Annotated in this window: 50 protein-coding genes (1 of these 50 only partly in view); 29 read left to right on the top strand and 21 right to left on the bottom strand. The window is 63.0% G+C overall.

The annotated features are described in order from the left end of the window. Both O9K64_RS15645 and O9K64_RS15640 read right to left on the bottom strand, forming a co-directional pair. Positions 1–73 carry the 5' portion of a bifunctional protein-serine/threonine kinase/phosphatase gene (locus O9K64_RS15645; protein WP_275099022.1) on the bottom strand. The gene continues 1,637 nt to the left of window position 1, outside the view, so only the first 73 of its 1,710 coding nucleotides appear in the window; its start codon is at positions 71–73; its stop codon lies beyond the left edge, outside the window. Positions 74–175: 102 nt separating this feature from the next. After that, the gene (locus O9K64_RS15640; protein WP_275099021.1) at positions 176–1,642 is read right to left on the bottom strand and encodes a NarK family nitrate/nitrite MFS transporter; all 1,467 of its coding nucleotides are present in this window, start codon (positions 1,640–1,642) and stop codon (positions 176–178) included. 373 nt (positions 1,643–2,015) lie between these two features. Here O9K64_RS15640 and nirB point away from each other — a divergent pair, with 373 nt between their 5' ends. From nirB to O9K64_RS15610, 6 genes are all read left to right on the top strand, one after another. Beyond that, positions 2,016–4,454, top strand: a complete 2,439-nt coding sequence (nirB, locus tag O9K64_RS15635; RefSeq protein ID WP_275099020.1) for a nitrite reductase large subunit NirB — start codon at positions 2,016–2,018, stop codon at positions 4,452–4,454. Between the two features lies 1 nt (position 4,455). Continuing rightward, positions 4,456–4,779, top strand: coding sequence for a nitrite reductase small subunit NirD (nirD, locus tag O9K64_RS15630; RefSeq protein WP_275099018.1), 324 nt, complete (start codon positions 4,456–4,458; stop codon positions 4,777–4,779). 225 nt (positions 4,780–5,004) lie between these two features. Further along, entirely contained in the window at positions 5,005–5,211 is a 207-nt protein-coding gene (locus O9K64_RS15625; protein WP_275099017.1) for an AbrB/MazE/SpoVT family DNA-binding domain-containing protein, read from the top strand. Next, complete coding sequence (locus O9K64_RS15620) at positions 5,208–5,591, top strand: type II toxin-antitoxin system VapC family toxin (protein ID WP_275099015.1); 384 nt, start codon at positions 5,208–5,210, stop codon at positions 5,589–5,591. Before O9K64_RS15625 ends, O9K64_RS15620 begins: the two co-directional genes overlap by 4 nt. 907 nt (positions 5,592–6,498) lie before the next feature. Next, positions 6,499–7,449 (top strand): NmrA/HSCARG family protein, encoded by a 951-nt coding sequence (locus O9K64_RS15615; protein WP_275099014.1) that lies wholly within the window; start codon positions 6,499–6,501, stop codon positions 7,447–7,449. Between the two features lie 360 nt (positions 7,450–7,809). After that, positions 7,810–8,097 (top strand): HigA family addiction module antitoxin, encoded by a 288-nt coding sequence (locus O9K64_RS15610; RefSeq protein WP_275099042.1) that lies wholly within the window; start codon positions 7,810–7,812, stop codon positions 8,095–8,097. A gap of 67 nt (positions 8,098–8,164) precedes the next feature. Here O9K64_RS15610 and O9K64_RS15605 read toward each other — a convergent pair whose 3' ends face one another. The 3 genes from O9K64_RS15605 to O9K64_RS15595 form a co-directional block, all read right to left on the bottom strand. After that, entirely contained in the window at positions 8,165–8,962 is a 798-nt protein-coding gene (locus O9K64_RS15605; protein WP_275099013.1) for a DUF2182 domain-containing protein, read from the bottom strand. 23 nt (positions 8,963–8,985) lie between these two features. After that, complete coding sequence (locus O9K64_RS15600) at positions 8,986–9,600, bottom strand: DUF1326 domain-containing protein (RefSeq protein ID WP_275099012.1); 615 nt, start codon at positions 9,598–9,600, stop codon at positions 8,986–8,988. A 509-nt stretch (positions 9,601–10,109) separates the two neighbouring features. Beyond that, the gene (locus O9K64_RS15595) at positions 10,110–11,060 is read right to left on the bottom strand and encodes a sensor domain-containing diguanylate cyclase (RefSeq protein WP_275099011.1); all 951 of its coding nucleotides are present in this window, start codon (positions 11,058–11,060) and stop codon (positions 10,110–10,112) included. A 255-nt stretch (positions 11,061–11,315) separates the two neighbouring features. Here O9K64_RS15595 and O9K64_RS15590 point away from each other — a divergent pair, with 255 nt between their 5' ends. Beyond that, positions 11,316–11,930, top strand: a complete 615-nt coding sequence (locus tag O9K64_RS15590) for a carboxymuconolactone decarboxylase family protein (RefSeq protein ID WP_275099010.1) — start codon at positions 11,316–11,318, stop codon at positions 11,928–11,930. Here the strand turns inward: O9K64_RS15590 and O9K64_RS15585 are convergent. Continuing rightward, the gene (locus O9K64_RS15585) at positions 11,909–12,553 is read right to left on the bottom strand and encodes a hypothetical protein (RefSeq protein WP_305793163.1); all 645 of its coding nucleotides are present in this window, start codon (positions 12,551–12,553) and stop codon (positions 11,909–11,911) included. The genes O9K64_RS15590 and O9K64_RS15585 overlap by 22 nt on opposite strands. Positions 12,554–12,747: 194 nt before the next feature. Then, complete coding sequence (locus tag O9K64_RS15580; RefSeq protein WP_275099009.1) at positions 12,748–13,623, bottom strand: alpha/beta hydrolase; 876 nt, start codon at positions 13,621–13,623, stop codon at positions 12,748–12,750. A 413-nt stretch (positions 13,624–14,036) separates the two neighbouring features. Here O9K64_RS15580 and O9K64_RS15575 point away from each other — a divergent pair, with 413 nt between their 5' ends. Further along, entirely contained in the window at positions 14,037–14,492 is a 456-nt protein-coding gene (locus O9K64_RS15575) for a CBS domain-containing protein (RefSeq protein ID WP_275099008.1), read from the top strand. Positions 14,493–14,629: 137 nt separating this feature from the next. After that, positions 14,630–15,223: a uracil-DNA glycosylase family protein gene (locus O9K64_RS15570; protein ID WP_275099007.1), complete on the top strand. Its 594-nt coding sequence runs from the start codon at positions 14,630–14,632 to the stop codon at positions 15,221–15,223. On the opposite strand, the gene O9K64_RS15565 is transcribed toward O9K64_RS15570, so the two are convergent. Beyond that, entirely contained in the window at positions 15,224–15,844 is a 621-nt protein-coding gene (locus O9K64_RS15565) for a riboflavin synthase subunit alpha (protein WP_275099006.1), read from the bottom strand. Between the two features lie 47 nt (positions 15,845–15,891). After that, a complete protein-coding gene (locus tag O9K64_RS15560) occupies positions 15,892–16,764 on the bottom strand; it encodes a LysR substrate-binding domain-containing protein (RefSeq protein ID WP_275099005.1) in 873 nt (290 codons plus the stop codon). A 125-nt stretch (positions 16,765–16,889) separates the two neighbouring features. On the opposite strand from O9K64_RS15560, the gene O9K64_RS15555 reads away from it, so the two are divergent. The 3 genes from O9K64_RS15555 (at position 16,890) to O9K64_RS15545 (ending at position 18,951) form a co-directional block, all read left to right on the top strand. Further along, a complete protein-coding gene (locus O9K64_RS15555; RefSeq protein WP_275099004.1) occupies positions 16,890–17,153 on the top strand; it encodes a DUF1127 domain-containing protein in 264 nt (87 codons plus the stop codon). 111 nt (positions 17,154–17,264) lie between these two features. Beyond that, positions 17,265–18,452 (top strand): response regulator, encoded by a 1,188-nt coding sequence (locus O9K64_RS15550; protein ID WP_275099003.1) that lies wholly within the window; start codon positions 17,265–17,267, stop codon positions 18,450–18,452. Continuing rightward, positions 18,445–18,951 carry an STAS domain-containing protein gene (locus O9K64_RS15545; RefSeq protein WP_275099002.1) on the top strand — a complete coding sequence of 169 codons (507 nt, stop codon included), beginning with the start codon at positions 18,445–18,447 and terminating at the stop codon, positions 18,949–18,951. Before O9K64_RS15550 ends, O9K64_RS15545 begins: the two co-directional genes overlap by 8 nt. 194 nt (positions 18,952–19,145) lie before the next feature. On the opposite strand, the gene O9K64_RS15540 is transcribed toward O9K64_RS15545, so the two are convergent. Next, a complete protein-coding gene (locus O9K64_RS15540; RefSeq protein WP_275099001.1) occupies positions 19,146–19,568 on the bottom strand; it encodes a hypothetical protein in 423 nt (140 codons plus the stop codon). A 290-nt stretch (positions 19,569–19,858) separates the two neighbouring features. On the opposite strand from O9K64_RS15540, the gene O9K64_RS15535 reads away from it, so the two are divergent. The 5 genes from O9K64_RS15535 (at position 19,859) to O9K64_RS15515 (ending at position 26,033) form a co-directional block, all read left to right on the top strand. Then, positions 19,859–20,527, top strand: a complete 669-nt coding sequence (locus O9K64_RS15535; RefSeq protein WP_275099000.1) for a L,D-transpeptidase family protein — start codon at positions 19,859–19,861, stop codon at positions 20,525–20,527. 68 nt (positions 20,528–20,595) lie between these two features. After that, a complete protein-coding gene (gene mrcB, locus O9K64_RS15530; RefSeq protein WP_275098999.1) occupies positions 20,596–22,950 on the top strand; it encodes a penicillin-binding protein 1B in 2,355 nt (784 codons plus the stop codon). Beyond that, a complete protein-coding gene (locus O9K64_RS15525) occupies positions 22,947–23,486 on the top strand; it encodes a hypothetical protein (RefSeq protein ID WP_275098998.1) in 540 nt (179 codons plus the stop codon). The genes mrcB and O9K64_RS15525 overlap by 4 nt, the downstream gene beginning before the upstream one ends. Before the next feature lie 112 nt (positions 23,487–23,598). Next, entirely contained in the window at positions 23,599–24,066 is a 468-nt protein-coding gene (locus tag O9K64_RS15520; protein ID WP_275098997.1) for a hypothetical protein, read from the top strand. 8 nt (positions 24,067–24,074) lie between these two features. Then, positions 24,075–26,033, top strand: coding sequence for an ATP-dependent DNA helicase (locus O9K64_RS15515; protein WP_275098996.1), 1,959 nt, complete (start codon positions 24,075–24,077; stop codon positions 26,031–26,033). Between the two features lie 95 nt (positions 26,034–26,128). Here the strand turns inward: O9K64_RS15515 and O9K64_RS15510 are convergent, their stop codons facing one another. The 3 genes from O9K64_RS15510 to O9K64_RS15500 form a co-directional block, all read right to left on the bottom strand. After that, positions 26,129–26,521, bottom strand: a complete 393-nt coding sequence (locus tag O9K64_RS15510) for a PilZ domain-containing protein (RefSeq protein WP_275098995.1) — start codon at positions 26,519–26,521, stop codon at positions 26,129–26,131. A gap of 129 nt (positions 26,522–26,650) precedes the next feature. Next, entirely contained in the window at positions 26,651–27,238 is a 588-nt protein-coding gene (locus O9K64_RS15505) for an isochorismatase family protein (protein WP_275098994.1), read from the bottom strand. Between the two features lie 21 nt (positions 27,239–27,259). Then, complete coding sequence (locus O9K64_RS15500) at positions 27,260–28,597, bottom strand: nicotinate phosphoribosyltransferase (protein ID WP_275098993.1); 1,338 nt, start codon at positions 28,595–28,597, stop codon at positions 27,260–27,262. 365 nt (positions 28,598–28,962) lie between these two features. Here O9K64_RS15500 and tsaB point away from each other — a divergent pair, with 365 nt between their 5' ends. Continuing rightward, complete coding sequence (tsaB, locus tag O9K64_RS15495; RefSeq protein WP_275098992.1) at positions 28,963–29,658, top strand: tRNA (adenosine(37)-N6)-threonylcarbamoyltransferase complex dimerization subunit type 1 TsaB; 696 nt, start codon at positions 28,963–28,965, stop codon at positions 29,656–29,658. 453 nt (positions 29,659–30,111) lie between these two features. Here tsaB and O9K64_RS15490 read toward each other — a convergent pair whose 3' ends face one another. From O9K64_RS15490 to O9K64_RS15475, 4 genes are all read right to left on the bottom strand, one after another. Beyond that, entirely contained in the window at positions 30,112–31,074 is a 963-nt protein-coding gene (locus tag O9K64_RS15490) for a GGDEF domain-containing protein (protein ID WP_275098991.1), read from the bottom strand. A gap of 2 nt (positions 31,075–31,076) precedes the next feature. Next, positions 31,077–32,066 carry a response regulator gene (locus O9K64_RS15485; protein ID WP_275098990.1) on the bottom strand — a complete coding sequence of 330 codons (990 nt, stop codon included), beginning with the start codon at positions 32,064–32,066 and terminating at the stop codon, positions 31,077–31,079. Between the two features lie 132 nt (positions 32,067–32,198). Further along, complete coding sequence (locus O9K64_RS15480) at positions 32,199–33,272, bottom strand: hypothetical protein (RefSeq protein ID WP_275098989.1); 1,074 nt, start codon at positions 33,270–33,272, stop codon at positions 32,199–32,201. Next, entirely contained in the window at positions 33,269–34,240 is a 972-nt protein-coding gene (locus tag O9K64_RS15475) for a hypothetical protein (protein WP_275098988.1), read from the bottom strand. The genes O9K64_RS15480 and O9K64_RS15475 overlap by 4 nt, the downstream gene beginning before the upstream one ends. A 121-nt stretch (positions 34,241–34,361) precedes the next feature. Here O9K64_RS15475 and O9K64_RS15470 point away from each other — a divergent pair, with 121 nt between their 5' ends. From O9K64_RS15470 to O9K64_RS15450, 5 genes are all read left to right on the top strand, one after another. Then, positions 34,362–35,591 carry a glycerate kinase type-2 family protein gene (locus O9K64_RS15470; RefSeq protein ID WP_275098987.1) on the top strand — a complete coding sequence of 410 codons (1,230 nt, stop codon included), beginning with the start codon at positions 34,362–34,364 and terminating at the stop codon, positions 35,589–35,591. Positions 35,592–35,672: 81 nt separating this feature from the next. Further along, the gene (locus tag O9K64_RS15465) at positions 35,673–36,317 is read left to right on the top strand and encodes a LysE family translocator (protein ID WP_275098986.1); all 645 of its coding nucleotides are present in this window, start codon (positions 35,673–35,675) and stop codon (positions 36,315–36,317) included. Between the two features lie 318 nt (positions 36,318–36,635). Continuing rightward, on the top strand, positions 36,636–39,941 hold the full coding sequence (gene treS, locus O9K64_RS15460) for a maltose alpha-D-glucosyltransferase (RefSeq protein ID WP_275098985.1): 3,306 nt from the start codon (positions 36,636–36,638) through the stop codon (positions 39,939–39,941). A gap of 43 nt (positions 39,942–39,984) precedes the next feature. Continuing rightward, entirely contained in the window at positions 39,985–41,874 is a 1,890-nt protein-coding gene (gene treZ / locus O9K64_RS15455; RefSeq protein ID WP_275098984.1) for a malto-oligosyltrehalose trehalohydrolase, read from the top strand. After that, entirely contained in the window at positions 41,861–46,957 is a 5,097-nt protein-coding gene (locus tag O9K64_RS15450) for a malto-oligosyltrehalose synthase (protein ID WP_275098983.1), read from the top strand. The genes treZ and O9K64_RS15450 overlap by 14 nt, the downstream gene beginning before the upstream one ends. A gap of 76 nt (positions 46,958–47,033) precedes the next feature. Here O9K64_RS15450 and O9K64_RS15445 read toward each other — a convergent pair whose 3' ends face one another. The 4 genes from O9K64_RS15445 to modA all read right to left on the bottom strand — a co-directional run bounded on the left by O9K64_RS15445 (position 47,034) and on the right by modA (position 49,196). Beyond that, positions 47,034–47,279, bottom strand: a complete 246-nt coding sequence (locus O9K64_RS15445) for a DUF2442 domain-containing protein (protein ID WP_275098982.1) — start codon at positions 47,277–47,279, stop codon at positions 47,034–47,036. After that, the gene (locus O9K64_RS15440) at positions 47,260–47,496 is read right to left on the bottom strand and encodes a DUF4160 domain-containing protein (protein ID WP_275098981.1); all 237 of its coding nucleotides are present in this window, start codon (positions 47,494–47,496) and stop codon (positions 47,260–47,262) included. Before O9K64_RS15440 ends, O9K64_RS15445 begins: the two co-directional genes overlap by 20 nt. Before the next feature lie 87 nt (positions 47,497–47,583). Further along, on the bottom strand, positions 47,584–48,258 hold the full coding sequence (locus tag O9K64_RS15435) for an SAM-dependent methyltransferase (protein WP_275098980.1): 675 nt from the start codon (positions 48,256–48,258) through the stop codon (positions 47,584–47,586). A 182-nt stretch (positions 48,259–48,440) separates the two neighbouring features. Then, a complete protein-coding gene (gene modA / locus O9K64_RS15430) occupies positions 48,441–49,196 on the bottom strand; it encodes a molybdate ABC transporter substrate-binding protein (protein WP_275098979.1) in 756 nt (251 codons plus the stop codon). A gap of 186 nt (positions 49,197–49,382) precedes the next feature. On the opposite strand from modA, the gene O9K64_RS15425 reads away from it, so the two are divergent. From O9K64_RS15425 to O9K64_RS15400, 6 genes are all read left to right on the top strand, one after another. Then, positions 49,383–50,360: a TRAP transporter substrate-binding protein gene (locus tag O9K64_RS15425; protein WP_335342307.1), complete on the top strand. Its 978-nt coding sequence runs from the start codon at positions 49,383–49,385 to the stop codon at positions 50,358–50,360. Positions 50,361–50,407: 47 nt separating this feature from the next. Beyond that, positions 50,408–50,929 (top strand): TRAP transporter small permease, encoded by a 522-nt coding sequence (locus O9K64_RS15420; protein ID WP_275098978.1) that lies wholly within the window; start codon positions 50,408–50,410, stop codon positions 50,927–50,929. Position 50,930: 1 nt separating this feature from the next. Next, on the top strand, positions 50,931–52,235 hold the full coding sequence (locus O9K64_RS15415; RefSeq protein WP_275098977.1) for a TRAP transporter large permease: 1,305 nt from the start codon (positions 50,931–50,933) through the stop codon (positions 52,233–52,235). A gap of 27 nt (positions 52,236–52,262) precedes the next feature. Beyond that, positions 52,263–55,952: a hydantoinase B/oxoprolinase family protein gene (locus O9K64_RS15410; protein WP_275098976.1), complete on the top strand. Its 3,690-nt coding sequence runs from the start codon at positions 52,263–52,265 to the stop codon at positions 55,950–55,952. A 241-nt stretch (positions 55,953–56,193) separates the two neighbouring features. Further along, a complete protein-coding gene (locus tag O9K64_RS15405) occupies positions 56,194–56,817 on the top strand; it encodes a LysE family translocator (RefSeq protein WP_275098975.1) in 624 nt (207 codons plus the stop codon). 132 nt (positions 56,818–56,949) lie between these two features. Then, the gene (locus O9K64_RS15400; RefSeq protein WP_275098974.1) at positions 56,950–57,465 is read left to right on the top strand and encodes a winged helix DNA-binding protein; all 516 of its coding nucleotides are present in this window, start codon (positions 56,950–56,952) and stop codon (positions 57,463–57,465) included. Positions 57,466–57,528 lie beyond the last annotated feature (63 nt).

Below are 57,528 nucleotides of genomic sequence, written 5' to 3'. Positions count from 1 at the left end.
CCGCATCCGCGTTCGGCGACTTGGCACCAGCCTCGGTGCAGCAGGCGTAATCGATTTCAAGTGTGCTCGGCATCGGGACTCCTGAGCTTCATCAATCGGGGCTGCGATTCGCCACCGCGGTGGCGCGCGCCCGATCCGATCCGCGATGGCGGTCGAATCGGGCGCGGCCGGGTGGTCAGCCGACGTCGATCATCTGCACCGTGCCGTCCGGCATCACCTCGGCGGTCTGGCCTTCCGGCTCGTCCAGGAGCTGTACCGCCGCCAGCGTGATCACCGCGGCACCGGCAATCACCAGGAAGAACAACTGCGGCGTGACGAACGAGAACACCGTCAGGAACAGCACCGCCCCTACATTACCATAGGCGCCCGCCATCCCGGCCACCTGACCGGTCATGCGCCGCTTGACCAGCGGCACGATGGCGAACACCGCGCCCTCGCCCGCCTGTACGAAGAACGAGCAGGCCATGGTGGCGAGTACCGCCAGGGCGATGGGCCATGCGGAGGTGATGCTGCTCAGCACCAGATAGCCGACCGCCAGTCCGCCGATCAGGAAAGTCAGGGATTTTTTGCGCCCGAAGCGGTCGCTGAACAGCCCGCCGATGGGCCGGGCCAGCAGGTTCATGAAGGCGAAACCGGAGGCGAGCAGCCCGGCCTGTACCAGGGAGAGATCGAAGGTCTCCTTGAAGAACAGCGGCAGCATGGAGACCACGGCCAGCTCGGAGCCGAAGGTGACCAGATAGGCTACATCCAGGATCGCCACCTGTTTGAATTTATAGCGGTGGAGCTCGGGCACGGCCTCCTTGAACACATGGCTGTTGATGCGCCACACCTGTGAGGCCTGGTAGAGATAGAGCAGCACCAGCCCGGCATAGATGAGATAACTGACCGTGTCGTTCAGCAGGCCGAGATTGGACGGGCTCAGTTTCCATGCCAGTAGCGCCAGCGCGGCATACATGGGGATGTTCATCAGCAGGTAGAAGAAGAAGTCGCCCCTGCTGGTGACTTCCATGGCGCCGGTTTTCTTTGGTTTGAAATAGGTCGAACCCTTGGGTGTGTTGCGCGCCAGTTTGTAGTAGATGAACGCGTAGACCAGGGTGATGACACCGGTGCTGGCAATCGCATAGCGCCAGCCTTCATCGCCACCGTACAGCAAGGCGATGGTGGGCAGCGCCAGGGCCGCGGCCGCCGAGCCGAAATTGCCCCAGCCGCCGTAGATCCCTTCGGCCAGCCCCACCTGGCGGGCGGGGAACCACTCGCCGATCATGCGGATGCCGATGACAAATCCAGCGCCGACAAAACCCAGCAGGAAGCGGCTGATCGCCAGGGTCACGAACGAATCGGCCAGCGCAAAGGCGAAACAGATAAAACTGGAGATGAACAGCAGGGCGGAGTAGACGATGCGCGGTCCCAGCTTATCCACCAGCATGCCGATAATGATGCGTGCCGGGATGGTCAGGGCGACGTTCAGAATCAGCAGCGCCTTCACCTCCTGGGCGGTGAGCCCCAGGGTCTGCTGGATCGACGCCAGCAACGGGGCGTGATTGAACCAGACCATAAAGGAGAGGAAAAAGGCGAACCAGGTGAGATGCAATGTGCGGACCTTACCGCTGAAGGAAAAGAGGTTTAACTTGCTTTCTGACATCGGGATGCTCCGGGGATTAACAGTGTTGGCCTGTCTATAGCATTGCCCGTGCCAAATCTATAAGTTATTGAATATAAATGCAAAAAACTAGAATTATTGAGATGTGTCAACGATTCGCGCACTCGAAAAGTGCAAGTAAAAAATCCCTTGCCCGGTTTCTGGTCATTTTTTGCCCGGCCGTTTTTGGCTGCCATATTTCAGTGCACACAACCCATTTTCGGCACCAGATTGAATCATCTCCAGGTGGGATAAAATCCCGCCTTTGCCGGTAAAACGGCGCCGTTAACGCACTCCCCGCAAGTTGGCATAGCGGTTGCAGACAGGGGATCAAGGATTTGACGGTTGATCCAACCGATGCGTTAAGAGGCAAAATATGAAAGAACGATTGGTATTGATAGGAAACGGCATGGCGGGCGTGCGCACCCTGGAGGAGCTGCTCAAGCTGGAGCCGGACAAATACGAGATCACGGTGTTCGGTTCCGAGCCTCACCCGAACTATAACCGGATTCTGCTCTCGCCGGTGCTGGCGGGAGAGAAGAAGTTTGATGAGATCGTCCTGAACAAACGGGAGTGGTACCAGCAGCACGACATCACCCTGCATGCCGGTTCGCCGGTGGTGGAGATCAACCGGGTCAAGCGCAAGGTGCTCGCGGCCGATGGCACGGAGGCCGCGTATGACCGGCTGCTGCTGGCCACCGGTTCCTCTCCTTTTATTATTCCCGTCCCGGGTGCGAACCTGGAAGGCGTCATCAGCTTCCGCGATATCCATGATGTGGAGCAGATGCTGGCGGCATCGCGCCAGTACAAACGCGCCGTGGTCATCGGCGGCGGCCTGCTCGGACTGGAGGCCGCCAATGGCCTGATCAAGCAGGGCATGGAGGTCTCGGTGGTCCATCTCATGGAGACCCTGATGGAACGCCAGCTCGATGCCGCGGCAGGCGCCATGTTGAAACGTTCGCTGGAAGAGAACGGCATGCACTTCCTGATGGGCGCGCAGACCGATGCGATCCTGGGCGAGGAGCGGGTTACCGGCGTGCGTTTCAAGGATGGCTCTGAGGTCAAGGCCGACCTGGTGGTGATGGCGGTGGGCATCCGTCCCAATATCGAACTGGCCAAACAGGCCGGGCTCTATTGCGAGCGTGGTGTGGTGGTGAACGACACCATGCAGACCTACGATCCGCGCATCTATGCCTTGGGCGAATGCGTGCAGCACCGTGACACCTGCTACGGCCTGGTGGCACCGCTGTTCGAACAGGCCAAGGTGTGTGCCAACCACCTCGCCGAACTGGGTTACGGGCGCTATGAAGGCTCGGTCACCTCCACCAAACTCAAGGTGACCGGCATCGAGCTGTTCTCCGCCGGTGATTTTCACGGTGACGAGCAGACCGAAGAGATCGTGTTCCAGGATCAGGCCGGCGGTACCTACAAGAAACTGGTGATCAAGGACAACCGCATCAGTGGTGCGGTGCTCTACGGCAATACCGTGGACGGCGCCTGGTACTTCCAGCTGATGCGCGAGGGTACCGATATCTCCGACATGCGCGAGAGCCTGCTGTTCGGCGAGGCGGCGCATCTCGGCAGCTCTGGTCACGGCGGCCAGTCCAAGGCCTCGGCCATGGGCGACGAGGCGCAGGTGTGCGACTGCAACGGCGTCTGCAAGGGCGATATCGTCAAGGCGATCACCAGCGAGGGACTGTTCACCGTGGACGACGTGAAGGCCCACACCAAGGCCGGCGCCTCCTGCGGATCCTGCATCGGCCTGGTGGAACAGATCCTTGCCAACACCCTGGGCGGCGACTATTCGGCGCCGGAGGCCAAGCCGATCTGCGCCTGTACCGACTTCACCCACGACCAGGTGCGCTCCACCATCCGTGAGTATGAACTGATCGACAAGCAGGCGGTATTCGACAAGATGGATTGGCGTACCCCGGACGGTTGTCACGTCTGTCGCCCGGCTATCAACTATTACCTGATCTCGGCCTGGCCGGGCAAGGCGCAGGATGACGCCCAGTCCCGTTTCGTCAATGAGCGGGTGCACGGAAATATCCAGAAAGACGGCACCTTCTCGGTAATCCCTCGCATCCTGGGCGGCAGGACGACGCCCGATGAATTGCGCGCCATCGCCGACGCGGCGGATAAATTCAATGTCGGCGAAGTCAATCTGACCGGCGGCCAGCGCATCAACATGCTGGGGGTGAAGAAGGAGGACCTGCCGGCCATGTGGGCGTTCCTCACCGAGCGGGGCATGCTCTCCGGCCACGCCTACGGCAAGGCGCTACGCACGGTCAAGACCTGTGTCGGCTCCACCTGGTGCCGCTTCGGTACCCAGGACTCCACCGGACTCGGCATCAAGCTGGAGGAGATGACCTGGGCCTCCTGGATGCCGCACAAATTCAAGATGGCGGTCTCCGGCTGTCCGCGCAACTGCGCCGAGGCCACGATCAAGGATTTCGGCGTGGTCTGTGTCGACTCCGGTTACGAGCTGCATATCGGCGGCAACGGCGGCGTCAAGGTACGCGCCACCGATGTCCTCTGCCGTGTCACCACCGAGGAAGAAGTGATGGAGCACTGCGCCGCCTTCATCCAGCTCTACCGGGAAGAGGCGCGCTATCTGGAGCGCACCGCGCCCTGGATCGAGCGGGTCGGCCTCTCCGATATCAAAAAACGTATTGTTGAAGATGTGCGCGGCAGAAAGGCACTGTATGCCCGCTTCCTGGAATCCCAGGAGGTGGCGCAGCACGATCCCTGGACCGCGCGCGCCAAGGGGGCCGAGGCCCACGAGTTCACCCCGATAAAACAGATAGGAGAGTGATATGTCCGCAGTACTGAGTGAAAAGTGGGTGGAGATCGGCAACCTGGACGAGATACCCAAACTGGGTTCCCGCGTGGTCCGCACCGCATCGGATGAGATCGCCATCTTCCGTGCGGCGGATGACCGTGTGTTTGCCCTCTCCAACCGCTGCCCGCACAAACAGGGTCCCCTCTCCGAGGGTATCCTGCACGGCCACCGCGTCACCTGTCCGCTGCACAACTGGGTGATCGAACTGGAAAACGGCCAGGCGGTCGCCCCCGACGTGGGCTGTGCCAAAAGTTACCCGGTACGCCTGGAAGGGGAGATGATCCTGTTGGCTATCTGATGCCGCAATCCGGTAAAGCTGGATTAGCCGTCTGCCACCACCTCTGTGGAGCGCCCGGGTAACGGCCGTGTTGTTTGAAGAATGGCGCAGGGAAGCGCCATTTAGGGATCTGCGACCTGATAGCGACCTGATAGGGTCAGGTCTTGATCCTTGATCGATCTGCTTGATCACCCTTATCGATAGGTATATTGTAATACAATACTTCTATCGATGAGGGATCGTCTTATGACCGCTGTAACTGTATCACCCAAGTATCAGATAGTTATTCCTAAAGAGATTCGGGATTCCATGGGTATTGTGTCCGGTCAGAAGGTCCAGATTTTGACCTATCAGAACCGGATAGAGCTGATACCCCTCAAGCCAATGCGTGAAATGAAGGGTTTTCTGAAAGGGATAGACACGGACGTTGCAAGGGATGAAGATCGCGTATGAACGTTGTGGACTCATCCGCCTGGTTGTCATTCTTCGCGGGTGACAAGAATGCCTCTCTATTTGCCGAGGCAATTGAAGCCACAGACAAGTTATTGGTGCCGAGCATCACGATTACAGAAGTATTCAAAAATATACTCCGCCAGCGCGATGATGAGTCTGCATTGACCGCGATCGCTCACATGAAAGAAGGCAGAGTAGTTTCGCTCGACTCAGAGCTCGCGATAGATGCTGCAAACTTTGGTGTGCTTCATAAGCTGCCGTTGGCCGACAGTATTATTTTCGCAACCGCCAAAAAATATCGTGCAACACTTTGGACGCAGGATAATGACTTTAAAGGGCTGCCAAACGTCAAGTACTTCACAAAGGCAAAGAGCACATAACGGGCTGCTGGCGGGGCGCCGTCGGTCCATTGACCAGGGGCTGTCGTCCCGGCGGAATGATATCCCACCGGAAACCAGCACCGGAAACCAGCACGGACACGGAAACCAAGCAGAGAAACCAGGGAAGCCAGGACAACATTCATTGAGCGATTATTTGGCGCTGGTAGACTGGCCCGGTGGGGGAGTGCGGGAAGACAAACGGGGTGCGATTCCCTCGGGCGTACCACCTACCGCATTACCAGGGTTCATCGTTACTATGGGTGGCTCCGACTTCCAGCCTTCACCGCCCGCTTCCTCGTTTTTACACTTGTCCACGGGTGCGCCCCTCCTTGCGCGCCGATGACTGGATCTCCTTGGTTACCGCACATTCTCAGTGTCAGGCTCGACGCGGCCTTGGAACCCCGGGGAGTACCCACCAGACTCGCCGTACCGCCCGGTGGGTTGTTGCCTGCCAGAGGGTCAAACCCGTCGGCACTCTCCATTTGATTTTCTCGGGGCTTTGCGCCTTCAGGGTCGGCTCAGCCCGTTACCTTTGCACCTCGCCTGCTTTCGTACCTACGCATCAACCGTACCGTTACCGCTACGGCTGCAAGGCTCGATACCGGGCACGTGGCTAGCGCTTACCCGGGCGGGAGTCTCACCCGCTAGAATGTGCGGCATTGCCAAGCCGCTGCTGACCCCAAATATCCCAAATATCCCAAATATTCAAGCAGTTAAATAGACCCCGCTGCGGCGGGGTTTCTTATGTCAGATTAAGGGCGAAAGCAGACGATCCGATCAATAGAGCCAACACCATTTTATTATTGTTTAAGGTATGCGGAGTGACTATACTCTTTCAGAGATCGGTCGGTGATTTATCGTCTCCACAGACCATAAATTCTTAGACATATGACATCCGGAGGTCAACATGGCTGAGAAAAAAATCATAGCAGTAATGGGTGCAACGGGTGCTCAAGGTGGCGGCCTGGCGCGTGCGATCCTGGCGGATAATGGATCAGAGTTTGCTGTGCGTGCGATCACGCGTAAACCGGACTCTGATATGGCCAGGAGGTTAGCCGATGCTGGCGCCGATGTGGTGGTGGCCGACATGGATGACCAGGACAGCCTGGAAAAAGCTTTTGCCGGTGTCTACGGTGCGTTCTGTGTCACGAATTTCTGGGAACATTTTTCGGCAAGGAAAGAAGGTGAACAGGCAACCGCAATGGCACGAGCCACGAAACAGGCGGGAGTTGAGCATGTTATCTGGTCGACGCTGGAAGACACCAGGTTGCGCATACCGCTGGATGATAATCGACTGCCAACATTACAGGGTGAGTACAAGGTACCGCATTTTGATGGCAAAGGCGCAGTAGACCATGTGTTCGAGTCGGAAGCGGCACCGACAACATTCCTGATGGCGGCCTTCTATTGGGAGAACTTCATCTATTTTGGTATGGGACCAAGGAAGGGTGATGACGGCAACATGGTGCTGGCGATGCCTCTCGGTGGTGTCAAACTGCCCGGTATCGCCGCTGAGGATATTGGCAAGTGTGCCTATGGCGTGTTTCGCCGCGGCACCGACATGGTTAGACAACGCGTTGGTATTGCCGGTGAGATCCTGTCCGGTGCAGAGATGGCGGCGAAGTTCACAACTGCGCTTGGTCAGCGCGTGAATTTTTACGATGTTCCGTTCGATGACTACCGCGCCATGGGTTTCCCCGGTGCAGAGGATCTCGGCAATATGTTCCAGTACCAAGCGATACTTGGTGAAGAATTTCTCACCAGTCGTAATCCCGAGCTATCGCGATCTTTGAATCCCGAGTTGCTTTCATTTGATAGCTGGCTTGCTGCCAACGGAAAGCACATCCCGCTCGAGTAGTGTGGTGTATTCATAAAAGGCGATTGAAAACGCGAACACGAGCAACCGGGCACGAACAACTGGGGACAGACCAGAATGGCACTTACTTAAGCCAAGAAACACCGTCTTCCCGGCGCAGGCCGGAATGACGAAAATCCTGCAATTCGCCTTAAGTAAGTGCCATTCGAGTGCCATTCGGTGCCATTCGGGACAGACCACGGTTTCCCCCTGTGACTTCCCGGATGGTTCCTACATCAACTTACGAGGAATCGCCAAGAAACCTGGTCAGTAAGGGTGAGCGGCAGCTGGCGTGTGACATTTCGTTTCAATGGAGTACACGCAGAGGTCGTTGATTAGGAAGATTATCTTTGAGGCTTTAGCATATTAATGCACAGCTCTCCGCATCCCGGTGAAATCATCAAAGCGCTTTGCATTGGGCCGCTCGGGCTATCTGTAACTGAGGCGGCGAAGGGGCTCGGCGTCAGTCGCAAAATGCTTTCAAGCATTATTAATGGAAAATCAGGTATTAGCCCAGAAATGGCGGTTCGCCTATCTATTGCGTTTAATACTTCCTTCGAAAGCTGGCTGAATCAGCAAACACAATACGATCTTTGGCAAGCCGAGCAACATCGGAGCGAATTGCAGGTGAAGCGCCTGTCGGCTGCGTGAAAACACATAAAATCACATGCAGTCGGACTTGGACATGCCCCGCTAATACGGCCACCCAATAGCTTGATCAGAAGCTGGAGACGAGCATGCCGGCACCGGTCAACAGTAGTCCGATACCAGCCAGGTGACCGATAAGTCGTCCCGGTGGCAGCAGCTTTTCGACCAGCACGAAGCCGGCAATCAGTGCCACCCACAGCAGGTTCATGACACCGGCGACGAATAGCAACAACATCAAAGCCCAGCAACAACCGACACAGTAGAGGCCATGCTCCATTCCCATGCGGAAGGCGCCCAGGCTGCCCGGGCGCCAGTGCATGAGAAACAGGGCCAGGGGGCTGCGGCATTTATCGAGACAGGCGCGCTTCAGGGGCAACCACTGGTAGAGTCCCGCAAGTATGAGCAGTGCCGCGCTGAACCAGACGCTGGTCGATGCCAGCATCGGACTCAGCAGGCGTCCGCTCTCGAACGTCGCCTGCAGCAGCGTGGCGCCCAGGCTGAACAGCGACCAGATCGCAAGATAGCCGGCACTGAAAACCCAGGCCGAGGGCAGCGGGGAGGTTGTTTGACGGTTTCGTGCCAGCCGGCCGTAGAGCAGAATGGCCGGTGTTGCGCTGGGTAGCATCATGCCCACCATCATCACCGCCCACATGAGAAAGGTGAGCAGCAGTACCCCCGCGTGCCAAGGCACGGTACCCGCATCCGCCGCCATGGCGTCGGCTTCCATGCCGTCGCCGGGTGCGGACATCGGCGCCATCGGTCCGGCGTCGATCCACAGGTAGAGCCACGCCAGCAACGTCAGGGACAACAGGCTGGCGAGGATCAGCCGGCGGTCACGCCGGGTAGTACCAAGCCCTGGACTGGCCATCGACGAAGTTGCCGGTGCCTGGGTCAGGAAGCCCAGGAGAAGGGCGCGAAATGGCCGTTGCGCAGCCCGCTGCTGTCCTCCCAGTCGATGCCGAAGGCGTGGAAGCGGCTGTGGGTGGCTTGGGCCAGGGCGAGCCTGGATGAGACGGGATGGGCCACGTTCTCCAGGTACAGCGTATCGCCCTCCTTGACCGCGCTGGGTATGCCGCTGAGGGCCTGGTCAATCAGTTCCCCGGCGGTGACGTGGCGATCCATGCCTTCCATCTCGAAGCGTATTGGTCGTTTCTCGATGCCGGCGATCTCGCTGACCAGCGGTGCCAGGGCCGCCATGGGGCCGCCCGCCTCACCCGAGGCGATCCCGGTGATGGCATTGCTCTGCGCCTCATCGGCATTCTCGTCAATAATGAGGCCAACCTTGATGTTCCCTTCAATCATCGGGCCCGGAGAGCGCATCAGTACGATGAATGCCAGGCCGTCCAACTTTATTCCGTCTTTCTGCCCCTGGTCGATCCGCATGGCGATTGCCGCCTTGCAGTCGCCCTCGGTGGGCTGTGCCGTCAGGTTGGTGCCAATGCAGGGGCAAATAAAATTGCAGTTGCAGGTTTCCATGTATTGTCCTTCGATCTGCCAGTTTGCCATCTCAGCCTCCCTCTATTCGTTGATTGATTCCGGTTTGAGGTCGCAGTCGGTCGGTACCCAACAATGGCCACTTCCCTGTCGTCTGCCTGCTTTCCATTCGGCCGGCTGTCACCGCTCCTCCTGTGCCACAGCGCCAACGCGAAAAGAGTATAGTTCAGCCCAGGGCTGGCGGTTTGCTAAGTAACCATTGACTATAAGCGGTTTGCCGGGTGTCCGGAGAAGTAGGATGCCGGTGAGGCACGAACCGCATCAATCATCGGATAAATGATGCGGTTCACAAGCTCACCGGCATCCCTACGCAATGGGTCTGTTCGTGTTCATTTGGGTTTGTTCCATCCTTAGATCGGTAAACGGTGCATTGCATCCTCGGCTCCGTTATCGGTACATCCCTGTACCACTCCTCTTGCACCACTCCTCGCGGCTAAGGTTGCCCCTGATGACGGCTGAACTGGATGGGTAATCAGGGATTATTTTTTGGCGCCAAAAAACCGTGGCGGGGCCATGGCCGGTTAGCAGCAGGCGACGCGGTTTCTGCCGTCCCGCTTGGCTTGGTACAGGGCCTGATCGGCGCGGCGGACCACCTCTTCAACGCGCTCGTCACGCGCGGTCAAGGCGGTCATTCCGATACTGGTGCTGACCCTTATCCGCAGTCCCTGGTAGTTGAACTGGTGCTGTTCCACGGTGGCGCGAATGCGTTCCGCCACAGCGCGCGCCGCTGCCTGTGCGGTCTCCGGCAGCAGAATACAGAACTCCTCGCCGCCCCAGCGGGCAACGATATCAATGGCGCGCAACTGCTCCCGAACCAGTTCCGAGACCGCTTTCAGGACATAGTCACCGGCATCATGGCCGAAATGGTCATTGATCGCCTTGAAGTGATCCAGGTCAAGCAGCAGCACCACGCTGTGGCTCGGGTAGCGCTCCTTGCGCATCAGCTCCGACTGGAAATATCTATGGAAATAGTGACGGTTGCCGAGGCCGGTCAAAAAGTCGTGGCTGGCCTGCTCCTGCAGCATCCTTTCCAGTTTTTTGGTGTCGCTGATATCGATCATGTAACCTGACCAGATGGCGGGCTGGTCACCGACCGGTGGATTGCGCTTGGATGAAATACGGATCCATTTTTCACCGCCGCAAGGCAAAATCGCCCGCACATCCATGAGGAACAGGTCGGACTCCCGGTTGGCCTCCTGGTCGGCCCGCTGGAAATCGGGCAGATCTTCCGAGTGGACCATGTCCCAGAACTTGCTCATGTCCTCGACGAACTCCGCGGGCGGGACACCGAGCAGTTCGAGCGAATAGGCGCTACAGTAGAGGCAGTGACTGACACCCTGCGGATCGATGATGTAGTCGTACAGCATCGCCGGGACATTGCTGGTGAACCTGTCGAAGCGGTCTGCTTTCGCCTGTAATTCCCGGAGCGATTCATCCGGGGGCGTGGGGGGGTGATTGGGAGCTTTATTCATCGGTGTCTGCAGGGTATCCGATTTCTCATGATCAAGGGTGGTTTTGCAACAACCGCCGGGCCGGTCGGCACCCGCCTCAAGCCCCCTAAAACGGGTAAGCCCGATCGGGCTCGTCGCTCCTTGTCAGGTTCAGGGAGATCGTAACAAATCGAGACTGAATTCGATATGCGCAACGCGGTCGTGCCGCGGATGTCCAATACTCCGCCCAGCGACCTCCGGTTGCGTTACGTCCAACAGACTGCAAGAGTATCAATAATGAGAATATCGACTAAGCCATTAAATGCCTATCCCTGGATATTGCGACCTTTTTTCTGGAACCAGAAAAGAAAGTACGGGGAAGTCCTCAACCCCGGCCTGCTCTGGGCCAGGGTGCCCAGGTTGTTCGCCACCGTGGCGATGCTCTATGGGGCGCTGGATCGCAAGGGTTCCCTGGTGGATCCAGCGCTTCGCTCCCTGGTGACGGTCCGGGTATCCCAGATCAACTGGTGTAAATTCTGTGTCGATATCAATTCGGCGACCCTGGCCCGGCGCGCCGGTTCGTTTGACAAAGTGGTGGCGCTCGACCAGTGGCGTGAGAGCGACCTGTTCGATGAGCGGGAGAGGGTGGCGCTCGAATATGCCGAGGCGATGACCTGTTCGGATCGGCAGGTGAGCGATGAGTTGATGCAGCGGTTGAAGGGCTTTCTTGACGAGGATGGGATTGTCGAACTGACCGGCCTGATCGCGTTCCAGAATATGTCCAGCAAGTTCAACAGCGCCCTGGACGTCCCGCCGCAGGGTTTCTGTAAGATCCCCCAGGCACCGCCGGCGTCAGCCGGCCCCGGCGATGTCTCGGGTCAGTCTTCGGATCAGTCGGCGGCGAAGCAGTAGAAGTAACCGTTGCCGCCGGTCTTCGGCAGGTCATCCTTGCCGCAGCCGCGCGTCGGATGGGCCGAGCTCCAGGAGGTGTTGCCGCCACCATGCCGGTCATGGTGCCCCACCTGGGCGCTGCCCTCGCTATTGCTGGTCCAGTTGTTGCAGGTATGGTCGGCCTCGTCCGGGAAGTAGGCGGTGCCGTCATCCTGGGTCCCGGTCAGGATGTCATGCTCGTTGGGCTTGTCGTAACGGCCCTTGATCCGGTTGCCGTTCTCATCCAGTGCCGTCTCCAGGGTGATCTTGTTGTTGTACAGGTGCAGGTCGGTGAGATTGGCGCCGATCAGCATGCCGCGGGCGTTGTACCAGGGGCCGTTGCCGATTCGCTCCCGGGCAAAAATGCCGCGCTTGTCCTTCTCCTCGGTACTGAGATAGGCGCGCCACTCCCGCTCGCCGGCACCGGCGGCGCTGGCCAGCTTCTGGCAGTGGGCGTCGGCGCCGGCCAGACCGCCCAGGTTGGCGCCATCGCCCATGCCGACGCTGGTGACGAAAAAGCCCATCGGGCGCTGTTCCGCGGCCAGCGGGAATGATCCGCAAAGGGCGCCGATTCCAAGCAGCAGTGCAATGGTTTTGCGTTGCATTGTTATCTCCTCCGTTGATTATTTTTCAGGACCCATCGGTCCGCCACACAGGTTCAGTGTAGTAACGGACTTTATCTCCCGCCAGCAAAATGTCCTCCATTCATGTGCTTCGATCGCTTGGCTTGAGGGGTTTTGCACGCCTCCCCGATAACGACGACAACTGAAAGTGAGGCGGGCTGTGCCCCTGCCATCGACTAGCGCGGCGGCAGGGTCGCGAATCCCTGCCGCTGTAGAAAGCGCACCAATTCGTGACCGTGTTGCTCGATCTGGTCGACCGAATCGTGTTCAGCCTGGTCGATTTCGAGCAGGGTCAGATGGGCCTCGGGACAACCCTGCACGATCGCCCTCGCGTCTTCCACGGGTACGGTGCTATCCGCTCGACCATGCACCAGCAGAATGGGACAGGCGATGCGGCACACCGTGCTGATGGGCGCGATGTCGCTGAAGCGATGTCCGATAATCCATTGCACATAGTTCAGGATGAAGGCCATGATTGGCCCGGGCAGGTGAAACCGCCGCAGGTAGCGTTGCATCATCCATTGCGGATGGGCGAAGGCCGACAGGCTGATGGCGGCGTCAATATCGTTGCGCCGTGAGGCCGCCAGCAGCACGGCACCCGCACCGACGGAGTGCCCCAGCAGCGCCAGCCTTTGGGTGCGCCCGGGATGCTCGCGCCGCAGCCAATCGATGGCATGCTCCATATCTTCGGCAAAGCGGGGCAGGGAGGAGAAGGTGTCGGCGTCGCTGTTGCCATGATTACGCGCATCGAGCAACAGCACGTTTATTCCGGCCGCATGGAATGGTAACGCCAGGGGCAGCATCAACTCGGCATTGCCGCCCCAGCCATGCAGGATGATGATACTGCTGTCGGCTCCCGCAACCGGGAGTAGCCAGGCAAAGAGACGTTTTCCCGAAACCGTCGGAATAGGTACGGATTCATAGGCCAGACCGAGGTCAGCGGGTGTCCTCCGCTCGCGGATGCGGGGTGCCCGAAAACCCAGGTGCAGGGCGGCCAGGAGCAGGCTGGTCAGGAGTGCCAGGGTGATGGCAACGGCAATTGCATAGGTCATTTATTAGTCATTCTTGTCAGCAACGAATGGCGACGTCGGGCCATTCAATCCCTGCGTCCGGAGATGTGTGCGGACGCGCCAGGAGCGCGGCCGATTCTCATGTCGTGTTTGTTGTACGCACAATATTAGAGTATCAGGATAAATTGTGGCGCGTCCCTGTTTATGCCTGCATAAGGATAAACCGGTGGACAAGGAGGTGAAAAATCAGCGAATACTAGGCGCTACCACGGTTCGGTTGCGGGTGAGACAGTTTGGCGGATCGGCTATTATCATTTCACATGTTGTGTTGACCATAGTACGCCACTGTCGGCAATGAATAATAATTAGAGTAGTGATCTACCGGGCCTGGTTGCACTATTCGACTGACGTTGTGCCAAATCTTGGAGGATGAAGCTATGCAGGTTAAAGAGATAATGACCAAGTCCCCACGGACGGTGACATCTGAAACCGGTCTGCTGGAAGTGGTGTCGCTGATGTGCCTCTATCGCTACAGCGGTCTGCCGGTGATGGAGGGCGAGAAGATGGTCGGCTTTATTGCCGAGAAGGATGTGTTCCATCGCCTGTTTCCGACCCTGGAAGATATGATGGCGGATGGGCTGGGCGCCGGGGATTACTCCGGCATGATGGACAAGTACAAGGATGTGGTGAACCTCAAGGTGGCCGATCTGATGTCCACCGATGTGATCACCGTGTCACCCAATCAGCACATCCTGCAGGCCGCCACTACCATGGTGCGGCACAAGTTCCGCCGTATTCCGGTGGCCGAAGGGGGTGTGCTGCAGGGCATGCTGAGTCTGGGTGATGTGCACAAGGCGATCTTCCAGGCCAATATTGCCGGGGCCAACAAGGCGGCGGTGATCGGGGTGTGACGCGCTGTTTCAAAGCGCATTCAACGGGGGATGAGGGGATTGGCATCGGTGGTTTTTCGTTGGCGTCCCCTCGTCACTACACATTTCCCCGCCCAGTTGTTATCGTCGACGGGTACTTCCTGGTGGAGACCCGCGGCATGTCCAAGCAGTGTTTCAGCAATCTCATACAACAGGTCAGCGACTGCACGCTCTGTGCCGAGCACCTGCCGCTGGGTCCGAATCCCGTATTCCGCGCCGATCCCCGGGCGCTGATCCTGGTGGCCGGACAGGCCCCGGGGCGGCGCGTGCACGAGACCGGCATTCCATTCAATGACCCCAGCGGGGATCGGCTGCGAAGCTGGATGGGGCTGGATCGGGAACAGTTTTACGATGTGAGCCGGGTGGCCATCCTGCCGATGGGCTTCTGCTATCCGGGCACCGGCAAAAGCGGCGATCTGCCGCCGCGTCCCGAGTGCGCCCCGCAGTGGCGTGAGCAGTTGCTGGCGCAGTTGCCGCGTATCCGGCTGGTGCTGGCCATCGGCCAGTATGCCCAGGCCTGGCACCTGGGAACGGATCGCAAGACCAATCTGACTGAGACAGTACGGCACTGGCGGGACTACTGGCCCGCGCTGCTGCCGCTGCCCCACCCGAGTCCGCGCAACAATCGCTGGCTGAGCCAGAATCCCTGGTTCGAGGCGGAGGTGATCCCGCTGTTGCAGCAGCGGGTCGGGGAGCTGATGGCCGGCGGCTGATCAGTCGTTTTTTCCGGCCTGATCGGCCAGCACCCGCTCCACCGTATCCACGATCGCCTGGGTCTGGGGATCGATCTCGATATTGACCAGCTCCTGTTCCTCGCGAAACCCCAGATTGGTCCGTTCCAGCGTCTCGGGAATCAGGTTGACGCAGAAGTCGCCACCGTCCACCTCGCCGATGGTCAGGCTGATGCCGTCGATGCCGATGTAGCCCTTGGTGAAGAGATAGCGGCGATACTCCGCCGGCAGCCGGAACCAGACCTGGCGGTTGTTTTCGCTGCGGATGATCCGGGTAATCGGCGCCATGCAGAGGATATGTCCGGACATGGCATGCCCGCCGATCTCGTCGCCGAAGCGCGCCGCCCGTTCAATATTGACCCGGTCGCCCGGCTTCAGCAGCCCCAGGTTGGTGACCCGCAGGGTCTCCTGCATCAGGTCGAACGAGACCCGGTCGCCGTCGATTCGGGTGACCGTCAGGCAGCAGCCGTTGTTGGCCACCGAGGCCCCAGGCTCCAGGCCGGCGAGCCGCTCCGGCGGCAGGCGCAGGGTGTGGCTACGAAACTGTGGTTTCTCCTCGATGGCGACCACCTCGGCGGTCCCCTGGACGATCCCGGTAAACATCTGACGACTCCAGCGGTTGATACGGACCCGATTCTATCACCGGTCGGTCAGGCCGCGCTGGCCTGGTTGTCCCGGAATCCCTCGAAAATGTACTCCGCCAGGCAGTTGATGGCGGGCGCGGCGGAGACCTTGGAGCGCAGCAGGGTGATGGCCGACTCCGGCAGATCCGGGAATCCTTCGGCGCTGGTCAGTATGCGCATGTTCTCGTTGACGATGCTGCCCACCAGCACTGTCACCCCCAGTCCGCAGCCGACGATCGCCTCGATGCCGGTGATGCTGGGACTGGAATAGGCCACCCGGTAGGGCCGGCCGCTCTTGTCCAGTGCCTTCATCGCCCAGTGGCGGAAAATGCAGCCGGGCTGGAACAATACCAGCGGCAGCGGATCCGCTTCATGGATAAAGTGGTGTCTCGAAGTGGCCCAGACGGTGGACTCGCGGCGCAGGATCTCGCCCTCCATGCTGCCCGGCACCGCCGTGACGATCGCCAGGTCGATCTCCCCGGCCTTGACCGACTTGGTCAGGTGCTCGCTGCCGTTGCAGATCACCTCGACCTGGACCATCGGGTAGGCCTTGGCGAAGCGGGCCATGATGCGCGGGATGAAGGCCGCCACATAGTCATCCGGAATGCCGATGCGCACGCTCCCCACCATGTCCGGTTGCTGCAGGGTGGAGACCGCCTCCTCGTGCAGGCGCAGGATGCGCCGGGCATAGTTGAGCAGCACCTCGCCGTCCGGGGTCAGCACCATGCCCCGGCCCACCTTCTCGAACAGCGGCCGGCCGACCATCTCCTCGAGCTTTTTCATCTGCATGCTTACCGCCGACTGGGAGCGGTGCACCATCTCGGCGGCGCGGGTAAAGCCACCGGCATCGGCGATGGCGACAAAGGTGCGCAGCAGTTCATTGTCCAGTATCGACGTCATGGTCAAACCCATCATCTGCGTTGATGTATTACATCAAAACTATTCGTTTGAATAATGTTTAGCACGGCTCCAGACTTTCTGCAACCGGTCATGAATTGGACCGAACAACCCGATCAGGAGGCGTTATGAAACAGACGATTTCACTCAGCCAGCCATTTTCCACAGCCGTTGCCCCGCGGGCGGCCATCAGCACACGGCGGAAGCTGACCCTGGGTTGGCTGATGCGCGAGCTGATCGACCGTTTACACCGCTGGCGCATGCTCTCCCGGGAGCGTTATCTGCTGCAGACCCTGAGTGACGGCATGCTCAAGGATATCGGCATCAGCCGGCTGGAGGCAGAACGGGAGGCCAGGCGTCCGTTCTGGGATGACCGGGTGACCAGACGTTGATCCCTGCCGTTCCGGGGCTAAAGAAAACTTCCCTCCCGCCTTCGATGCTGTCTAAACTAAAACACAAGCATAATGCGTTGGCGAGAGAGAAGAACAATCCCTGGAACTGTAATGGATCAGGCAGTAAAAATATTAACCATCGAGGATGAGACAGCGGTTCGACGCAGCCTGGTGGCGCATCTGGAGGATTTGGAGTACGGTTTTCTTGAGGCGACCAACGGTGTCGAAGGGATTGAGATGTTCAACCGGGCCAAGCCGGATCTGGTTCTGTGTGACCTGCGGCTGCCCGGCATCGATGGGCTGGATGTGCTCTCAACCCTGGCTGAACTCTCGCCCGACACCCCCATCATCATAGTGTCGGGCGCCAACCAGGTGAGTGACGCCATCCAGGCGTTAAAGCGGGGCGCCTGGGATTACATCACCAAGCCGATTGTGGATTTTCAGATCCTGGATACGGCGATCGAGCGCGCCCTGAACCGGGCGCGTTTAATCAAGGAGAACCGGGATCACCAGAAACACCTGGAGGCCCTCAATCAGGAACTCTCCATCGCCCTGGGTCAGTTACGCGAGGACGAAGAGGCGGCGCGCGCCCTGCAGTCCAGTCTGCTGCCGCCCCCCGAGGCGCAATTCGGTGATTACCTGTTCCGGCGCAAGCTCTTCCCCTCGCTGTTGTTGAGCGGCGACTTTGTCGACTATTTTCCCATCGGCAACTACGAAGTGGGTTTTTATATTGCCGATATCTCCGGGCATGGCGCCGCTTCCGCCTTTGTCACCGTGATGTTGAAGACGCTGTTTGAAAAGCACCTGGATGCCTTCCAGCGTTCCCAGGATGAAGTGATACGCCAGCCCCAGGAGATGCTGGATCATCTGAACCGGGCAATCTACCAGTCACCGATCGAAAAATATCTGACCATCTTTTATGGTGTGCTGGATGTTCGGGAGCACCGGCTGCGCTTCTGCTCCGGTGGCCAATTCCCCTACCCGATCCTGTTCGATGGCGAAAAGATCAGTACCCTGACCCTTCACGACAAGCCGGTGGGTCTGTTCGAGGATTCAATCTATACCCAGCATCAGATCGATTTTCAATCGGTGCAACAGTTTCTGATGATCTCGGACGGTATCCTGGAGCTGTTTCCCCGGGACTCGGCGCGCCGGCGAACCGAGTGGCTGTTGCAGATGGTCACCCGAGGGACGCCGACCATAGAGGAGCTGGTGGAGCGGTTCGATATTGAAAGGCTCGATGAGATACCGGACGATATCGCGTTTTTATCTATCGGGCGTGGTGAGAGAGATGGGTAATGGCCAAATACTGCATGGATCGCACAATGGGGTGGAAGTCCTTTATTATCGCGGCGATGTCCGGCACACGCTCTGTGTGGCGCTGGACCGCTATCTCCAGCAACTGCTGCAGCAGCCGAATATCCACGGCTTTGTCGTTGACCTGACCCGGGCGGAGAGTATCGACAGCACCAATCTGGGCATACTGGCCCGGCTGGCCAGGGCGATGCAGAAGGCCAAGTTGCCGAAAGTGACCCTGATATCAAGCCAGCCCGATATCAATGAACTGCTGGCGGCGGTGGGTTTCGATGATGTGTTCACCATAGTCGATGAGCCGGTCGCGGCCTGGGACGAGCCGGACGAGATCCATGCGCTGGAGAGTGGCGGCCCGGCAAACGGCCGGTTGCTGCTGGAGGCGCACCGCGCCCTGATGAACCTGAACGAGGAGAACAGGGTCAAGTTCCGGGACGTGGTCAAGGCGTTCGAAGAGGAGCTGAAGTCGTCGTCGTCGAGCGATTGAGTGGGTAGCGAGCAGGATGGGTGGAGGAGGGACGACGTAACCCATCAACCCATCGATACAATTGGTAAGGCGGGGGTGACTAACATGACCACAACATGTAGTGGCTGCGTTACTTAACCGGATAGTCCAGTAACCTTATTCGTATTTATTTGCGGCATCCCGCGGCGCCCGGACCCGAACCGGTTCGGAGGGATTCAGCGACGCTGCAACAGTGAATCGACCGGCCCCGGTCCCAGCATCTCGATATGCAGGCCAGGACGGCGGCGCTCCGGTCGCCCGGATGGGCTCTCCCGCTCCTCCATGTGGGCCTCCCGGTGTGCCTTGGTCGACCGATGATAGTACTTGCGGGCCGCCACCGGCCGGCCATGCAGCTGATGGCCGTTCAGGTTCCGCAAGGTCTCTTCGTCCCGCCCGGCGGTCTCCAGTTCGGCCAGGCCGTGACACTCCACGCTCCCGGTCAACTGGTCGGTCATCCTGAGAATCGAGTAGCTTTTCAGCCGGTTCCGCCGCCTGATGGAGAGTCCGAGCCAGCCTTTGCGTTTGAGCCGTCGGTTGAGAAACTGCCGCAGTTCGCTCTGGGAAGTGCTGAGCGGTATGCCCGGAATAATCACCCACATGCCATGTTGCCCCTCTGATTCTCGTCCCTGATGACATTGCTGATATTTTAGTCGGTGGCGGCGTCCGCGTTGTGCGTTTGATCGCAGATTTTAGTGACTGCGCAACGCCCGGCCGACGCGGAGTGTCCAATCTGCACGGACCCCGAGGCCGGGCGGGAGGAGCGGCCGGGTCCCGCGGTTTCATTTTGCGACGGGATAGTGTAGATATGCAGGGCATGAGCGTTCAGGTATTTCAGCAATCACCCCCGGCTGTTCCGGGGAGCGTATTTTTACGGCAGATCGGAATCCTCATGGTCGGCCTGCTGTCTCTTCTGCAGATGCCGGCTATGGCGGCTGCGGCGCCCCGTACGGTAGCGGATGTGCTGTCCCACTACAGCGACAAGGTGGAGGCGCGGTTGCAGCCAAGATTTCAATTCGCCGATGTCGACTGGCCTCCGCAGCGGGTCGCGCTGGTGGCCTTCAAGGATACCCGGCTGATGGAGCTGTGGGCAATGAACGACGGCCCCTGGCAACACATCAAGGACTACCGGGTGAAGGCGATGAGCGGTCGCACCGGCCCGAAGCTCAGGGAGGGTGACCGGCAGGTACCGGAAGGGGAGTACCGGATTGAACTTTTAAACCCCAACAGTGCCTACCACCTTTCGTTGAAACTGGATTATCCCAACGCCTATGACCGTCGGCAGGCGGAGCTCGATGGCCGGCGCAACCTGGGCGGGGATATCTTTATTCACGGCGGGCAGGTATCCACCGGCTGCCTGGCGATGGGCAACAGTGCCGCCGAGGAGCTGTTTGTGCTGACCGCGATGATCGGCGAGGAGAATGTGTCGGTACTGATCACACCCCGGGATTACCGCTTCAGATCACGTCCGCCGGCGGAACATGCCCCGCCCTGGGTGAATACGCTGCACGACCGGATTGCCCAGCGGCTGCAGCTGTTCCCGTTGGCCGACAAACTGTAGCCACCAACTTCGCCGCCGGCCGCACCGGCAGGCCCCACGACACAGTACGAGTATCCAACTAGCAGCCGATGGCCAAAACACCCAAAAAACGTTCCCGCACCCCCGCCAAACGAAAAACCACCTCCGGCCGCCGGAAGCGCCGTTCGACAGGTCTGGCCCGGCGCTGGATCGCTCGGCTGCTGGCCCTCGGCTTCCTCTTTTCCCTGGTGCTGGGGGCCTACCTGATCTATCTGGATCGCACCGTCAGGGTCAAGTTCGAGGGCAAGCGCTGGGCCGTCCCCGCGCGGGTGTACGGGCGGCCGCTGGAGCTCTACCCGGGGGCGCCGGTCACCCCGGATCAGCTGGTGGCTGAGCTGCAGCGTATGGGCTATCGGCAGGTTCCCTACCCCAAACTGGCGGCCAGCTGGTCGCGCAACGCCGGGCGCTTCCTGATCAGGGCGCGTGATTTCCGTTTCTGGGACAGTCAGGAGCCGGGACGCTTCCTGGACATCCGCTTTGCGGGAGAACAGATCGAGCGACTGGCCGAGGTGAGCGGCGGGGAGCTGGCCCTGGTACGGCTGGAGGCGCCCGAGATCGGCAGCATCTATCCGGCACACAACGAGGACCGGGTCCTGGTACAGCGCCAGGAGCTGCCCGACCCGCTGGTGCAGGCGCTGATCGTGATGGAAGACCGTACCTTCTATCAGCACCATGGAGTCGATCCCCGGGCCATCGCCCGGGCGATCTGGGCCAACCTGCGCGCCGGTGGGGTGGTGCAGGGGGGGAGCACCCTGACCCAACAGCTGGTGAAGAATTTCTACCTGACCCGGGAGCGCAGCCTCTGGCGCAAGCTGAACGAGGCCGCCATGGCATTGCTGCTGGAGGCCCATTACGACAAGGAGGATATCCTCGCTGCCTACGCCAACGAGATCTACCTGGGCCAGGATGGCGGGCGGGCCATTCATGGCTTCGGCCTGGCCAGTCACTTCTACTTCAACCGCAGCCTGCAGGAGCTGGATCTGTCGCAACTGGCGTTGCTGGTGGCCCAGGTGCGTGGCCCCTCCTATTACGATCCCAGGCGCCATCCGCAACGCGCCAAGGAGCGCCGCGACCTGGTACTCAGGGTGATGCAGGAGCAGGGGGTGATCACCGCCAAGCAGGCCGCCGCCGCACAACGGCGACCGCTGGGGGTGCAGCAGAAAGGCGACGGCCGGGGCAGTTATCCGGCCTTCATGGATCTGGTCAGGCGGCAGCTGCACCGGGACTATCGGGAGGAGGATCTCACCTCGGAGGGGTTGCGCATCTTCACCACGCTCGACCCCTGGGCACAGCAGCTGGTCGAAACCGCCGTGGCGGCGCGCCTGGGCACCCTGGAGAAGCAGCACGGCCTGCCTGGCGGAAAACTGGAGAGCGCGGCGGTGCTGGTGGACGGCGAGAGCGGCGAGGTGCGAGCCCTGGTGGGGGGACGGAGTGCCCGCTATGCCGGTTTCAACCGTGCCCTGGATGCGGTCCGGCCGATCGGGTCACTGGTCAAGCCCGTGGTCTATCTGGCGGCGCTGCAGCAGTCCGACCGCTACAATCTGGTGACCCGGCTGGATGATGGCCCCCTGAGTATCGCCGGCCGGGAAGGCGAGCGTTGGGTCCCGGAAAATTACGATCGCAGTTTCCATGGGCAGGTGCCGCTGCATCTGGCCCTGGCCAAATCCTACAACCTGGCGACGGTCCGGCTCGGCATGGATCTCGGTTTGGGGACGGTCGCCGACCTGCTGGAGCGGCTGGGCATCAGCCGGCCGGTCAACCGCGTCCCGGCGATGTTGCTGGGCTCGCTCTCCCTGTCGCCGCTGGAGGTCGCCCAGCTCTACCAGACCTTCGCCGCCGGCGGTTTCTATTCGCCCCTGCGGGCGATTCGCGGGGTTCAGTCGAGCAGCGGCCAGCCGTTGCAGCGCTATCCCCTGACGGTGCGCCAGGCGGTGGACGCCGCCCCGGTCTACCTGCTCAACCGCAATCTGCAGGAGGTGGTGCGCAGCGGCACCGGGCGCGGGCTGGCCAGCTATCTCGACAGTTCGCTGAACATCGCCGGCAAGACCGGCACCACCGATGAGTTGCGCGACAGCTGGTTTGCCGGCTTCAGCGGCGACAAGGTGGCCGTGGTCTGGGTCGGGCGTGACGACAACCAGCCGGCAGGTTTGACCGGGGCGGCGGGTGCGCTGCAGGTCTGGGGTGATATGATGCGGCGTATGCATCCGTTGCCGCTCTCCCTGCTGAGGCCCGATTCGGTGGAGACGGTGTGGATTGATCCGGGCTCCGGCTTCAGGGCCGACGAAGGGTGCGCGGATGCGCTGCAGTATCCTTTTATCGCCGGTTCGGCGCCCACGGTCACCGCCGCCTGCGCGGGCCGGCCGGGGACCTCGATCCGGCGTCTGTTTCGGAGTTTTTTTGAATGAACTGGAAAAGATATACGGCACTGCTGTTACCGGGGCTGCTGCTGGCCGGTTGCTACACGGCCCCGCAGCGCCCGCTGGATTCCGCCGGACAACGCCAACCGGCTCCCGTCTCCAGCGTGCCGGACAATGCGGCCGTGGTGACGCCGGCCGAGGAGCGAGGGATACAGATCACCGCCTATGAACCGGCACCGGCCATTCCCCTCACCCCGCTGCATAGCAGGGCGGTGGGCGCGTTGCTGAAGACCGCGCTGGAACAGGAGCGGACCGATGACCTGAACGGGGCGGTCGGCACCATCGAGCGGGCGCTGCGTATCGAGCCGCGCAACGCCCATCTCTGGTACCGGCTGGCCAGCCTGCGCCTGACCCAGGGCCGCCATCTCCTGGCCGCCGATCTGGCCAACAAATCCCTCACCCTGGCAGGTGGCGATGTGGCCTTGAAACGGGACGGCTGGCAGCTGATTGCCCGGGCGCGCCGCGCCGCGGGGGATGTTTCCGGTGCCAAGGTGGCCGAGCGCAAGGCGCGGAGGCTGCAGTGAGTCTCCGAGTGCGGATGTTTTTGCCTGATGCCCGATCGAGGATGCGGCAGTCGCCAACGGTTTAGGATACAATCCCGCTGAAAGCCATTGATATCCGGGGAGATTTATCGGCATGAGCCTCTATGCCGCTGACAAATTGATCGGCCAGGCACGCCAGCTCGCAGCGGAGTATCGGCGGGCCATGGGTAAGCCTTTGCCCGGCATCAGCAACGAGATCGCCCTGCATGACGCCATCCGGCTGCTGCATCTGACCCCGGTCGATGCCGCGGTCGGGGGTTACGATGCGCTCGATCCGGCGCGCGATGGCCGGCGTATCCAGATCAAGAGCCGGACCATATTCGATGAGAGCAAGACCGGCCAGCGCATCGGCCAGATCAAGGCGGACCAGCCCTGGGACTGTGTGGTGCTGGTGCTCATGGATGAGGAGTATGAACCATATGAGATCTACGAGGCGGAGCGCGAGGAACTGTTCGAATTCATGGACAAATCCAGCAGCGGCCGGGCCAAGCGCGGCGCACTCTCGGTGGCCCGGTTCAAGATCATCGGCCGGCTGGCCTGGTCCCGCGACCACAACGATTAAACCACATCATGTCTGAAATCAGCGAAATCCTGGGTCCCGACGGCCTGCTGGCCAACTGCGTGGAGGGGTTTACCTACCGTCCCCAGCAGGAGGCGATGGCGGTGGCGGTCATGGAGGCCATGACCCGGGGTGAGGTGCTGATCAGCGAGGCCGGCACCGGCACCGGCAAGACCTATGCCTACCTGGTCCCGGCCCTGCTCTCGGGGCAGAAGGTGATCATCTCCACCGGCACCAAGAATCTGCAGGATCAGCTGTTTCACCGCGACCTGCCCCGGGTCCGCCAGGCCCTGGCGGTGCCGGTCGATGTGGCCCTGCTCAAGGGCCGCGCCAACTATCTCTGTATCCACCGCATGGAGATGACCCTGCTGGAGGGGCGGCTCAACAGCCGCGAGATGGTGGATCAACTGATGCAGGTACAGCGCTGGTCGGGGCGCACCCGCAGCGGCGATGTCGCCGAACTCACCGATATTCCGGAAGATGCCCGTATCTGGCCGCTGGTCACCTCCACCACGGAGAACTGCCTGGGGGCGGAGTGCGGTGACTACAGCGCCTGCCATTTGGTGGAGGCGCGGCGGCGAGCCCAGGAGGCGGATCTGGTGGTGATCAATCACCACCTGTTGTGTGCCGATTTTGCCCTCAAGGAGGGCGGTTTCGGCGAGCTGCTGCCGGGCGCGGACTGCTTCGTGGTGGACGAGGCGCATCAGCTCCCCGAGGTGGCGGGCAACTTCTTCGGTTCCGGGATCAGCGGCCGCCAGCTGCTGGATCTGTGTCGCGATATCGATACCGAGTACCAGCGCGAGGCGGGGGATATCAAGGCGGTGCCGGAGCAGTCGGCGCAACTGGCCAAAGGGGTGCGCGACCTGCGCCTGCTGTTCGGCCTGGAGTTGCGTCGCGGCCCCTGGACGGAGATCGCCGCCGATCGCCAGATCCTGCGCGCCCTGGATCAGCTGGATGGGGCGCTGGCCAAGATGATCGAGCTGCTGCAGCTGGTCGAAGGGCGTGGCAAGGGGCTGGACAGCTGCCTCACCCGCTGCAAGGCGATCCGCCAATGTCTCGATGAGCTGACCCGCGAGGACGAGGCGCAGGGGGAATACATCCGCTGGTTCGAGACCTATAGTCAGAGTTTCCGTCTCAATCGCACCCCGCTGGACATCTCCGCCCTGTTCCAGGCGCGCATGGCCAGCCATCCCGGCAGCTGGATCTTCACCTCGGCCACCCTGGCGGTGGGCGGGCGTTTTGACCACTTTCAGCGCCAACTGGGTCTGAGCGAGGCGCGCACCGCCTGCTGGGACAGCCCGTTCGACTATCAACACCAGGCGCTCTGGTACGTCCCCCGGGGTATGCCCCAACCGCGCGAGCCGCACTACACCCAGGCGGTGCTGGAGGTGGCGGTGCCGGTGATCCAGGCCAGCGAGGGGCGCGCCTTTATCCTGTTCACCAGCCACCGGGCGCTGCGCGAGGCGGCCGACTGCCTGGCGGAGCGGCTCGACTACCCGCTGCTGGTACAGGGGAGTATGCCGAAGGGGGAGCTGCTGGCCCGTTTTCGCCAACTGGGCAATGCGGTGCTGCTGGGTACCGCCAGCTTCTGGGAAGGGGTGGATGTGCGCGGGGATGCGCTCTCCTGCGTCATTATCGACAAGCTGCCGTTCGCCTCCCCGGGCGATCCGGTGCTGCAGGCGCGGATCGATGCCCTGCGCAGGCAGGGCGGGAATCCGTTTATGGAGTTTCAGGTCCCGCAGGCGGCGATTGCCCTGAAGCAGGGGGCGGGGCGGCTGATCCGCGACGAGACCGATCGCGGGGTGCTGGTGATCTGCGATCCGCGCCTGCTGAAGAAGGGCTACGGTCACCTGTTCCTGGAGAGCATGCCGCCGATGGCGCGCACCCGGGAGCTGGAGGATGTGGTGCGGTTTTTTCAGGCCGGGCCGGATGCGGAGCATGGAGAAGCAACCGCGGATGAAACCAAATAGACCTTGGGCGCTCCGTGGGCGCCGTGCCTGTACGGGGTAACGTGGCGGCGGGCGCGGCCCGCCATTGGGGAATGGCTGATTGGATGCGCCGCGACTCAGTCGCCGAAGCCGTACTGGCGGATCATCTGGCGGATCGGTTCCAGGATCTCTTCCGAGGGATCGACCAGCTGGAAGCCGGTATCGTAGAAGGCGCTGTTGACGTCGTTGTTGCTCCAGCGGCTGACCGCGGCAAAGCGGATCGTCTCCGGTGCGCCCGCGATGCCCTGACAGCGGATCTCCAGGTCGAACGGCTTGCCGGTTTCGATCGGTTTCTCGCTGATCAGCATCAGGCCGTCGGTGTTGATATCCACGATATGCCCGAGCAGCTGGTCCGTTGCGGTGTCCCATACCCGCAGGTAATAGATCAGGTGGCGGCGCAGGATCGCCCGGCGCTCGTCGGCGACACTCCCCCCTGGCCGCGCGGTTTCATATTTCTTGCCAAAGTACATAACGGGCTCCCTACTCGGAATGAATCTATCCCCAATTGTAGGCGGAAAATATTCCAGGCGCCGATGAAACGCGCCCTTCGCCCACAGGCCGGACCTGGCTCGCGATCGCGGCATCGCGTACCCGCGGCATCACCGACCGGTTGGTCCCGTGATGTGCACCTCGGCACCGGCGTCCTGCATCTCCCGGCGTGCCTTGACGCCATTCTCCCAGGTCACCGGGCGTGTGCCGTCACCGATCAGCACGACCGCAAAACCCGCCTGCAGGGCGTCGAGCACGCTGGCCCGCACGCAGACGTCCTCGGCCAGCCCGCCGATCCACAACCGCCTGACCCCATCGCGGCGCAGCCGGACCTCCAGCCCGGTTGCGTCGAGCGCGGAGTTCTGGTCATGGTCGAAGCGTACGCCCTTGGTGACCTTTACCACGGACCCCGGCAGTTGCAGGTCGGGATGGAACATCGCCCCCGGCGTGTCCTGCAGGCAATGCACCGGCCAGGGTCCGCCTTGCTCCTGGAAGCTGATGTGGCCGGCCGGGTGCCAGTCACGCGAGGCATAGATCGGCACCCCCCTGGCGCTAGCCGCGGCAATCCAGTGATTGAGCAGGGGGACGATCCCGTCACCGCCGCTGATCGGAAGCGCACCCCCGGGGCAGAAATCATTCTGGACATCCACCAGAAGCAGGCCATCCCCCGGTTGCAGTAACTCTTCGATGTGATCCATGTTGCGCCTCCAGTTGCCTGGTCATAAATGCGCCACTTTATCCCTGACGTGGTGTTGGAACCGCGACAGTTCCGCGCTCACCGTCACCGGATAGGGCGGGGTGGCGGGCGTGTTCGCCCGCACGGCGGCGGGCAGGCGCTCTATCTGCGCACGCGCATAGGCGCGGATCTGGGCCAGCGGCCGGGTCGTCGAGACCCGGGTGCCATTGCGCATTACCGGTTCCAGCAGCGCGGATCCAGGACAGTGCTCGTCGCGGCGTGCGATGATGTCGCGCACGGCGCGTTCGCCTTCCAGCACCCGGAAAACCTGTTTGGGTCCCGGCAGCACCGGCTTTCCCGAGGAGAGCTTCAAGCGCCCTTCGCCCGCGTACTCGCACAGCTTGTAGGCGATATCCAGATCGGGGGCATCGCTGGAGACGCCCATGTGGGTGCCCACCCCGAAGCCGTCGATGGGGGCGCCGGACGCCAGCAGGCCGGCAATGGCTTCCTCGTCGAGCCCGCCGCTGGCGAAGATCTCGACCCGCTGCAAACCGGCAGCGTCGAGCAGGTGCCGCGCCGCGCCGGCGAGCTGCGCGAGATCGCCGGAGTCGAGCCGCACCCCGCGCACCTGGAAGTCGTTGCCGGGCGCCTGGGCCAGCTCGATGACCTTGCCCACGCCGGCCAGCGTATCGTAGGTGTCCACCAGCAGTATGGTTTGCGGATAGAGTCGCGCGAATGCGCGGAATGCCGCCGCCTCGTCCTCGTGCGCCTGCACGTAGCTGTGCGCCATGGTGCCGGCGACCGGGATAGCGTAGTGCTTGCCGGCCAATACATTCGACGTCGCCGTGACCCCGCCGATATAAAACGCCCGGGCGGCCTTCAGCGCGGCATCGAGGCCATGCATGCGCCGGGCGCCGAAATCGATCACCGGCCGCCCCTGCGCCGCGGCCACCACCCGGGCCGCCTTGGAGGCCAGCACGGTCTGCAGGTGCACCTGGTTCATGATCAGCGTCTCGATGAGTTGCGCCTCCGGCAGCGGTGCCGAAACCTCGAGTATGGGTTCATTGGCGAACACCGGTGTGCCCTCGGGAACGGCTTGCATCTCCCCGCTGAAGCGGAATGCGCCGAGCCAGGACAAGAACCGGTCGCTGAACAGTTGGAGCGAGGCGAGATAGGCGAGATCGTCGTCGCGGAAACGCAGCTGCTGCAGATACCCGATCACGCTGTCCATGCCGCAGGCGAGCAGGTAGTTGCGGCGTGCCGGGAGGCGGCGTACGGACAGACTGAAAACCGCCGGTTCGGTCAGGCCCTCCTCGAGGTAGGCCTGAAGCATGGTCAGCTCGTAGAGATCCGTGAACAGGGCGAGCCCCTGGCCTGGCATCGTCGTGTCGGTACCGCTCGTAGCGGGGAGTCGCTCTTGGTCGAATGGTATTCCGGGCATCACACGGTAAACCCTACCCGGCGCCACACAGGACGTGTGCGATAATTGCCGGCCACACCCGTAGCCGGGGCGCGGGCGGGACCGGGGAAGGGTCGCTAGGAACCTGATAAGGGACGGTAGCGTCAGCGACCCGCTCCGCAGCAACGCCAAAGTCAGCGGTACTGTCCAAGTGGTTATAAATTAAGCATAGCAGGCAGCGGGGGGCTGGAGTCACTGTGTCGAGTGGTGGAATGGATGCATGATCCGGGTGGCGCGGTCAGCAAAAAAAGCCACTTTCGACAGGAGCTGGGCTACAATCGGTCGCCATGAAGATACTTGCCCTGGAAACCGCCACTGAAGCCTGTTCCGCCGCGTTGTTGATCGACGGGAACGTCATCGAGCGTTACCAGGTGCAACCGCGCATGCACAGTCAACTGATATTGCCGATGCTGGATGAGCTGCTGGCCGAGGCCGGGGTGACACTCGCGGCGCTGGATGCCATCGCCTTCGGCCGCGGGCCCGGCGCCTTCACCGGGGTGCGCATAGCGGTGGGTGTGGCGCAGGGCGCCGCCTTCGCCGCCGATCTGCCGGTGGTCCCGGTATCCACCCTGGCCGCTCTGGCGCAGCGGGGCTTCCGCGAGCTGGGTTGGCGGCGTCTGCTGCCGGCCTACGACGCGCGCATGCGGGAGGTCTACTGGGGTGCCTATGAAGTGGATGCCCAGGGCCTGGTTTCGGCCCGGGTGGCCGATGAGGTGTGCGCGCCCGACCGGGTGACCTTGCCGGACGGTGGCGGCTGGCAGGGTGTCGGGGCCGGTTGGGGTAGCTACCGGGATCTGTTGGACCAGCGGCTGGGTGACGCGGTCGGGGAGGTGAATGCGGATCTGCTCTGCAGTGCCCACGACGTGGCGCTGCTGGGTACGGCCGGTTTTGCCCGTGGCGAGTCGGTGGCGGCGGAGCTGGCCGCGCCGGTCTATCTGCGCGACAAGGTGGCGTCCAGACCGGGCGAATCCCGGGCGGGATAAGTCGGTATTTCCATGGGGCGGGCCGTGCCTGCCGGGACAATCCAACAAATCACGGTGCCTACGGGATCCCCTATGGCTTAGGAAGCACCACGGATGGACACGGATACACACGGATTTTGGCTAGGAGCCTGTCGGGTTTGACCGACCGTAGCGAGGGAAAGCCGATTTGAGCCAGATTTTTTGATCTTTCGAGGCGAATAGTGGACCTATTTAACGAGAAAGATCGGAAAATATGGCCAAATTCGGCTTTTCCGCAGTAGGTTAGTGTTAAATCCGACAGGCTCCTAGGGAAGCCCCGGTAGGCAGTTGGTCGGGCAGGGGCATGCATGTGCCCGGCAGGGTGAACCCATCTGTGTCCATCCGTGTGGATCCGTGGTTCGGATATGGGCGGTCTTGCCGTTCCCGCATTGCTTCGGCACCAGCCGTAGCCGGGCCGTGCCCGCCGGATGGTCCTTACTCCGCCGTGTAGAGCGTGGTGCGGTTTCGGCCGCCCTCCTTGGACTGGTAGAGCGCCTTGTCCGCCTGTTCCAGCCATACGCTGTGGTTGGCTAAGTCCTCACGGATCTCGGCCACTCCCAGGCTGATGCGGAAGCGGATCTCCTGGCCGTCGTAATTCACCCGGGTCGTCTCCACTGCGTGGCGCAGACGCTCCGCGAAGATCCTGCCGCCCTGGCAGTCGGTATCCAGCAGGATGACGCAGAACTCCTCACCGCCGTAACGACCGGCGATGTCGATCTCCCGCTTGGTCTCCTGCAGCAGGGCCGAGGTGATGCGGATCACCTCATCGCCGGCCTGGTGGCCGTAGGTGTCGTTCACCTTCTTGAAGTGGTCGATATCGAACATCACCAGGGTGCGCGGTTTGCCGCTACGCGGAAAACGCTTGAATTCATTCTCCAGGTGGTGCTCCCAGGCGCGGCGGTTGTACAGGCCGGTCAGGCCGTCGGTGCGTCCCAACCGGTCCAGCTCTTCATTGGCCGACTGCAGCGCCCGCTCGTCCAGGGCGGCATCGGTGGCGTCGTACAGCATTAGGCAGACATGCTCCACCTCACCCGAGATACCGGTCAGTGGGAAGATGGTCATGTTCTGAAACATGGTGTCCGAACGGCCGGTGATCGGGTTATAGCTGTTGAAACGGACGATATAGGGGCGCTGCTGCCAGGAGGAGAACGCCCGGTTGTTGAGCAGGAATACCGTATCCAGCTTTTTCTGCAACCACTTGACCGGCAGCTCCGGAAACTCCTCGAACAGGTTCTTGTCGGTCAGGGTAAAGGGGTGGATGCCGCTGTGGTTCCACATGAAATGGTTCCAGATCTTGATCCGGTAGTCGCGGTCGAGCACCACCAGGCCCACATCCACATTGTGGATGATCCCCAACAGCAGGTGCATCTCTGAAATATCGTCGTTGAGCGAACCCATGATCAGCCAATCTCCTCGCCCGAGCGCAGCTTCAGCGCGGCAATGGATTCCGGTGTGATCAGCACCAGTTGATTACAGCGGATCTGATTGTCCCCGATCACATAGTTGACCTCTATGGTCAGTATCCGCTCGTGTCCCTGGTGGTTGGCAAGGATCACGGCGCTGTCCTGGCTGTGGATGGTGATGCGGGGATGCCCCTGGCTGAAACAGATATCCAGCTGCTCGGCGAAGCCCTTGAGGAAGGCGCCGACCAGCACGTTGGCAATATCCATGTAGAGTTCGATCTCGCTGGAGGTTTCCAGGTGGTTGAGATCGAAGTTGAGGAGTTCGGCGACATGGCGGATATCGGTGTCGTGGAACAGCAGCAGATTCTCGCCGGAGATGCCGCCGCCGATGAATCCCTGGGTGATGCAGGAGAAGCTGTCGCCATGGGCGGTGGCGTTCAGGGTCATCTCCAGTTCGCCCCGTTCCAGCAGGCTGACGTGGGGGATGGTCAGCTCCACTTTCTCATTGACCACCCGCACCAGCAGGTCCGCCGCCCGTCCCATGGCCACATTGGTGATCTCCTGCACCCACTCGGTGAAGGTGACCTGGCCCGTGGCCTGCAGCTCCTGCTCCGTCAGGATACCCAATACCCCGAACTCATCCAGTACCCGGGTCAGTTCGGCGGGGTCCACCGGCTTCTTGATAAAGGCGACCGCGCCGAGCGCCATGACCCGTTTGTAGCTCTCCGGCTGGATGTCGCCGGAGATGACGATGGGCAGCGTGGGCAGATCCTGTTTACGGATGTACTCCAGCACCTCGAAGCCGTCCATCACCGGCATGGTCAGGTCGAGCAGCAGGATGTCCCCCTGGCCGGCCTCGATCGCCGCGACCGCTTCCCGGCCGTTGGCGCAGAATGTCAGGTCCACGTCCCAGCCGGACGGCAGGGCGCGCGTGACCTGTTTTCTGGCAAAGCTTGAGTCGTCACAGATGATGACGGGTATTGGCATATTCGGACCGGCTTATAGTTATAATGGGCGTTCGGCTTCGAGTATAACAACAAAACCCCGGACCAAGGCCAGAATCAAGTGAAGCGGCGAGCGAAGTTCCGGGGCCATCCCCGGAGGCATCCGCTGCGACGCTCATTCACCCTGGTCGGGGGTGGGCAGGACCGGGACCAGTTCGGGGCCGCCGCCCTGGAAATAGTAGTCGTAGCTGCCGTGCAGATGGGAGGTCAGGCCCCACGCCTCGGTGAAGGTGAGCCCGCTGTTCTCCGGGAAGATTACCTTGATATAGAGTCCATTGGCCTGCTGCTCCTTGAGCCCGGCGAGCACCGTCTCCAACTGCTCCTGGGAGACGGACCGGTAGCCCGGCTGCTGCTGGGTCTGGTATTCGACCAGGATGCGGTTGTCCGGCTTGGTGTAGCGTACCTCCACCAGGTAGCGTCCGGCGGGTGAACGGGCCGGCCGGATCAGTTTGTCGTACTTGACCTTGAGCTGTTGGAAATCGGATTGCAGGGTCTGCAGTTGCCGGCCGCTCTCACGCTCGGCGACCCGGGCCGCCAGCAGTTCACCCGACTGGCTGCTGTAGCGTTGCTGCAACCGGGCCAGCTGCTCCTGCACCGCGACGTAGTTCTGCTCCAGCGTATTCAGCGCCGAGTGGGCGGAGGCGATCTCCTCCTGGAACCGGCTCAACTGTTGTTGCGCCGCGAGCAGGGTCTGCTGCAGATCCTCCAGGTTCTGTTGCTGCTGCTGGATCAGCGCGTCCCGCTTCTTCAGCTGCTGGGTGAGGGTGAAATTCTCCGCGTTGAGCTGGTCGCGCAGCAGTTGCAGCGACTCGTTTTCCGCCTGCAGCTGGACGATGCCGCGATGCTGGGTGTCGATGGTGCCGGCCTGTTCCGTGCGCTGCTCCTCCAGCTGCATCAGGCGCATGCGCAGCATGGAGAGGTCGTTTTCCGCCGCGAACAGCTTCAGCGCCAGGCTCTCCTTCTCCTCGCCGGTGGCCTTGGCCAGCTCCACCGCGGCACGTTCCGCCTCCATGGTGGCGCGCAGCTGATTGACCAGCTCGATATTGCGTAGCAACAGGACCACCATGGCGATGACGAAGATCATCACGATCACGGTCATGATGTCGGTGAAGGAGGGCCAGAAGCTATCCTGGTTCTGGCCCTCCTGGCGGTTCAGCCGCAGATCGACAAAGCTGTTGTCGGAGTTCATATGTCCTCGTGCAGCCGGAAGCCGTCCCTGAGCAGCCGCTTGATGTCCTCCATCTCCCGGGTGATGGGCTGGATGCGCTCCTCATAGGCCTGTTGCATCGCCCGGCTGATGGATTGCTCGAGCGCCTGGATATTACCCTGGGAGAGCTGCATCTCCTGGGCCAGGTTCTGGAACGAGACCTGGGACCCCTCCATCTTGCTGATCAGGCTCTGCAGCGAGCGGATCAGTCCGCTGAACTCAAACAGCACGCTCTCGGTCTGGATCTGGAAGCGCGGCATCAGGTGGGCGGCGGTGATCTGCTCCACCCCGCTTACCAGGTTGGTCTGCACATCGGTCAGCTTCATGTAGAAATAGCCGAAGAAGATATAGCAGACGATGGCGGTGATGGTGGTCGAGAGCGCGGTGGACATGCCGTGGATGACCAGTCCCATGCCGTTGACGTTGACTGCCGAGGCGAGCAGGTCGGAGGCGCCGATCAGGGCGATGGAGAGCGACACGATGGTGCCGAACACGCCGCTCAGGATCAGCGTGTTGTTGACGAACTTCGGCAGACTGTTGCGGGTGCTTTCCGACGCTACCAGGGTGGTGGCCAGGGCGTTGTGATTGATCGGGGTGTTGGCCTTGTGCAGCGCCTCCAGGGTACGGTAGCGGCGCGCGATAATGCGCTGTTCGGCGACCTCGTAGAGCGGGTCGACCTTGTCCCGCAGGTTGGCCATGAACTGCACCACCGCCCGCTCTTCCAGCCCGTAACTGACCAGTATGCCGATGATCCTGAACAGCCCGAGGGTGAACAGGGCGAGGATGGCGCCGTTGATGATCAGGCCGGTGGGGGTGAGCTGGTCGCGGAAGTAGATTTCAATAATGAAATCGAGTTTCCAGAACAGCACGCCGGCGCCGATGGCGCCCAGGATGATCATGCGAATCAGGATATTGCGACTGAAATGGCGGCGTATCTGTATGCTTTCCAAGAGTGTTCCCCAGCGGTGTTCAGGCCAGCGATGGACTCCAGCTTACCATATCTGGTTGACGAGGCTAGAATGGCCCTGTGTTTATACTGATATAGAGCCACTGCATAACAGGAGTCACATCATGCCGGACAGGGCGGGCGCACGCCGGGACCTGCTGACGATTTTTCAGGCGGCGCTTGCGCGCGTCGAGGGGCGTACCTGTGTGCGGGATCCGCTGCAAGAAGTGGTGGGACCGGTCTCGCTCATCGCCCTGGGCAAGGCGGCCCAGTCGATGGCCCTGGGCGCCCTGGAGGCATTGGGGGAGCGGGTGGTGGACGGCCTGGTGATCTCCAAGCCGGGGCATCTCGATGCGCCGCTGCTGGGCGCCCGCGGGCTGCGCTGTGTCGAGGGGGGGCACCCGGTGCCCGACGCGCGCAGCCTGCAGGCCGGCGATGCGCTGCTGGAGTTCATCCGCACACGGCCCGGCGATCGCCGCCTGCTGTTTCTGATCTCGGGCGGTACCTCGGGGCTGGTGGAACGGCTCCGCGACGGCATCGACCTGGAGAGCCTGCAGCGGGTCAACCGCTGGCTGCTGGGGAGCGGCCTGCCGATCGATGCCATGAACCGGGTGCGCAAGGCCCTCTCGCAGATCAAGGGGGGTGGCCTGATCCCGCTGCTGCAGGGGCGGCCGGCCCGGGTGTTGCTGATCTCGGATGTGCCGGGGGACGATCCCGGGGTGATCGGCTCGGGGTTGCTGGTGGCGACCCAGCGCCCCGACACCCTGGATGATCTGTCACTGCCCGACTGGCTGCGGGCCCTGCTGCCGACCGCACCGGCGCCCGCCGAGACACCGCCGGATAATATCCGCATCAGCGTCGTCGCCTCGCTGGCGGATGCCCGTGAGGCCGCCGCCGCCAAGGCACGGGAGCTGGGTTATGCCGTGACCCTGAACCGGGCCCATCTGGGGGGTGATGTGGAGGTGCTCGGCCGCCGCCTCGGCTATGAGTTGCGCGATACCTGGCCCGGTCTCTATATCTGGGGTGGCGAACCCACCATCCGGCTGCCGGAGCATCCCGGCCAGGGCGGGCGTAACCAGCATCTGGCGCTGGTAGTGGCCACCCAGATCTCCGGTCGCCGGGACCTCTGTTTCCTGGCCGCCGGCACCGACGGCGGCGACGGGCCGGGCGAGGATGCCGGAGCCCTGGTCGACGGCGGCAGCGTGGGACGCGGTAACCGGGCGCTGGGTATCGATCCCGAGGTCTGCCTGGCCCAAGCCGATTCCGGCCGCTTCCTTGAGGCCAGCGGTGATCTGATCCAGACCGGCCCCACCGGCACCAACGTGATGGACCTGATGATCGGGCTGAAGTGGTGAGTCCTGTTCCCGCCTGGCCTGAATGGGCATCGTCGCCGTGTAGCTGCCATGCTATGATCGTGGCTCAATCGAGGATCCGCCATGTTTGAAACCGCCACCCTGCTGCTGTTCGTCACCTCCGCGGTGCTGTTGGCCCTGTCGCCGGGGCCGGACAACCTGTTCGTGCTGACCATCTCCATCGCCCGCGGTCCACTGGCCGGCGTGGTCACCACCCTCGGCCTCTGCACCGGCCTGGTGGTGCATACCGGCGCGGTGGCGCTCGGTGTGGCGGTGTTCATCCAGGAGTCGGCGCTGGCGTTCTCGCTGCTCAAGATCGGCGGCGCCCTCTATCTCGCCTGGCTCGCCTGGCAGGTGTTCCGCGCACCGGCCGAGACACTCGGCGCGCGCGCTAGCGGCGACGGTTATCGCCGGCTCTATCTGCGCGGGGTGCTGATGAACATCATGAATCCCAAGGTGTCGCTGTTCTTCCTCGCCTTCCTGCCGCAGTTTGTCAGCCCAGTGCTCGATCCGGCGCTCGGTCCAGTACAGGGCAGCGTCACCCTGCAGATCGTTATCCTTGGCCTGCTGTTCATGGCCAGTGCCCTGCTGGTGTTCGGTCTGATCAGCCTGGCCGCGGGACGCATCGGCGGTTTCCTGCGCAAGGGCCGGGGAGGGTTGATTCTCAACCGCCTGAGTGGCGTGGTGTTCGCCGGACTGGCGCTGAAGCTGCTGCTGACGGAGCGTTGAATTGGCGCATTGCTTTGCCGCCCTTCATCCGCCGGCTTCAAGATCCAGCACCGGGCATCTATACTCAAACCGTTGTTAGGGATGACCGGGGGTTGCGTAACGGCGTCGTATACCGCTACCGATTCCATCCCGTTCACCGTGACCATCGACTGCCCCGAGGGTGTGCGCGGCTGCTACCGGCACCGGTATCAGGCGCCGCCACCCAGCCTTCACCAGCGGGCTGAAGCAGTCATGCCCGCCATCATACCCCGCACCCGACGGTGCGGAGCGGGGGTGTAACGACCAGAACTTTCAGGGAGATGCGAATGGACGCTACCGATGAATCCGCCAACCGACCATGAGTGGTACAAGGACGCCATCATCTATCAGCTGCATGTGCGTGCCTATTGCGACAGCAGCGGTGACGGTATCGGCGATTTCGCGGGTCTGACCTCCAGGCTCGATTACCTGCAGGAGCTGGGGGTGAATGCACTCTGGTTGCTGCCCTTTTATCCCTCGCCGCTGCGCGACGACGGCTATGATATCGCGGATTATCGGGGCATCCATCCCGATTACGGCACTCTGTCCGACTTCCGCCGCTTCCTGCGCGAGGCGCACAAACGCGATCTGCGGGTGATTACCGAGCTGGTGATCAACCACACCTCGGATCAGCATCCCTGGTTTCAGGCGGCGCGCGCCGCGCCCGCGGACTCCCCCAAGCGCGACTTTTACGTCTGGAGCCGGACGATCAAGCGCTACGAGGCCGCGCGCATCATCTTCACCGATTATGAAAACTCCAACTGGGCCTGGGATGACACCGCCCAGGCCTATTACTGGCACCGTTTTTTCTCTCACCAGCCGGATCTGAATTTTGCCAATCCGCAGGTGATCAAGGCGGTGCTGCAGGCGATGCGCTTCTGGCTGGACATGGGGGTCGACGGGTTGCGTCTGGATGCGATCCCCTACCTGATCGAGCGCGAGGGGACCAGTTGTGAAAATCTCCCCGAGACCCACGCCATCATCCGCCAGCTGCGGGCCGAGCTCGACCGGCATTACAGCGATCGTATCCTGCTGGCCGAGGCCAACCAGTGGCCGGAGGATGTGCGCGAATATTTCGGCGATGGCGATGAATGCCACATGGCCTACCACTTTCCCCTCATGCCGCGCATCTTCATGGCGATCGCCCAGGAGGACCGCCATCCCATCAGCGAGATACTGCTGCAGACCCCAGAGATACCGGACAACTGCCAGTGGGCGATCTTCCTGCGCAATCACGATGAGCTGACCCTGGAGATGGTGACCGACCGTGAGCGGGATTATATGTACGATACCTACGCCACCGACCCGCGTGCCCGGGTCAACCTGGGGATCCGCCGCCGCCTGGCCCCGCTCATGGACAACGACCGCTCCCGCATCGAATTGCTCAACAGCCTGCTGCTCTCCATGCCCGGCTCACCCATCCTCTACTATGGTGACGAGATCGGCATGGGCGACAACATCTATCTGGGTGACCGCCACAGTGTACGCACCCCGATGCAGTGGAGCCCGGATCGTAACGCCGGGTTTTCCCGGGCCGATCCGCAGCGCCTCTATCTGCCGCTGATCATGGACCCGCTCTACGGCTACGAGGTGGTAAATGTCGAGGCCCAGGGCCGGCATGCCAGCTCCCTGCTCAACTGGATGCGGCGGCTGATCGCCACACGCAAGAGTTTCAAGGCCTTTGGTCGCGGCAGCATCACCTTCCTGCGGCCGGGGAATCGCAAGATCCTGGCCTATCTGTACGAATACGGGGAGGAGAAGATCCTCTGCGTGTTCAACCTCTCGCACAGTGCCCAGCCGGTGGAACTGGATCTCTCCGCCTACAAGGGGTTGGTGCCGGTCGAGTTGCTGGACAACTCGGCGTTCCCCGCCATTGGCGAGTTGCCCTATCTGCTCAGTCTGCCACGTTACGGTTTTTACTGGTTCGGCCTGTCGGCCGAGGTGGACCCGCCGGTCTGGCATGTGGATAAGTTGCCGCGCGAGGAGCTGCCGGTGCTGGTGCTGCCGGAGAGCCTGCTGGCGGCCCTGGTCGGCGGATCCGGCCGGGGGGGGCGTGACGGCCTGGCGCGCAAGACCTTCAACCAGTTGAAGAGCGAGGTGCTGCCGGCTTTTTTTGATGCCCAGCACTGGTTCAGCGAGGCCGCCGGCAAGGTGACCGGCATCGAGCTGGAAGTGGCCAGTGAATGGCGCGGGAGCGACCACCGGGAGTGGTTGCCTCTGCTGGTCAGGGTCGCTTTCGATACGCAGCCGATGCAGAGCTGTTTTCTGCCGCTCGGCATGCTGTTTGACGGCTCGGGATCCGAACAGGAGTTCAACGCGCTCTCGCCCTGGATGCTGGCCAGGGTCAGGCAGCACGCCAGGATGGGCATCATCTACGATGCCCTGGGGGAGGATGCCTTTTGTCTCCACCTGCTCGATGCCATGGCGCATGACCGGCGGCTACCGTTCGGCAGCGGCGAGATGGTGTTCAGCCACCGCGCGGAGTTTCCCGATATCACCGCTCTACCCACGGTGGAACGGCCCGGCCTGGAGCAGAGCAACAACGCCATCATCTTCGCTGACCAGGCCATACTCAAGGTCTACCGGCGGGTCCAGGAGGGGGTGAATCCGGAGCTGGAGATGGGGCGTTTCCTCAGCGACCTGTCGCCGCGACCGTCGATCGCGCCACTGATCGGCAGCATTGAATACCATGCCCCCGACAGCGTCACCGCCATCGCCGTCATGCATCGCTATATGTCCAATCAGGGCACGCTCTGGGACTATACCCAGGATTATCTGGATCGCCTGCTGACGCTCTGCATCGAGGCCCCGGAGAGCGTGGACGACCCGGAGACCCATGCGGTCTACGCCACCCAGATGGGCAAACTGGGCCAGCGTACCGCCGAACTGCATTGTGCGCTGGCGACCGGCGGCAACCCGCAGTTCGATCCGCAACCGCTCACGCCCGAAGAGATCGACGGCCAGCGGGGCAGGTTGCGCGGGCTGCTGCTGGGCGGCCTTGAGCGGCTGGACAACGCCCCCGATCCGCTGCCGGAACCGCTCCGCGAGATGACCGAAGAGCTGCTCGCCAGCGCCGCCGACGCGCTGGATCGGCTGAGCGTCCCAAGCGGCGCGCCGCTCTACAAGCTGCGGGTCCACGGCAATTATCATCTGGGGCAGATCCTGATCGCCCACAACGATTTTGTCATCACCGATTTCGAGGGCGACCCGGACCTCCCCCTGCAGGAGCGGCGTGCCCGCTATTCCCCGCTCAAGGACGTGGCGGGGATGCACTACTCACTGACCCTGGCCGCCGCAATCGCGCTGCAGCGGCAGCTGGCCGTCCCCGCGCACGAAATGCTGGAACACGCGGCCAGGGTGTGGGAGCGGACGTCCCGGGATGCCTTCATGAGGGGCTACCTGGAGGGGATCGCCGCTTGTACCATCTACCCGGCCGATGCCGCCCAGGCCCGGGCACTGCTCGACTTCCATCTCACGGCGCGGGCGGTGGAGACCCTGCATCGCACGCTGCATACACGTCCCACCTGGCTGGAGGCGGTGATTCGCATTCTGCACCGGCGGCTTGTCGGCAACGGCGCCGACCCCCGGGGAGCGGCGGATGATTGACCGAGCGCACCGCCCACCGCCACTGCAACAGGGAGTGCCCACCATGGCTTCAGCCGCCACCCCTACGCCGGCCGGCACCCGGCGCGGGCATCGCATGCCCTTCGGCGCCCAGCTCACGGAACCGGGCGGGGTGCGCTTTCGCCTGTGGGCGCCGGCGCTGCCGGGGGTGCTGCTGCGGCTCGGTGAGGCACCGCCGCAACCCATGACGGCGTTGCCCGGGGGCTGGTTCGAACGGGTGTGTGACGCCGTCCCGGCGGGTAGCCGTTACTGTTACGAGATCGGTGACGGCCTCTGCGTCCCCGACCCGGCATCGCGCGGCAATCCCGACGGCGTGCACGGCCCCAGCGTGGTGGTCGACCCCGGCGCCTTTGCCTGGCAGGACGGCGGGTGGTGCGGGCGACCGTGGCACGAGGCGGTCATCTACGAACTGCATGTCGGGACGTTCACCCCGCAGGGGACCTTTGCCGGCGTCATGCAGCGGCTGGACCATCTGCTGGAGCTCGGCATCACCGCGATCGAGCTGATGCCGCTGGCGCAATTTCCCGGCCACCGCAACTGGGGTTACGACGGTGCCCTGCCGTTCGCCCCGCATGCCGGCTACGGCACCCCCGACGACCTCAAGCGGCTGATTCAGGCGGCCCATCAACGCGGGCTGATGGTGCTCCTCGACGTGGTCTACAATCACTTCGGTCCGGAGGGCAATTACCTGCACCTCTATGCGCCGCCATTCTTCAGCCAGCGCCACCACACCCCCTGGGGCGCGGCGATCAACTTCGACGGCGAGATGAGCCGCACGGTGCGCGACTTCTATATCCACAACGCCCTCTACTGGCTGGAAGAGTTCCATCTCGACGGGCTGCGGCTGGACGCGGTGCACGCCATCATCGACGACAGCCGGCCCGACATCCTGGAGGAGTTGGCCCAGGTGGTGCGGACCACGCTGGGACGCGAGCGGCACATCCACCTGGTGCTGGAGAATGACCACAATGCGGTCCGCTATCTGGAACGTCGGGACGCGGGTGCCCACTGCTACGATGCCCAGTGGAATGATGACCTGCACCACGCCTGTCATGTGCTGCTGACCGGTGAGCAGGATGGCTACTATGCCGATTACCGGGAGCACGCCACGGCCCACCTGGGCCGTTGCCTGAGCGAGGGTTTCGCCTATCAGGGCGAGGTCTCCGGCTACCGCCACGGCGCGCGCCGCGGCGAGCCCAGCGCCCACCTGCCGCCCAGCGCCTTTGTCTCGTTTCTGCAGAATCATGACCAGATCGGCAACCGCGCCTTCGGCGAGCGCCTGACCACCCTGGCCGGGGCCGAGGCGCTGGCGGCGGCGACGGCGCTGCTTTTGCCGGCTCCGCCACCGCCGCTGCTGTTCATGGGCGAGGAGTGGGGGGCGCGTGAACCCTTCCCCTTTTTCTGCCAGTTCGAGCCCGGTCTGGCCGCGGCGGTGACCGAGGGACGGCGCAAGGAGTTCGCCGGCTTCAGCCGCTTTCGCGACCCGGCGGTGCGCGCCACCATTCCCGATCCCTGCGCCGAACAGACCTTCGAACTGGCGCGGCTCGATTGGTCCGCCCTGGAGAGCCCGCCGTCGCGCGACCGGCTGGCCCTGTACCGGCGGCTGCTGGCGTTGCGCCAGCAGGTCATTGTGCCGCGTCTGCCGGGGGCGCGCGGCAGCTGGTTCGAGGTGCTGGGCGAGGCGGCACTGGAGGTCTCCTGGCGGCTCGGGGACGGCTCCCGCCTCAGTGTCATGGCCAACCTGGGGAGTGCCACGGTGACGGTGGCCGGACCGCCCCGGGGCCGGTTGCTGTTTGCCGGTCCGGCCGGGCCGCCGGAGGATCTGGCGGCGGATTTGGCGGCGGATTTGGCGGCGGGGAGACTGCCCGGCTGTTCGGTGGCCTGGTATCTGGAGGGTGCTGATGAACCAGGCTGAACTGCTGGCCACCCTGAGCGAGCTGGCGGGGATAGTGCCGGAGTACGTGGATAACTGGCAACGCACCCACCGGCCCTCCGACGCTACCCGCCGCGCCCTGCTCGGCGCCATGGGCTTTGACGTCGCCAGCGCGGCGGGCCTGGCGGCGGCGATCGATGAGTGCCGGCTGCGCCCCTGGCGGCGCCTGCTCGAACCGGTGCGGGTGACGGGGGAAACCGACCCCTGGGTACGCCTGGTGATGGCGGATGCCGAGGCCGGCGCCGAGTTAATCTGCCGCCTGCGGCTGGAGGACGGCACGGAGCATGACCACCCGTTCCAGCCGGCGCGATTGCCGCGCCTGCAGCGGCGCGAGGTGGACGGCCGGCCTTCGAGCGCCTGGAAGCTGGCGTTGCCGCTCCAGCCCCCGCCGGGTTATCACCAACTGGCCATCGTCCGCGGTGGGGAGGTGATCGCCTCCCAGAGCCTCATCGTCGCGCCGGGCAACTGTTACCTGTCGGCCGCGCTGGAGCGCCCCGGCGGTCTGTGGGGGCCGGCGCTACAGCTCTATGGCCTGCGTTCCGAACGCAACTGGGGGATCGGTGACTTCACCGATCTGCGGCTGTTGCTGGAGCAGTGGTCGGGCTGGGGTGCGGATATCGTCGGGGTCAATCCGCTGCATGCCCTGTTTCCCCACAACCCGGAACACGCCAGCCCCTACAGCCCGTCGAGTCGCCTCTACCTCAATCTGCTTTATCTCGATGTCGAGGCGATCGCGGAGTACCGCGGCTGCGAGGCGGCCCGCGCGCTGGTGGGCTCGGCCGAGTTCCAGCTACGCCTGCAGGCGCAGCGCGAGACCGAACTGGTCGATTACGCGGCGGTGGCGGCGCTGAAACTGCCGGTCCTGGAGCTGCTCTACCGCCACTTCCGCGAGCAGCATCTGCAGCCGGGAAGCGAGTGGGCGGCACAGTTTCGCGCCTTCCAGGAGCGCGAGGGGGAGCGGCTCTATCACCACACCCTGTTCGAGGCGCTGCAGGAACATTTTCATCAACAGGACCCGGAGGTGTGGGGCTGGCCGGTGTGGCCGGAGCCGTATCGCCAACCGCAGGCGCCGGAGGTGCAGGAGTTTGCCGCACGGCATCGTGAACGCATCGAGTTTTTCAGCTATCTGCAGTGGCAGGCCGGCCTGCAACTCGCCGCCGCCGGCTGGCGTTCCATGGAGCTGGGACTCGGGGTGGGCATCTATCTCGATCTGGCCGTCTCGGTGGATGGCGGCGGCGCCGAGTCGTGGGCCAACCAGGCGCTGTATGCCATCGGCGTCGGGGTCGGCGCGCCGCCCGAACTGCACAATCAGCTGGGCCAGGACTGGGGCCTGCCCCCGCTGGTGCCGTCGCGGCTGTTCGAGGCGGCCTATGCCCCCTTCATCGCCACCCTGCGCCACAACATGCGCCACGCCGGGGCGCTGCGGCTCGATCATGTAATGGGGCTGATGCGCCAGTACTGGGTGCCCGCCGGCTCGCCGCCCGCCGCGGGTGCCTATGTCGCTTATCCCTTCGCGGACCTGTTGGGCATCCTCGCGCTGGAGAGCCAACGCAATCAGTGCGTGGTTATCGGCGAGGACCTGGGGACCGTCCCGCAGGAGGTGCGCAGTGCACTGGCCGCGATGCAGGTACTCTCCTACCGCGTCCTGATCGACGCCAAGACGGCCGATGGCCACCTGCTGCCGCCGGCCGACTATCCGCCCCAGGCGCTGGCGGCGCTCGCCACTCATGACATGCCGACCCTGAGCGGTTACTGGGAGGGGCGCGATATCCTGCGGCGCAGCGAGCTGGGGCTGTTCGCCACCGCCGAGGCACGTCATGGGCAGGTTATCCAGCGCGCCCGTGAACGCGCCGAACTGTTGTTGCTGCTGGAGCAGGAGGGGCTGCTGCCGGAGGGGGTGACGGTCAATTCGATATCACTGCCGGCGGTGAGCGCAGCGTTTGCCGAGGCGGTATACGTCCTGCTCGCGCGCAGCCCGGCGCGGTTGCTGATGGTGCAGCTGGAGGATCTGTTCGGGGTGCCGGATCAGGTCAATATCCCCGCCACCACCACCCAGCACCCCAACTGGCGGCGCAAGCTGCCGCTGCACCTGGAGAGTTGGGCCAGCGACCCGCGTCCCTTCTCGCTGTCGGCGGCGCTACGCCGGGAACGTCCGCTCCAGCGTCCCCCGCTCGTCCCCCGCCAGGCGCGCGTGCCGACGTCCACCTATCGGCTGCAGTTCAGTCGCGACTTCACCTTCCCGCAGGCGACCGAGCTGATCCCCTATCTGGCGCGGCTCGGCATCAGCCACGTGTACTGCTCGCCCTATCTCCGGGCGCGTTCCGGCAGCAGCCATGGCTATGACATTATCGATCACAACAGCCTCAATCCGGAGATCGGCACGGCGGAGGAGTTTGCCGTCTTCTGCAATTCGCTCAAGTTCCATGGCATGGGGCAGATCCTGGATATGGTGCCCAATCACATGGGGGTGATGGGGGCCGACAATGCCTGGTGGCTGGATGTGCTGGAGCACGGCCCGGCGTCGGTATTCGCCGCTTTTTTCGATATCGACTGGCAGCCGAAGAAGCTCGAACTGCACGGCAAGGTGCTGCTGCCGATCCTGGCGCAACGCTATGGCATGGCCCTGGAGGGCGGGGAGCTGAAGCTGGAGTTCGATGCCGGCGGCGGCAGCTTCAGTGTCTGGTATCACCAGCACCGGTTGCCGATCGATCCCGGCGAATACCCGCGCCTGTTGCGGCACCGTTTCGACCTGCTGTCCGGTCTGCTGGGCCCCGACCATCCCGATTACCTGGAGCTGGGGAGCCTGATCACGGCGTTCGAAAACCTGCCGTCGCGGCAGACCGGCGCGCGCGAGGCGATTCTGGACAGGCAACGGGATGCCGGCCTGTTCAAGCACCGCCTGCTGCAGCTGACCGCCGGCAGCCCGGAGATCGCGGGGATGGTGCAGGAGACGGTCAACGACTTCAACGGACGGCTGGGCGATCCAGACTCGTTCCAGCTGTTGCACCGGCTGCTCGATGCCCAGGCGTGGCGGCTGGCGGACTGGCATGTCGCCTCCGACGAGATCAATTATCGTCGCTTCTTCGATATCAACGATCTCGCCGCCCTGCGCATGGAAGACCGCCGCGTCTTCGATATGACCCACCGGTTTGTGTTCGACCTGCTTGCCGACGGGCGGCTGGATGGCCTGCGTATCGATCATCCCGATGGACTCTATGATCCGGCCCAGTATTTTGCCCGCCTGCAGCGGCGGGCGGGTCTGGATGCCCTGGAAGGGGACGCCGCGCTCTACGTGGTGGTGGAGAAGATCCTCGCCCGCTCCGAGCCCCTGCGTGACGACTGGGCGGTGCAGGGCAGTACCGGCTATGACTTCTGCAATCTGCTGACGCGCCTGCTGGTCGATCCGCGGGGCGAACGCGGGCTGAACCGTGCCTATCGCCGGTTCATCCACGAGGCGCTCGATTTCAGCCAGCTGGTGTACCGGGGCAAACGCCATACCATGGAACACGCCATGGCCAGCGAGCTCAATGTGCTGGCGGGGCAGCTGAGCCGTATCTGCGAGTCCAGTCCGCACACCCGGGATTACACCCACAACAACCTGCGTTTGGCCCTGATCGAGGTGATCGCGCACTTCCCGGTCTACCGCACCTACGTCCGCCAGGGACAGGTCGGCAGCCTGGATCGCCGCTATGTGGAGTGGGCGGTGGCCCTGGCCAAGAAGGCCAACCGGGGGCTGGATGTGACCATATTCGATTTTATCGCCTCGGTGCTGTTGATGGAGAGTGCCGCGGCCACCGATGAGCGTGCCTGCGCGGCGATGACGGCGCTGGCGATGAATTTCCAGCAGGTCTCCAGCCCGGTGATGGCGAAGGGGGTGGAGGACACCGCGCTCTATCGCTATCATCGCCTGATCTCGCTCAATGAGGTGGGCGGCGATCCGGCGCACTTCGCGGTCCCGCTGCATGAGTTCCATGCCGAAAATGCCCAGCGTCTGGCGCAGTGGCCGCATACCATGCTGAACAGCTCGACCCATGACAGCAAGCGCAGCGAGGATGTACGCATGCGCATCAACGTGCTGTCCGAGATCCCCGAGCGCTGGCAGCAGCAGAGCCGTCGTTGGAAACAGATCAACCGCCACCGCAAGCGCCGCCTGGAGCAGGGCAAGGCGCCGTCCGACAATGACGAGTATCTGCTCTACCAGACCCTGCTCGGTACCTGGCCGCTGCAGTCGATGGATGCTGCCGGTCATGAAGCCTATGTGGCGCGTATCGAACGCTATATGCTGAAGGCGGTACGCGAGGCCAAACAGCACACCAGCTGGGTCAATCCGGTGCCGGAGTACGAGGAGGCCCTCTGTCACTTCATCCGGCGGCTGTTGCAGAGCGGTGAAAACAATCTCTTCCTCAGTGAATTTCTGCCGTTCCAGCGGGAGGTGGCGCGCTGGGGCATGTTCAACGCCCTGTCGCAGCAGCTGCTCAAGCTGACCTCGCCGGGGGTGCCGGACCTATTCCAGGGCAGCGAACTATGGGAATTCAACCTGGTCGATCCCGACAATCGCCGCCCGGTGGACTTCCCCCGGCGTCAGCGCCTGCTGGCCGAACTGGAACGGTACACCACCGTACCCCAGGCCGAGCTGGCGGGGCGTGTGCGGCAACTGCTGGACTCCCTGGCCGACGGCCGTGCGCGACTCTATCTGATCTGGCGGCTGCTGGGGATTCGCCTGCACTGGAAGACGGTTTATCAGGAGGGGGCGTATATGCCGCTGGAGGTGAGTGGAGCCGCGGCGGAGCATCTCTGCGCGTTCGCCCGCCATGCCGGGGAGACCAGTCTGATCAGCGTCGCCCCGCGCTGGTACAGCCGGCTTGCCCCCGGGGCCGGGGATCTGCCCCTCGGGTCCGGGGTGTGGGGGGATAGCTCGATTGTGCTGCCGGAGCGTTTGGCGGGAGAGGGCGGCCGCAACCTGCTGACCGGCGAGCCGGTTGAGGTCGCGCTGCAGGAGGGTCTGGCGGTGCTGCCGGTGGCGACCCTGCTGCAATCCTTCCCGGTGGCGTTGGTGCGGTTGTGACCGGGGTCTATCCTGAGTTCAGGGGTGTTGCGCAGCCGTCTCGCGTGGGTCCGGTTGAGCGTAGATGTATTGATGATTAACGCGCACCACGCAGCAGCCCTGCCACGCTTAGGTCTTCATCTATTTCGGGCCAATGGATGCCCTCACCATCTCCGAGAATTTCGTATTTCTCTATCTGATTTTTCGAGGCATTCGATAAACGAGGAAACCATATCAATGGGACAGTTACTTTTCGCCCATCTACCAGGGAGACAACCAAATCATCATCTGTGAACTCGACCTTTTGGGCCAACGGATGTATCTCAACTGCCAATGTGCTCATTCCAGGCCTCCAGGAATATTTCTCTGTTCAGTTCGACATGTTTCTGAATTATTCGCAATTCATGCGAAGCAAACCTTTTCGAACCCGCCAGTGCAACTGGACTCAACCAGAATTTAGCAAGAAACTGCTCTCGCTGTACATGAACATGTGGTGCTTCCCCTTTTTCATTGCTGTAGAAATAGAACCGGTAGGGTCCAACCCGAAGAATTGTTGGCATAGTTCAAATAGTTCCGTGTTCAATCCGTGATTACATAACCTTGTGGGTTCAAAAACGTGTCCATCAGTCTTCTACTTTCCTGCGCGGTCAGCCTGACCGGGTAATGCGCAGCATCCGCTGGATGTCCTGCTCCTCGACCCCCGAAATGTGCCCGAGCTCTCTCAGGGGTCCGAGATCGGCGAGGGCGAGGCCGTGGCGGGCGCATTGTTCGCGGTAGAACTCCAGGGTTCTGGAAACCACCGGGAAGCCCTGCCAGCTGCCGGAATACTCTTCACCTATGTTTACATTGGCGTAAAAGGTGCCGTCCGGTGCCAGGCGCCGGGCAATGAAGCCGAGCGTCTGATCGAGGATCGGATCCTGCATGTGAATCAGCACAGGGAATGCCCAGGCATAATCGAACTGTTGCTCGACGGACAGTTGTGAAACGTCATCCGATTGCAGCAGCACCGGCTGTTTTCCCTCCAGTCCCGCCTCCTGCAACTCCTTGCGCCCCTCGGCCAGGGCCTCGGCCCGAACCTCGATGCCGAAGTAGTGGCCGGGCTGGAGGTATTCGATCAGGGGGATACCACCACGCAGTGTGCCGCAGCCCAGGTCGAGCAGGTAGTGCTCCGGGGCCAACCCCATCTGCCGGAGGAAACGGATCTGAAAATCGCGTTTCATTTTCCACAGCGCCGCAGGACCCACCATGGCGTGACGGTGTTCCTGCTTCGTGGTCATCAAGGGTTGTATACGGCGTTTCAATGCGCTCAGCATGCTCTTCATGTCTAACTCCCTTTATCCGTTCTTGTTGCTGATCCACAAGGACGTACGGGGAGGCTAAACAGAAAAGTCCGAATCCCCTTCGCTACGCCCGCGGCCGGAGGTGAACCGTGCCGCCAAGAGTAGAGCATAGCCGCACCCGTCGCGTTGTCTACGTGAGCGGGGATAATTTCCCCACCCTGGCGTTAAGGCATCGCGTAACCGAAGCCCCGAATAATCGCCACGGCCTCGGGGCTTTTGACGTAGTCGAGAAAGGCGCGGGCCACCGGATGGTCCTGCAGCAGCACCGCCTGCTGGGCGATCGGGTCGTACTCGGCGGGGGGGGGCTCCCACAGCGATCCTTCGGGCGGATGCCCGGGGCTTTTCACCTGGGAGTAGGCGACCAGGCCCAGTTCGGCGTTGCCGCTTCTGATGAACTGGTAGGTCTGGCCGATGTTCTCGCCGCGCACCAGGCGCCCCTGCAGGCCCTCCCAGAGTCCCCGGTTCTGCAGGAACTGCTCGGCGGCCTTGCCGTAGGGCGCCAGCCGCGGGTTGGCGATGGCCAGGTGGCGGAACGCCTGCCCCTCCAGCACCTTGCCCTGTGAATCCACCAGTCCCGCCTTGGGACTCCACAGCACGATCCGGCCCACCGCATAGGTGAAGCGGCTCCCCGGCACGGCCACCCCCTCCTGTTCCAGCAGTGCCGGGCGGTACTCGTCGGCGGCGAAGAAGGCGGCGAAGGGGGCGCCGTTTTTGATCTGGGCATAGTGTTTCCCGGTGGAACCGAATACCAGGTTGATCCGTTGTCCACTGCGCGCGGTGTAGCGGGCCGTGAGCTCCTTGATGGGATCGGCGAAGTTGCTGGCCACCGCAATGTTAATGGTATCGGCCAGGGTCGTGCCCATGTTGGCCAGCAGCAGGCAGGTGATGAGCAGCAGGTGGGTTACCCCAGGGATTTTCATATCAAGCTGAATCTCTGTTACTGAAATAGGCCTATCTTATGGGTAAACGCGCGGAAGGCCAAAATTTGGCGGCTCACAGGGTGCCCTTGACATCGGGTTCCGCGTTAACTAAGGTCTATCTGTACGATTTATCGATAAATCGCAAACAAAACGAAATTATAATGTCAAGGAAAGGAGGAGTTGCCCGTGAAGAAGATTCTCTTGAAACGATGGCTGGCCCCACTGATCTGCTCGGCGCTGTTTGCCGGCACCGCCACTGCCGCCACCTCGTGGGACATGCCGACCCCCTACGGCGATGGGGTACACCACACCCAGAATGTTCGCCAGTTTGCCGAGGATGTGAAGAGCGCCACCAATGGCGAGCTGGTGATCACCGTCCACTCCGGCGCCTCGCTGTTCAAGCATCCCGAGATCCATCGCGCCGTGCGCAGCGGCCAGGTCAATATCGGCGAGATGCTGATGGCCCTGCTGGGCAACCAGGATCCGCTGTTCAAGGTGGACAACATCCCGTTTCTGGCCAGCGATTTCGCCAGTGCGAAAAAATTGTGGCAGGTCAGCCGCCCGCACGTGGAGAAGAGCCTGGCGAAGGACGGCCTGATGCTGCTCTACGCCATTCCCTGGCCGCCGCAGGGGTTCTATACCAAGTCGGCCGTCGCTTCGGTCGAGGACTTCGCCGGCATGAAGATGCGCGCCTACAGCCCCACCACCTCGCGTCTGGCGGTGCTGCTGAAGGCGTCCCCCACCACGGTACAGACCCCGGAGATCCCCCAGGCATTCAGTACCGGTATTATCGACGCCATGGTGACCTCGCCCACCACCGGGGTGAGCAGCCAGGCGTGGGATTTCGTCGGCCACTACACCGATACCCAGGCGTGGATCCCCAAGAACATGGTGTTTGTCAACGCCCGGGCGTTCAAGCGCCTGCCGGCGGCGGTTCAGGATGCGCTGCTGGCGGCCGCCGCCAAGGCCGAGGCACGCGGCTGGGAGATCGCCGAGAGCGAGACCGTGGAGAAGACCGCCACCCTGAAGGCGCAGGGGATGCAGGTGAGTTCCCCGGCCGACCGCTTCAAGTCCGAGTTGCGGGAGATTGGCCGCGTCATGAGTGACGAGTGGGCCCAGGAGGCCGGTGCCACCGGCACCGAAATCCTCAAGGCGATGCAGTAATGGAGCGGGGAGCCGGCCTCGCCCTTGCCGGTTCCCCGGCTTCGCTAATGCGCAGACTGCTCGACAGGCTCTATCTCACCGCCGGCGCCGGCGCCGGCCTCTGCCTGGTACTCATGGCGCTGCTGATCCTGGCGCAGATCGTCGGCCGCTGGTTCGGGGTGGTGATCCCCTCCACCGAGGACTTCTCCGGCTTCCTGCTGGCGGCGGCCAGTTTCCTGGCCCTCGCCTACACCCTGCGAAGCGGCGGGCATATCCGGGTGAATCTGCTGATCAGTCACCTGCACGGCGGGCCGCGCCGCCTGATCGAGGGCACGGTGCTGCTGCTGGGCCTGCTGCTGGTGGGCTATGCCGCCTGGTCGGCGCTGCTGCTGGTGATCGAATCCTACCAATTTGACGAACTGAGCCAGGGCTATATCCCGGTGCCGCTGTGGATCCCCCAGACCCCCATGGCGGCGGGCCTGCTGATCCTGGAGATCGCGCTGCTGGATGAGTGGGTGCTGCTGTTGCGCGGCGATGAGCCCCACTATATGCGCCATGACGAGATCTCGGTGATCAGCGGGGGGGAGTGAGATGGATCCGCTGCTGCTGACCCTGCTCCTGGCCCTGCTGCTGTTCGGCCTGTTGGCCGCCGGGCTCTGGGTGGCCGTTACCCTGTTCCTGATCGCCTTTGTCGGGCTGCTGCTGAACGATACCGGCAACATGGGGCTGATCATGGCCACCACCACCTGGGGCGCCTCCGCCAGCTGGGGCCTGACCGCCCTGCCGCTGTTCATCTGGATGGGCGAGATCCTGTTCCGCACCCGCCTGTCGGAGGACCTGTTCAGCGGCCTGGCCCCCTGGCTCAACCACCTGCCGGGGCGCCTGCTGCATGTGAATATCCTCGGCTGCGGGATCTTTGCCGCGGTCTCCGGCTCCTCTGCCGCCACCGCCGCCACCATCGGCCGCATGACCGCGCCGGAACTGGAGAAGCGCGGCTACGACGAGCGCATGTCCCTCGGCACCCTGGCCGGCTCCGGCACCCTGGGACTGCTGATCCCGCCTTCGATCATCCTGATCGTCTACGGCGTCTCGGCCGAGGTCTCCATCGCCCGGCTGTTTATCGCCGGCGCCCTGCCGGGACTGCTGCTGATCCTCCTGTTCATGGGCTACACCATGCTCTGGGCGACCTTCAACCGCAAGCGCATGCCGCCGGCGGAACCGGATGTGCCGCTGCGCCGCAAACTGCGCGCCTCGCTGTCGCTGTTTCCGGTGATCGGGCTGATCCTGTTCGTGCTCGGCACCATCTATGGCGGGGTGGCCACTGCCACCGAGGCGGCGGTGTTCGGCGTGTTCGGGGCGCTGGTCATCGCCGCGCTGACCGGCACCCTGAGCCGACAAACCTTCATGGCGAGCCTGATGGGGGCGACCCGCACCAGCTGCATGATCGCCTTTATCCTGGCCGGTGCCGCCTTTCTCACCATCGCCATGGGTTTTACCGGCATCCCCCGGGCGCTGGCCGAGTATATCGCCACCCTGGGGCTCGGTCCGCTCGGCCTGATCGCGGTGTTGACCCTGTTCTTTATCCTGCTGGGCTGCTTTCTCGATGGTATTTCGGTGGTGGTGCTGACCACCTCGGTGGTGTTGCCGATGGTGCAGCAGGCGGGGATCGATCTGCTCTGGTTCGGTATCTACCTGGTATTGGTGGTGGAGATGTCGCAGATCACCCCGCCGGTCGGTTTCAACCTGTTCGTGCTGCAGGGGCTGACCGGACGCAACATCCTGCGTATCGCCGTCTACGCCCTGCCGTTTTTTCTGCTGCTGGTGCTGGCCGTGGTGCTGGTGACCGCGTTTCCGCAGATCGCCACCTGGCTGCCGTCGATGATGACCCGGGGTTAACCCATTTTTTATTGGAATGATTAGTCCATGAGTGAAGTGTTAGCGAGTGAAGACCGGGGTGTGACGCCCAAGTGGCAGTTCTGGATCGACCGCGGCGGTACCTTCACCGACGTGGTGGCGCAGCGTCCCGACGGCACCCTGGTGACCCACAAGCTGCTCTCCGAGAACCCGGCCCAGTACCGTGACGCGGCGATCCAGGGCATGCGGGATCTGCTCGGTGTGGGCAGGGATCAGCCGCTGCCGGCGGAACGGATCGATGCCGTGAAGATGGGCACCACGGTGGCCACCAATGCCCTGCTGGAACGCCACGGCGAGCCGACCCTGCTGCTGGTGACCCGCGGCTTCGGCGACGCCCTGCGCATCGGCTACCAGACCCGGCCGGAGCTGTTCACCCTGGATATCGAGCTGCCGGAGATGCTCTACAGCCAGGTCATCGAGCTGGACGAGCGGGTCGGCGCCCAGGGTGAGCTGATCCGGCCGCTGGACGAGGCCGCGGCACGCACCGCGCTGCAGTCCGCCCATGACCAGGGAGTGCGCAGCCTGGCGGTGCTGTTCATGCACAGCTACCGCTACCCGGCTCATGAACAGCGGGTGGCGGAACTGGCCCGGGAGATCGGCTTCAGCCAGATCTCCATCAGTTCCGAGGTGAGTCCGCTGATGAAGCTGGTGAGCCGCGGCGACACCACGGTGGTGGACGCCTACCTCTCGCCCATCCTGCGCCGCTACGTGGAGCAGGTATCCGCGGAACTGAACGGCATGCAGGAGGCGGGCGGGCGGCTGCTGTTCATGCAGTCCAATGGCGGGCTGACCGACGCCTACCGCTTCCAGGGCAAGGACGCGATCCTCTCCGGCCCGGCCGGCGGGGTGGTCGGCATGGTGCGCACCGCCGAGGCGGCCGGTTTCGCCAAGCTGATCGGCTTCGACATGGGCGGCACCTCCACCGATGTCAGCCACTATGCCGGGGAGTACGAACGCGCCTTCGAGACCCAGGTGGCCGGGGTGCGGTTGCGCGCGCCGATGATGCTGATCCACACCGTGGCGGCTGGCGGCGGCTCCATGCTGCAGTTCGACGGCGCCCGCTTCCGGGTTGGGCCGGAGTCGGCCGGGGCCAATCCCGGTCCCGCCTGCTACCGCAATGGCGGGCCGCTCACCGTCACCGACTGCAACGTCATGCTGGGCAAGCTGCAGCCGCAGCACTTTCCCCAGGTGTTCGGTCCCCGGGCCGACCAGCCGCTGGATGCGGCGGTGGTGCGCGAGCGCTTCCGCGAGCTGACCGAGCGGATCAACCGGGCCACCGGCGAGCGGCGCAGCCCGGAGCAGGTGGCGGAGGGGTTCCTGGCCATCGCCGTGGTCAACATGGCCAACGCCATCAAGCGCATCTCGGTGCAACGCGGTTACGACGTCTCGGAATACACCCTCTGCTGTTTCGGCGGCGCCGGCGGCCAGCACGCCTGCCTGGTGGCCGACTCCCTGGGCATGAAGCGGGTCTACCTGCACCCCCACGCCGGGGTGCTCTCCGCCTTCGGCATGGGGCTGGCGGATCGCCGGCTGCTGCGCGACCAGGCGGTGGAGGCGCGCCTGGCAGCGGAGTTGATGGCAGAGCTGGTGACCGGGCTGGAGCGGCTGGAGAGCAACGGGGTGGCGGAGATGCGGGCCCAGGGGGTGCGTGCCACGGCGATCCGTTGCGAGCGCAAGCTGCACCTGCGCTATCTCGGCTCGGACACCGCCCTGCTGGTCCCGTTTGCCGCGTTACCGGAGATTCAACGGGCATTCGAGCAGGCCCACCAACAGCGCTTTGGTTTCATCTCGCCGGAGAAACCGCTGATTGTGGAGGCGATCCAGGTGGAGGTGATCGGCGCCGGCGAGCATCCCGCACTCATCACCGGAGGAGTAGCGGTCGATAGCGCGCTGCAGCCGTTGGCGACCCATCCCACGGTGATGAACGGCGAGACCTGCGAGACCCCCTTCTATGCCCGCGAGGCCCTGCCGGCGGAACGGCCGGTGCAGGGCCCGGCAGTGGTGATCGAGCCGACCGGCACCATCGTGGTGGAGCCGGGCTGGCAGGCGATCCGCACCCGCGACGACAACGTGGTGCTGGAGCGCTACCAGCCGCTGCCGCAGCGGGTGGCTATCGGCACCCGGGTCGATCCGGTGATGCTGGAGATCTTCAACAACCTGTTCATGTCCATCGCCGAGCAGATGGGCATGGTGCTGGAGAACACTGCGGCCTCGGTGAATATCAAGGAGCGGCTCGACTTCTCCTGCGCGGTGTTCGACCAGCAGGGCGACCTGATCGCCAACGCACCGCACATGCCGGTGCATCTCGGCTCCATGAGCGAGAGCATCAAGACGGTGATCCGCGAGCGCGCCTGCCGCATGCGGCCCGGTGACGCCTACCTGCTCAACGACCCCTACAACGGCGGCACCCACCTGCCGGATGTCACCCTGATCAAGCCGGTGTTCGATCCAACGGGCGAGACGGTGATCTTCTATGTCGCCTCGCGCGGTCATCATGCCGATATCGGCGGCACCACCCCCGGCTCCATGCCGCCGGACTCCCGTTCGGTGGCCGAGGAGGGGATCCTGATCGACAACTTCACCCTGGTGGATCGGGGCAGCTTCCGCGAAGCGGAGATCCGCGCCTTGCTCGCCGGCGGCCCCTGGCCGGCGCGCAATATCGACACCAACGTGGCCGATTTCCAGGCCCAGCTGGCGGCTTGCGAGAAGGGGGTGCAGGAGCTGTTGCGCATGGTGGATCACTTCGGTCTCGACGTGGTGCATGCCTACATGCAGCACGTGCAGGACAACGCCGAGGAGTCGGTGCGGCGGGTGCTGGATGTGCTGCACGACGGCGAGTTCTGTTATGAGATGGACGACGGCCACCGGGTCTGCGTCAGGATCACCCTGCAGCGCGAGGCACGCCGCGCCACCATCGATTTCACCGGTACCAGCCCCCAGCACCCCGGCAACTACAACGCCCCGGCGGCGGTCTGCCGGGCGGCGGTGCTGTACGTGTTTCGCTGCCTGGTGGCCGACATGATCCCGCTCAACGAGGGCTGCCTGAAGCCGTTGCAGGTGATCATCCCGGCGGGGTCCATGATCAACCCCGACTACCCGGCCGCGGTGGTGGCCGGCAACGTGGAGACCTCCCAGGTGATCGTCGACACCCTGCTGGGGGCGCTCGGGGTGGCGGCCGGCTCCCAGGGGACTATGAACAATTTCACCTGGGGTAATCGCCAGTACCAGTATTATGAGACGATTTGCGGCGGCGCCGGGGCGACCCGGCAGCACGACGGCACCTCGGCGGTGCACACCCACATGACCAACTCGCGCCTGACCGATCCGGAGGTGCTGGAGTGGCGCTTCCCGGTGCGCCTGGAGTCCTTCGCCATCCGCCGGGGTTCCGGCGGGGCGGGGCGCCAGCGGGGCGGCGACGGCACCGTGCGCCGGGTGCGCTTCCTGCAGCCGATGAGCGCCAACATCCTCGCCGGGCACCGCCGCGTGCCGCCCTACGGCCTGGCCGGCGGTGAGCCGGGGCAGGTGGGCCGCAACTGGGTGGAACACGCCGACGGCCGGGTCACCGAACTGGGCCACCAGGGGCAGGTGGAGATGGCGGCGGGGGATCTGTTTATTATTGAAACTCCGGGAGGCGGCGGTTATGGTGAGCCGCCGGATTCCTCCGGAAAGATGGAAACAGCCGCGAATGAACGTACATAGCTCGGTGTATCCCGATGGAGGAGTAGCGAATTTATCCAGGCTACGGTGCTTGCCGGCGATGTAGGATGCTGGTGAGCTTGCGAACCGCATCATTCCATCCTCAGGTTCGTAAACGGTGCATCCCTGCACCACTCCTCGCGGTACGGCTTGATGCGGTTCGTGCCTCACCGGCATCCTACACTTGGTACTCTACCCCGGGCATCGTGGTTTGTAGCCCAAACTGACAAGGCGGATTCGATCCATGGCATTAACTGATTATCTGACCTTTCTGCTGATCGCGCTGATCGCCACGGCAACACCCGGCCCGGCGGTGCTGCTGGCGGTCACCAACGCGCTCACACTGGGCATGCGGCGCACCCTGATCGCCATCCTGGGCAACGTGACTGGCATCGTGCTGCTGGCGGCCCTCTCGTCCATCGGGCTGGGGGCGCTGCTCCACACCTCGGAGACCGTTTTCCAGCTGGTCAAGTGGACCGGGGGGCTCTATCTGATCTATCTGGGGGTGCGTCTCTGGCGTAGCGGGTTGGGGCGCTTCCCGGCGGAGGGGGTGGCGGTTGCCTCCCGCAGCCCGGTAAACCTCTTTTTCCAGGCCTTTACGGTGGCGGTTAGCAATCCCAAGGCCATCGCCTTCTGCACCGCCCTGTTTCCGCAATTTGTCGAGCCCACGGCCGCCATGCTGCCGCAGTTCGCCCTGTTGGCCGCTACTTTCGGCCTGCTCTCGTTCACCTTCCTGTTCGGGTATGCCTTTCTGGCCAGCCGCTCCGGCGGCTGGTTGCAAAACACGGACTGGAGTGGGCGGTTCAACCGGATCACCGGCGGGCTGTTCGTCGGCCTCGGTTCGCTGCTTCTCACCGCGGAGCGTTGATCGGCAGGGGTTTGGTCCACCACAGGCAAAAACGGGAACAAGCAATTGACGTTCATTCCATCCTTAGGTCCGTAAGCGGTGCGTCCCTGCACCACTCCTCGCGGCTAAATAAAACTCGTCAGGTAGCACAAGATGTCGGAAAAAAAGAAGCAACCTATCGTCTCCTCCTCCCATCTGGTCTCGGACAAGAGTGTGGAGCTGAGCGAACTGGAGTATGGCCTGATCATCGCCAACAACGCCTTCAACCGCTGGATCGAGCGTTGCATGACCGCCAGCGGCATGCCCGATCTCAATCCCACCGATATCCTGATCCTGCACAACGTCAACCATCGCGGACGGGCCAAGAAGGTGGCGGATATCTGTTTCAACCTGAATATCGAGGATACCCACACCGCCACCTACTCGCTGCGCAAGCTGGTCAAGCTGGGCTTGGTCGAGACCGAGAAGCAGGGTAAGGAGAACTTCTTCTCCACCAGCGAGCGGGGCGAGGCGCTCTGCCTGCGCTACCGGGAGATCCGCGAGGACTGCCTGGTGGACGCCCTCGGTATCCTCGGCGCCGGCAACCAGGAGATCGGCGAGCTGGCCCGGGTGCTGCGCTCCCTGTCGGGGCTCTACGACCAGGCGGCTCGCGCCGCCTCCTCGCTCTAGATTCGGGCGGGACCCACAACACCCCGCATCACCTCCCGCGATTGAAATCATCCGTAGGGGCAA

The organism is Sedimenticola hydrogenitrophicus, assembly GCF_029017505.1.
In the GTDB taxonomy this organism is placed as follows: Bacteria; Pseudomonadota; Gammaproteobacteria; order Chromatiales; family Chromatiaceae; genus Sedimenticola; species Sedimenticola hydrogenitrophicus_A.
Note: the sequence above shows the minus strand (reverse complement) of the source record. Positions and strands in the feature narration are given on the sequence as shown.

Excerpts from the sequence above, each read along its gene's own strand:
- O9K64_RS15640 (WP_275099021.1), bottom strand. The coding sequence starts at position 1,642 with ATGTCAGAAAGCAAGTTAAACCTCTTTTCCTTCAGCGGTAAGGTCCGC.
- nirB (WP_275099020.1), top strand. The coding sequence starts at position 2,016 with ATGAAAGAACGATTGGTATTGATAGGAAACGGCATGGCGGGCGTGCGC.
- nirD (WP_275099018.1), top strand. The coding sequence starts at position 4,456 with ATGTCCGCAGTACTGAGTGAAAAGTGGGTGGAGATCGGCAACCTGGAC.
- O9K64_RS15625 (WP_275099017.1), top strand. The coding sequence starts at position 5,005 with ATGACCGCTGTAACTGTATCACCCAAGTATCAGATAGTTATTCCTAAA.
- O9K64_RS15620 (WP_275099015.1), top strand. The coding sequence starts at position 5,208 with ATGAACGTTGTGGACTCATCCGCCTGGTTGTCATTCTTCGCGGGTGAC.
- O9K64_RS15615 (WP_275099014.1), top strand. The coding sequence starts at position 6,499 with ATGGCTGAGAAAAAAATCATAGCAGTAATGGGTGCAACGGGTGCTCAA.
- O9K64_RS15605 (WP_275099013.1), bottom strand. The coding sequence starts at position 8,962 with ATGGCCAGTCCAGGGCTTGGTACTACCCGGCGTGACCGCCGGCTGATC.
- O9K64_RS15600 (WP_275099012.1), bottom strand. The coding sequence starts at position 9,600 with ATGGCAAACTGGCAGATCGAAGGACAATACATGGAAACCTGCAACTGC.
- O9K64_RS15595 (WP_275099011.1), bottom strand. The coding sequence starts at position 11,060 with ATGAATAAAGCTCCCAATCACCCCCCCACGCCCCCGGATGAATCGCTC.
- O9K64_RS15590 (WP_275099010.1), top strand. The coding sequence starts at position 11,316 with ATGAGAATATCGACTAAGCCATTAAATGCCTATCCCTGGATATTGCGA.
- O9K64_RS15585 (WP_305793163.1), bottom strand. The coding sequence starts at position 12,553 with ATGCAACGCAAAACCATTGCACTGCTGCTTGGAATCGGCGCCCTTTGC.
- O9K64_RS15580 (WP_275099009.1), bottom strand. The coding sequence starts at position 13,623 with ATGACCTATGCAATTGCCGTTGCCATCACCCTGGCACTCCTGACCAGC.
- O9K64_RS15575 (WP_275099008.1), top strand. The coding sequence starts at position 14,037 with ATGACCAAGTCCCCACGGACGGTGACATCTGAAACCGGTCTGCTGGAA.
- O9K64_RS15570 (WP_275099007.1), top strand. The coding sequence starts at position 14,630 with ATGTCCAAGCAGTGTTTCAGCAATCTCATACAACAGGTCAGCGACTGC.
- O9K64_RS15565 (WP_275099006.1), bottom strand. The coding sequence starts at position 15,844 with ATGTTTACCGGGATCGTCCAGGGGACCGCCGAGGTGGTCGCCATCGAG.
- O9K64_RS15560 (WP_275099005.1), bottom strand. The coding sequence starts at position 16,764 with ATGACGTCGATACTGGACAATGAACTGCTGCGCACCTTTGTCGCCATC.
- O9K64_RS15555 (WP_275099004.1), top strand. The coding sequence starts at position 16,890 with ATGAAACAGACGATTTCACTCAGCCAGCCATTTTCCACAGCCGTTGCC.
- O9K64_RS15550 (WP_275099003.1), top strand. The coding sequence starts at position 17,265 with ATGGATCAGGCAGTAAAAATATTAACCATCGAGGATGAGACAGCGGTT.
- O9K64_RS15545 (WP_275099002.1), top strand. The coding sequence starts at position 18,445 with ATGGGTAATGGCCAAATACTGCATGGATCGCACAATGGGGTGGAAGTC.
- O9K64_RS15540 (WP_275099001.1), bottom strand. The coding sequence starts at position 19,568 with ATGTGGGTGATTATTCCGGGCATACCGCTCAGCACTTCCCAGAGCGAA.
- O9K64_RS15535 (WP_275099000.1), top strand. The coding sequence starts at position 19,859 with ATGGTCGGCCTGCTGTCTCTTCTGCAGATGCCGGCTATGGCGGCTGCG.
- mrcB (WP_275098999.1), top strand. The coding sequence starts at position 20,596 with ATGGCCAAAACACCCAAAAAACGTTCCCGCACCCCCGCCAAACGAAAA.
- O9K64_RS15525 (WP_275098998.1), top strand. The coding sequence starts at position 22,947 with ATGAACTGGAAAAGATATACGGCACTGCTGTTACCGGGGCTGCTGCTG.
- O9K64_RS15520 (WP_275098997.1), top strand. The coding sequence starts at position 23,599 with ATGAGCCTCTATGCCGCTGACAAATTGATCGGCCAGGCACGCCAGCTC.
- O9K64_RS15515 (WP_275098996.1), top strand. The coding sequence starts at position 24,075 with ATGTCTGAAATCAGCGAAATCCTGGGTCCCGACGGCCTGCTGGCCAAC.
- O9K64_RS15510 (WP_275098995.1), bottom strand. The coding sequence starts at position 26,521 with ATGTACTTTGGCAAGAAATATGAAACCGCGCGGCCAGGGGGGAGTGTC.
- O9K64_RS15505 (WP_275098994.1), bottom strand. The coding sequence starts at position 27,238 with ATGGATCACATCGAAGAGTTACTGCAACCGGGGGATGGCCTGCTTCTG.
- O9K64_RS15500 (WP_275098993.1), bottom strand. The coding sequence starts at position 28,597 with ATGCCAGGCCAGGGGCTCGCCCTGTTCACGGATCTCTACGAGCTGACC.
- tsaB (WP_275098992.1), top strand. The coding sequence starts at position 28,963 with ATGAAGATACTTGCCCTGGAAACCGCCACTGAAGCCTGTTCCGCCGCG.
- O9K64_RS15490 (WP_275098991.1), bottom strand. The coding sequence starts at position 31,074 with ATGGGTTCGCTCAACGACGATATTTCAGAGATGCACCTGCTGTTGGGG.
- O9K64_RS15485 (WP_275098990.1), bottom strand. The coding sequence starts at position 32,066 with ATGCCAATACCCGTCATCATCTGTGACGACTCAAGCTTTGCCAGAAAA.
- O9K64_RS15480 (WP_275098989.1), bottom strand. The coding sequence starts at position 33,272 with ATGAACTCCGACAACAGCTTTGTCGATCTGCGGCTGAACCGCCAGGAG.
- O9K64_RS15470 (WP_275098987.1), top strand. The coding sequence starts at position 34,362 with ATGCCGGACAGGGCGGGCGCACGCCGGGACCTGCTGACGATTTTTCAG.
- O9K64_RS15465 (WP_275098986.1), top strand. The coding sequence starts at position 35,673 with ATGTTTGAAACCGCCACCCTGCTGCTGTTCGTCACCTCCGCGGTGCTG.
- treS (WP_275098985.1), top strand. The coding sequence starts at position 36,636 with ATGAATCCGCCAACCGACCATGAGTGGTACAAGGACGCCATCATCTAT.
- treZ (WP_275098984.1), top strand. The coding sequence starts at position 39,985 with ATGGCTTCAGCCGCCACCCCTACGCCGGCCGGCACCCGGCGCGGGCAT.
- O9K64_RS15450 (WP_275098983.1), top strand. The coding sequence starts at position 41,861 with ATGAACCAGGCTGAACTGCTGGCCACCCTGAGCGAGCTGGCGGGGATA.
- O9K64_RS15445 (WP_275098982.1), bottom strand. The coding sequence starts at position 47,279 with ATGAGCACATTGGCAGTTGAGATACATCCGTTGGCCCAAAAGGTCGAG.
- O9K64_RS15440 (WP_275098981.1), bottom strand. The coding sequence starts at position 47,496 with ATGCCAACAATTCTTCGGGTTGGACCCTACCGGTTCTATTTCTACAGC.
- O9K64_RS15435 (WP_275098980.1), bottom strand. The coding sequence starts at position 48,258 with ATGAAGAGCATGCTGAGCGCATTGAAACGCCGTATACAACCCTTGATG.
- modA (WP_275098979.1), bottom strand. The coding sequence starts at position 49,196 with ATGAAAATCCCTGGGGTAACCCACCTGCTGCTCATCACCTGCCTGCTG.
- O9K64_RS15420 (WP_275098978.1), top strand. The coding sequence starts at position 50,408 with ATGCGCAGACTGCTCGACAGGCTCTATCTCACCGCCGGCGCCGGCGCC.
- O9K64_RS15415 (WP_275098977.1), top strand. The coding sequence starts at position 50,931 with ATGGATCCGCTGCTGCTGACCCTGCTCCTGGCCCTGCTGCTGTTCGGC.
- O9K64_RS15410 (WP_275098976.1), top strand. The coding sequence starts at position 52,263 with ATGAGTGAAGTGTTAGCGAGTGAAGACCGGGGTGTGACGCCCAAGTGG.
- O9K64_RS15405 (WP_275098975.1), top strand. The coding sequence starts at position 56,194 with ATGGCATTAACTGATTATCTGACCTTTCTGCTGATCGCGCTGATCGCC.
- O9K64_RS15400 (WP_275098974.1), top strand. The coding sequence starts at position 56,950 with ATGTCGGAAAAAAAGAAGCAACCTATCGTCTCCTCCTCCCATCTGGTC.